Below are 56,383 nucleotides of genomic sequence, written 5' to 3'. Positions count from 1 at the left end.
CGATTCGTCGGCTGCGCGGCACGCCGGGGTCGGGCAGGGTGAGGTGGATGTGCTCCTCATCCCTGACTAAGGCGTCGGAGGCGTCGACCGCGGCCTGGGCGGCTTGGACGTTACCCTCGTGGGTGGTGCGCATCGCACCTGCAGCTCCCTGAGCGCGACTCACGCGGTAGTTCACCAGGATCTTCGGGATGCCGCCGCTGACCTGGGTTCTGCGGCCGGTGCGTTCGCGGCGCGCCATCTTGGTCACCGCCTCGACGCGCTGCTTCTTCTCCCCCTTCAGCGCCTGCTGAGCGGTCCGGGCCGCTTGGACGGCGGCGGCCTGCTGCTGCGCGAGGTGTGCGCTGAATTCACTGTAGGGACCGCCGAAGACGTCGAGCTCTCCGGCGTGGAGCTCCGCGGTGGCGTCCATGCGTTCGAGCAGCTCGAGGTCGTGGCTGATCACCACGAGGGTGCCCGGCCACTCGTCGATGAACTCGGCAAGCTGAGCGCGGGTCCGGCGATCGAGGTTGTTGGTGGGTTCATCGAGCAGCGTGACCGGGGTCCGGCGCAGGCGCAGTCCCGTGATCGCGATGAGCATCGCCTCCCCTCCGGAGACTTCGGTGACCGGTCGCTCCAGATCCGCGGCGGAGAAGCCGATCCGCTGGAGCGCCTCGTCGGCCCGAGCCTCGATGTCCCAGTCATCGCCCACGGCGTCGAAGTGCCGGACGTCGGCATCGCCGGCTTCGATGGCGCGCAGTCCGGTGAGGGTGTCCTGGATCCCGAGCAGCCCGGCGACGGTCCTGCCGGGACCGAGCGTGAGGGTCTGGGCGAGGTAGCCGACGTCGCCGATGGTGCTGATCTGACCCGCGGTGGGGGTGAGCTCCCCGGCGATGAGTCGGAACAGCGTGGACTTGCCGGCGCCGTTGCGCCCGATGAATCCCGTGCGTCCGGTGGTCATGGTGCCGTTGAGCTGCTGCAGGACCGGGGTGCCGTCGGGCCACTCGAAGGAGAGGTCCTGCAAGGTGATGGCTGAGGGTGCTGACATGGCTAGAGTCCTTCGGTCCTCGCCCGGACGGCGGGCGCACTGAGTGGGGAGGGTTCGCTCCGGGCGCTGGAACGCGCTGCTGCGGAGGGCCTGGTCCAGGACGTGCGGGCCACTCACTGATCGGAGCCGGGATCTGAGCTGGGGATCTGAGCCGAAGGCCGGCGATCACAGAGGGCTGGAGTGGGAAGCTGCCACCGGCGGCGCGAAGTCGCGCTCTGCCCGGCGGTCACCGAACGTCAGGTGGCTAGGCGTTGTCGACGTCGAAGTCCATGATCTCAAGATAGCAGTCCCTCAGCGCGAGCGCCTCTGTTTTTCGCGGATCTGCGCGGGATTCAGTCCCGGGTCCAGTGGTACGCGGCCAGGCCGAGGGTGCCGAAGACGGCGGAGACGTCCCGTGCAGAGAGAACACCACCCGACGAGGGCGGCAGGTGGGCTGCCACGTGGACCCACTCCCCTGCCTGGTTGGGCAGGGAGAGCACGGAGCTGCAGCCGCGCTGCGCGCCGGCCGCGGTGAGTTCCCAGCCGGAGAGGGTCCGGTGCGGAACCCGTTTGGGACCAAAGCCAGGCAGGGCCGACGCCAGGCCGGCGGGCTCGAATACCTTGTCCATCCAACTGTGGATCCGGTGCCGGGTGCCAGAGGAGACTCCCCCGGGTACAACTGGATCACCTTCCATGCTGTCGGGGGTTCCGAGAGCGCGCAGCAGGTCGAGAGTCGAGGCGGGGGTGGTGCTGCCGAGCAGACCTTCGCCCCAGGATTCATCGCGTTCCAATCCGGAGAGCTGCACCGCGTGCAGCCCCATCGAGGCGACCAGGCCCTGGGCCTCGGTGAGCAGCTCGACACCTTCGGAGGCCGCGAAATCCAGCAGGGCGAGCACGCAGGCACCGTCGCCGGTGGAGCAGACCAGGTTCACCGCGTCATCCACGCTGAGCGTCAGGTCTCCGGTGAGCAGTCGCAACGTGCCGGTGCGCGCTCCGGCGCGGTGCGCAGCGGTGACGGTGAGCGGCCGTTCGAGGAAGCCCTCGTCACCCTCGCCGAGGTGGGCCAGGGTGAGGCCGAGCAGCAACTTGCCTGTCCCGGCGAGGTCGTGGAGCTCATCCGCATGGGATTCCGCAACGACCCCGGGAGCCCCGGCAGACCCGGACCCGGCAGACGCCGTGGCCTCCGCAACCTCGCCAAGCTCGGCAACTCCGCCAAGCTCGGCAACTCCGCCAAGCTCGGGAACCCCGCTCTCCCCGGCAGACGCAGCGGTCCCCACGGCGAAGCGGAGCTCCGGATAGGCGGCCGCGCACTCCGCAAGACTCAGCATTTTGACCTCAACGACCACGGGCCCACTCCTCTACTGCGAGTCCCAGCTCGGCGAACAGATCAAAGGCCGCGACCCTCCCTGGGACCCCGGAGGACAGTTCGGTGGGGATGTTCTCGGCATAGGCGGCGACTGCGGCCAACGGTGCGCCCGAGGCCGAGAGCGCCAACCCCACTTGGGAGAGGCTGCGCAGTCCGCGCCCGTTCTTCTCCGCGAGCTGGATCTGGGTGCAGGCGACCCCCAGTGCGGGGGTGAAGAGTCCAAGCATGGCGTCCCGCGCGAACTCGCACAGCTCTCGGGAGAGCAACAGTTGGGCGGCGGCAGCGTCGTCAATGCACCCGCGGCCCAGCTGCTCGAGCAGGAGGGACTGATCCCGCGCCGTCGTCGTGGTGAGGGTGTCCAGGGAGTGACTCCAGGTCAGGTCGCCGGTGCGGGGGAAGATCTCGCGGTGCAGGGTGGCGTGGAGGCCCATCCAGGCGCAGTAGTCGTTGACCCATTGCAGCGGGTCGGGGCGGACGGAGCCGACGGCGGCGAAGACCAGCTGGGTGCAGATGTTGTCCGAGGTGCTCATCATCTGTAGCAGGGAGTCGCGCAGGCTCAGCGAGATCCCGGCGGAGAGGTTGCGCATGATCCCGGCCTGGACGCCGTCCTTCATCTCCTCGGTGATGACCGAGCGGTCTTCGAGGCTGAGTTCCCCGGTCTCGACCAGCGCCAGGCAGGCTAGGAGCACGCTGACCTTGCGGGTGCTGAAGGAGGCGACGGGGCGGGTGGAGTCCTGCCCGATGACCTCACCGGTGCCGATCGCGCGGATCTCCCAGGACAGCGCGAAGGGCTGGTCCGCCGCGAGACGCGCGACCGAGGTTTCGAGGTGTTGCAAGGACTGCTCCACAAGACTCCTCATCGCCAGGCCTGCCGGACAGATCCAGCATAATCCCGACCTACGGGTGGGTGACTCTGGTCAGGCGCCCTTCACTCTGTGAGCTCCAGCTCCTCAAGGACCTGGATGAGGCGGGCCCGGGCGGCGCGGTCGAGGCCCTGGACCGGGCGGGGCAGGGAGTCGGCAGCGGCCAGGCCCAGGTGTTCGACGATCGCCGCGGTGACCCGGTAGCTGCCGTGTTCGGCGAACAGCGCCCAAAGCGGCTCCAGCCGAGTCGATTCTGCGAGCGCGCCCGCGTGATCCCTGGACACCGCGGCCCGGGTGATCTTCAGCGCGGGCGTCGGCAGCGTGCCGCCGATGACGGAGTACCAGGCGTCGCAGCCGGCGGTGAGGCCGCGGGCTGCGGCGTCGTCGCCGGAGACCCCGACGGTCACGGTGTCGGGGATGTGGGCGCGGATGGTCTTCACGCGGTCCGCGGCCGCCTCGGGCTCCGCCGGGACGCCGGGGATCTTGATCGACGCCACATGGGGCAGGGTCGCGATCCGGGCGTAGAGCTCATCAGTGAAACGCACATGGGTGGTGCCGGGATTGTCATAAACCACCAGGGGCACGGACAGCTCAGCGGTGACGTCCTTGAAGAGCCCGAAGACCTCGTCATCGCTGAGCCCCTGATAGGTGACCGGGGCTAGGAGCACGGCACTGGCGCCGGCGTTCTGCGCATCTTCCGCGAGCCGGTGCACCTGAGAGGTGCGCAGCGCGCCGATGCCGACCATCACCGGCACCTCCCCGGCATGCTGCACCGCGGTCTGCGCGGCGCGACGCCGCTCCTCTCGGTCCAGGTACATGTAGGACCCGGTGGAACCCAGCGCGGTGATCGAGTCGACTCCGGCTGCTGCCAGGCGCTCGATGAGACCGGCATAGGCGGGCTCGTCGAGGGCGTCATCACGCAACGGGGTGTGTGGGAACGCGCTGAGTCCGGTGAACATAGATGCTCCGATCATTAAGGCTTGTGGGCATGGTGGTTCGGGATGACTGGGGTTCAGGATCATCGGGGTTTAAGATCCCGCCGCTCAAGCATGCCAAGCGAGGTGGGCAGCTTTGTAGGCCGGTGCGCGGACCGCACGCACCCAGGCCGGCACGGTCAGGCCGCTCGGCGGGTTCGCGACAGGTCGGAACCGCAGCGTCAGATCATCAGACCCAGCTGGATCATTCGAGCGCTGAGTCGGCTCTCCGGACGGCTCCAGCGACACCCGTCCCAGACTCTGCCAAGGTCGAGAATTCCGAGAATACGACAGCCGGTAGTCGTTGCGCGGCTCCGGGTCCAGGCGGAAGACGATGTTCCCTTCCACCCCGGTCAACGGGAACATCGTGGTCAACGGCCCGGTGCCGGAGGAGGTGCGCAGCTGCAGGATGTAGCGGGTCAGCCTGCCGGTGCCCGTGGAGGCGAAGAGCAGGTCTACCTCGCCCCCGTGGTGCCCGCCACCGGGGATCCGGACGGCCAGGCCCATGATGTCGGGCAGCTCGACCGACCACGACGCCGAGCCCGAGAGCCGTCCGATCAGGGGCGTCTCACCGACGGAGTCGAAGAGCGCGGAGCCGGTGGTGCCAGGCGCATCGATGATGAGCCTGCCCGGCACGACCGTGCCCACCGAGTGGATCGGGCGATTTCGACGGAGCGCCCCAACCACGGCGAATCCGAATCCGACGGCGACACCGGCCGTCCCCAGCACGACGAGGCCGGCAGCGCGGACGGTCTTGAGGGGTTTCGCTTCTTCGCCCATGGTGCGACTGTACGCCCGGCGGCTCGAGGAGGCACCAGGTCCGCGCGACCCGACGCTCGATGGAAGCAGCACGACCGGGGCCGCTCCGAGAGTGCCCTCAGATGTCGTCCTCGTAGGCGCGGCCGCCCTCGTCCTCCCACCGGGTCAGCTGGCGAACCCGGGATGAGTTGTATTTGCGTCGGACGCCGTAGCCGCCCCGATCGTCCTCGTCGAAGAACACGACGCCGAACTCCTCCAGCGCCCGGCGCAGTCGCTTGTTCGCGTCGGGAGACAGGGCGAACCCGCGATGCTCAAAGTTGCGCACCAGTGGCGGCTCAAGCGAGGCGGCCTCAGCGATCTCCTCCACCGACACTTGGGTGAGCGCGCGCGCCGCGCGGGCCAGGTCCGGGGTCAATGAGGCTTCGTAGCGCTTCATAGATACAGTGTGGCAAACCACACACCGCAGGGGAACGGCCGCGAGATCGGCATGGCGGTGGCCCTCGATAGATCGGAACGTTCACCATGCAGAAGACGTCATTGATCGCACTGGCACGGCGTGAATTAGAGCAGGCCCGCGAGGCCTCCAGCGGCAGGAGCGCGAAGACGGTCTTCGGTGGCCATGAGCATCAGCTGAGGCAGACCCTGATCGCGCTCCGAGCCGGTCAGGAGCTCTCCGAGCATGAGAACCCCGGGGAGGCCACGCTGCAGGTGCTGGAAGGCCGGGTGACGCTGAAGTCCGGAGAGGCGTCCTGGAACGGATCACCCGGAGATCTGCTGATCATTCCGGACGGACTGCACTCACTGGACGCCGTCGAAGATGCGGTCATCCTGCTCACGGTGGTCAAGCAGCGCTGAGCGAAAGTTTCGGAGTGCGTCCACGCATCTCACCAACTCCATCCTCTGACCCGCTGAACAACTGCGGTCTTCGGGTACTCCCCTGCCGCGGTACCGATCTCGAAGAGGTCGATCATGAGAAAGAGCGGGTAGTTCGGCGCTTGAGCTATCTTCCGAAGTACGGCGCCTTCACAGCCGATCAGCGTCTCGCCATTGCCCCAGAGCACGCTCCAGGTATGCGGCCGGCTGGCGTCGAAGGGCAGGAGAACTTCCGCCATATCGGTGGTCAGCCCGGAGTCATGGTGGGCCTTGACCCCGGAACGGGCACGGCTGGTCTCCCCCACGGTCTCGGCATCGATCTCGAAGAGGCAGATCTCCCCGGAGTCTTGGGGAGATCCATGTTCGGTGCCGATCAGCCACGCGGCGAGCATGCAGCCCTGATCGCGACCGGCCGCCACGGTGACGTCGATCCTTCCAGCAGCGGGCGCGAAGTACAGCCGCTGCGGAGTGGCGGTCCGCACGAGGAGCCCATCCTCGCGGTGCCGGTGAGTTCCGCGTGAAGACCCCACGGGGCCCGAGTAGGTGCCGGTCTGCAGGTTTGAGACCCGCATCGGCGCATCCTCGGGACGCCAATCAAGCTGATCCGCATCGATCCTCAGCTCTAGACCACGCGGACCGGTCCGGTAGCGTGCCTGCGACCGTTCGGGGGTGGTCCAGTGCGGCAGATAATGCGGCACCCACCTGCGCGTACTCAGACCCGCGGAGAAATTCTCCTCCAGGTCCGGAGGCAGGGACGGCGATTGTGGGAACTTCTCGGCGGACGAGACCATGCGCCATCTTCCCAGCACCCGATTCCTCAGACAACAGCCCGGGGCAGTGCGCTCCCGCCGTGGAGACGCATCTCACGACCAGATGCAGGCATCGCCGAGACCGCGGCCGGCCAGGTGGGGCGCGACGTCGGTCAGGCCCATTAGGGTTGGATCATGATCAACGAAGACGCACGACTGCCCCAGGACATCCTGCACGCACTGCCCGGCTCCAACGCGGTGATGAAGCACAGCGTCGATGTCGACGCCGCCCGCTGGCGCGCCGAACTCTCCAAGCGCGACCTTCCGAAGCTGACCGGCATGCTCGGCAGCCTGGACAAGACCTCGCTGGCCCGGCGCGATGTGTTCGAGATCGGTGACCGCGAGCGCACCGCCGATAACGCCTTCCAGCTGTTCTACTACTCGCTGTCATGGGGCCTCGGACCCAAGGTCCCGCGTCTGCACCACCGCCTGGACAACTTCGCCTCCCACCGCGACGAGGCCTCCGAGCTGCTCCTCTCTGCATGGAACGCAGCCCGCAGCGAAGAATTCGCGAAGGACGCCTTCAGCATCCTGACCACCGAGGACGGCGCCGGCCGGATCCCTTGGTTCGGACCCGCCTTCTCCACGAAGTTCCTCTACTTCGCCCAAGGCGCGGCAGCGGAGCCGAAGCTGATCAGCCTGGACCGCGACGTGGCCGCAAACCTCGCGCGCGACGCCTGGCCCGACGCGACCACCGACGTCTGGGTCCCCGAGGTCTACGACCAGTACTGCACCCTGATGGCCGAATGGGCCGACGAAGCCTCGCAGGACTCCTCGGTGGACCGCACGGTCCGCGCCGATGAGATCGAACTGGCAGTCACCCGCCGGGCATAAGGCACTCCCCTTCCAACGGTCTCGGACCGGGCGCAACACCGAAACCGAGACCCCGCAGAAGGCCCCACGCATGACCTTCAGTATGGGCCGGGTTCAGACTCCACATGAGTCTGAACCCGGCCCATGCCGCGTCTCAGACCCTGGATCGTTGAGAACCGCTTCGACGATAACCACGAGAGTTCCTTTAGAACAGGGGGTTGTGCTGAGAGATCCACAGATGTACCGTCGAACCAGTTCGAAGGAGTGATGATGGTCACAATCGGTGACGTTGCAAAAGCCGCAGGGGTTTCCCGCAGCACTGCCTCATATGCCCTCTCCGGCAAGAGGTCCATCTCCGATGCCGTCCGGCTTCGAGTCAACGAGGCCGTCAAGAACCTCCAGTACACCCCCAATGCGGGCGCTCGATCCCTTGCAACCTCGCAGACGAAGGTCATCGGCCTGCTCGCCCAATTCCTCGACGACGAGTTCGCGCCCGCGATGCTCCAGTACATCCTGGGAGTCTCGAACACCGCGAGAGAGCTCGGCTACGACGTTCTTCTGGTCACCGATGCAGACGGCACCTCAGCGCTGCGCAGGATCAGCAACTCCCGGATGATCGATGGGATCGTCCTGCTGAACGTGGCAGAGGATGATCCTCGACTGGAACACCTCCGCACGGCGCAGCAACCCGGCGCCCTGGTCGGACTGCCCAGAGACTGCGACGGCCTGGACGTGTTCGATCTGGACTTCGAAGAAGCCGGTCGGACGATGGTGGATCACCTGCACCGCCTGGGACACCGCGAGCTCATCCTGATCTCTCAGCCTCAGCACGTGATCGAGCGGGGCGGCGCCTACGTCTGGCGCCTGCAGAACGCAGCCCTCGCCGCCGCCGAGGCGAAGGGCATCACGCTCCATACGGTCTTCGCGCCTTCGTCTCAGCCTGCCGTCGGAGAATCACTGCATCGCATCCTCGATACCCACGCAAACGCCACCGGCCTCTTGATCAACAACGAAGCTGCGGCAGCGGCCCTGCCTTCGGTGCTCCACGAGCGCGGACTCTCAACCCCCAAGGACCTCTCCGTGCTCGGCCGGTATTCCGATGAGTTCGCCCGCACCTTCTCCCTTCCCTTCTCCTCCATCGAGAGCGCGCCTGACCGGCTGGGCAGCATGGCCGTGCGTCAGCTGGTCCGTCGCATCGAGGGAGAGATAGGACCCGAGGAGCCCAATGTTGTCCGCTTTGTCACCCCCGACCTCATCGACCGTGGGAGCACCGCCCCGCCCCGCTGAGATCCAGAACTGATATGCACTCGTCTCACTCAAAATCGAACCGGTTCGACACCTGGTCGATGATCCAAGGAGGAACGCAATGAAAAGCACCTTTCATAAGGCGACAACCGTGACCGCAGCGTTGGCGGCGATCAGCCTCTTGGCAAGCTGCTCAGGAGGTGACGCGAACAGCGAGGAGGGCAGTGACGCCGCCTCCGGCACGTACACCTGGTGGGATCCCTATCCGCAGCACGAAGGAGACTCGGATTGGGAGAACCGCGTCCAGACCTGCGGCGAGGAAGCCGGAGTCGAGATCGAACGCACCGCGTACGACACCACTGCCCTCACAAACCAGACGATTCTTGCGGCGCAGGAAGGCAACTCGCCCGACGTCGTTCTGCTCGATAACCCTGCCGTCTCCACCCTCTCCGAGAGCGGTCTGCTCAGCACCGTGGACGAACTGGGGCTCGACACCTCCGCAGTGGACCCCAACCTGGTCGCGGCCGGTGAACTCGACGGCGACACCTACGGAATCCCCATCGGTGCCAACACCCTCGCGCTCTACTACAACCAAGACGTCCTGGATGAGGCGGGTGTGGATCCAGCTTCGGTCACCGACTGGACGAGCCTGACGAGCGCGCTCGAAGATATCGAGGCTTCCGGCAACGGTGGCATGACCTTTGCCGGGATCGGCACTGAGGAGGGCTCCTTCCAATTCCTCCCATGGTTCTGGGGCTCCGGAGCGGACCTCACCGAGCTGGATTCTCCCGAGGCCGTGGAGGCCCTGGAGCTCTGGAAGGGCTGGGTCGACGACGGGCTCGTCCCGAACACTGTGATCAACAACTCCCAGAACACCACGTGGGAAGAGTTCCTCACCGGCGACTTCGGATTCGTGGAGAACGGCACCTGGCAGGTCAACAGCGCCGCTGACGCGGACTTCGCCACCGGAGTCATCGAGATCCCCGCCCAGGATGGCGGAGTTGCCCCTGCGCCCACCGGCGGTGAGTTCATCGTCGCCCCGGTGCAGGAGGACATCGAGCGCTACGACGTGACGCGCCAGATCGTCGAGTGCATGACGACTCCCGAAGGATTCGTCGAAACCGCCAACACGTTCGCCTATTACATCCCGCCCACGGAGGAGGGGCAGGACGCCCTGCTCGAGGAGAACGAGGATCTCGAGACCTGGGTCTCTGCAGTGCAGGAGGCCAAAGGACGGACCAGCGACAACCTCGGGACGGACTACCCGGTCATCTCCGAGGAGCTCTGGACCGCCGTGCAGAACGCCCTGTCAGGCGCGGCAACTCCTCAGGAGGCACTGGAAGAGGCCCAGGCGAACGTCGAGGCTGAGCTCGGCTAGACCCGGGTCGGATCACCGCAATCGGAAGGACCATCATGACGACCCTCGCCGACACCGAGGCGGGTCGCGGCACCACGGGTGGAGCGGGCAGCGATGCACCGCCCGCTCCACCCGAGAAGCTGCGACGGCGCAAGCCCCACGGAGCTCAGTGGGCAGCGGTGGGCTTCGCAGCTCCGCTGCTCGTCTACCTCGCGATGTTCTACGTCTACCCGCTGTGGCGGAACATCGACCTCAGCACCCACGACTACAACATCCGCGCCTTCGTCCAGGGCGACGCCGAGTTCGTCGGCTGGCAGAACTACGTGGAGATCTTCTCCTCGTCGCTCTTCGCGCAGGCCCTGGCGAATACGGTGTTCTTCACGGTCGTCTCCATCGCGTTCCAGTTCTCGCTGGGACTGGCTCTGGCGGTCTTCTTCCGCAACCACTTCCCTCTGTCAGCCCCGCTGCGCGCCTTGTTCCTCATGCCGTGGCTGCTGCCGTTGATCGTCTCGGCGTCCACCTGGTCCTGGATGCTCAACAGCGAGAACGGGATCGTCAACTCCTTCCTCGGTGCCTTCGGGATAGGCCAGATCAACTGGCTGACCTCGCCTGAGACGGCGCTGCTGTCGGTAACTCTTGCGAACATCTGGCTGGGCATTCCCTTCAACCTCGTGATTCTCTACTCGGGACTGCAGAACATCCCAGACGAGGTCTACGAAGCCGCGTCCCTGGATGGTGCGGGTGCGTGGCGACAGTTCTGGAGCATCACCTTCCCGCTGCTTCGTCCGGTCTCGGCAATCACCCTGCTGCTCGGACTGGTCTACACCCTGAAAGTGGTGGATGTGATCTGGGTGATGACGGCCGGTGGACCAGGAAGCTCGACGACCACCCTGGCCATCTGGTCCTACCGCGAGGCATTCGGCACCGGCCAGCCCGATTTCTCACCGGCGGCCGCCGTGGGCAACATCCTCATCCTCGTCGCCCTCCTCTTCGGAGTGCTCCATCTTCAACTGCAACGACGACAGGAGGCGCGATGACCGCCCGCCGCGCCTGGTGGAAGACCGTCTTGGGACTGGTCTTCACCGGCATCATGCTCTTCCCGGTCTACTGGATGTTCAATGTCTCCCTGACTCAGACAAGCGACCTCCGTTCCTCGCCCCCGCATTGGTTCCCCTGGGCGCCGACGTTCGAGGGCTATGCGACCGCACTCGACCAACAGCTCCCCGCCCTAGGCACAAGCCTGCTCATCGGTGTGAGCACGGTGGTGCTCACGGTGCTCATCGCAGCGCCGGCCGGCTACGCGATCGCCCTGCTCAACCTCCGCGGTGGGCGCGTGCTCAGCTTCGGACTCATCGTCGCGCAGATGATCCCGGCCGTGGTGATGGCGATGGGCTTCTACGCCATCTACGTGAGGCTCGGTCTGCTCAACACTGTCGGGGGCCTCATCCTGGCGAACTCGACGATCGCGGTTCCCTTCGGGGTGTTGCTCTACACGGCGTTCATGGCTGGCATGCCCAAAGAGCTGCTACAAGCCGCGCGCGTGGACGGCGCTGGTGCATGGCGCACCTTTATCTCAGTCGTCCTGCCGGTGAGCAGGAACTCCACGATCACAGTCGCGCTGTTCGCCTTCCTCTGGGCGTGGTCCGACTTCATCTTCGCGTCCACGTTGAACCGCAGCGGTGACATGATCCCGATCACCTTGAGCATCTACCAATACATCGGCAACAACACGACGCAGTGGAACGCCATCATGGCAACGGCCGTAGTGGCCTCGATCCCCGCCACCGTCCTCCTCGTGCTCGCGCAACGCTACGTTGCTGCAGGCGTGACAGCCGGTTCGGTCAAAGACTAGCGAAGGAACACCTGTGACCACCTCCCCGCACCACTCCCCTGGGCCCGTGCCAGCACCTGGGCCCGTGACAGCGCAGGCGCCAGCGAGTCGCCGCAACGTCACACCAGTCAACCCCGCCCGCGGAACACGCCGTGGTCTCGGAGTAGACCAGGTCTCCCTCGCGGCGGGCTTCTGGAAGACGCGCCAGGACGCAAACTCCACCGGGACGCTGCAACACTGCATCGATTGGATGGAACGTCTCGGCTGGCTCGCCAACTTCGACCGTGTCGCGGCAGGCACCATGGACGAGAACCGGCCTGGCTGGCAGTTTTCAGACTCCGAGGTGTACAAGCTTATGGAGGCCCTGGCCTGGGAGTATGGGCGAACACACGACGCCCAGGTTGATGCGAACTTCGAGTCCCTGGTGGACCGCGTCGCCGCCGCGGAGGACGACGACGGCTACCTCAACACCTGTTTCGGCCACCCCGGGCGGCCCGGACGCTACAGCGACCTCTCTATGGGGCACGAGCTCTACTGTGCAGGGCACTTATTGCAGGCTGCCGTGGCCAGGCTGCGCACCAAGGGGGAAGATCGCTTCGTGGCGCTGGGGCGACGCGTGGCCGATCATGTGCTCCGCGAGTTCGGGCCAGAAGGCCACGCCGGCGTCTGTGGACACCCCGAGATCGAAGTCGCCCTGGCGGAGTTCGCTCGAGCGACGGGAGACACCAGATACCGGGATCAGGCCCAGCTCTTCGTGGAGCGTCGAGGTCACGGCGCCCTCACCCCCATCCCGTTGCTCAGCCCGGAGTACTTCCAGGACGAGATTCCTGTCCGCGACACCGAAACCTGGCACGGACACGCAGTACGTGCGCTCTATCTCGCAGCCGGTGCCGTGGACATCGCGGTGGACGCGGACGATACAGAGCTGCTCAGCGCACTCCAGGGGCAGTGGCACCGGACCGTGGCCCGCCGCACCTATCTGACCGGCGGGATGGGTTCCCGGCACCAGGACGAAGGGTTCGGTGAGGACTGGGAGCTGCCGCCGGACCGCGCCTACTGTGAGACCTGCGCGGGGGTCGCCTCCTTGATGGTGTCCTGGCGCCTCTACCTCGCCACCGGCGCGGTCGAGTACGTCGATCTCATGGAACGTACGCTCTTCAACGTGATCGCCACGTCACCGAGTCCCGATGGCACCGCCTTCTTCTACGCCAATCCGCTGCAGCAGCGTTCAGAGAGCTCTGACGTGCTCCCGGACGCGGTCAACTCACGGGCAGAGGGTGGTGTTCGAGCGCCCTGGTTCGACGTGTCCTGCTGTCCCACCAACCTCGCCCGGACTCTGGCGTCCTGGCAGTCATACTCTGCCGCCGTCGACGAGGGGGATGTCGCCGTGGTGTTGCAGTACGCCGCGGGTGAGTACCGGTTCGAGCTGAGCTCCGGTCTTCTCCGGCTGAAGGTGGACACCACGTACCCCAATGCCTCGGAGATCCATCTGACTGTGCAAGATGCCCCTGACGGCGGAACCCCCTTGAGGCTCCGCGTTCCGTCCTGGGCGATCGATGCCCAGGTCATCATCAACGGAGGACCAGCAACGTCGATTCAACCGGGGTGGTTTGACCTCCAACACCCCGTGGCCCAGGGAGACGAGATCCGTCTGGTGCTGCCGGTGGAACCTCGATTGACCTGGCCCGACCCACGGATCGATGCGATGCGCGGAACGGTTGCCGTCGAACGCGGCCCGCTCGTGCTCTGCGTCGAGTCACAAGACGTCCCCGCTGGGATCACGCTGGATGAGATCACACTGGACCCATCAGCGCCACTGCGGGCCGATGGCGACGGCGCACGTGGCCGGGCCAAGGTGCTCCACCTCCCAGCGCAGGCCCCGGGGACTCCCCCGTTCGGACGCGCCCCCAGCGGGGAGCCGACATCCCAGGAATTCGACCTGGTCCTGGTGCCGTACCACCGGTGGGCCGAACGCGGTCCGTCCATGATGCGCGTGTTCGTGCCCGTGGCGGATAAAGCCAGTCACGCAGGAGAGCACCCCCGCAAAGCCGAGAGGGGAGCACGGGCCGATGGGCAGTGAACAGATCCATCAAGAACGCAACACCCTGGGCATCGAGTTCGGCTCCACCCGGATCAAGGCCTGCCTCGTGGGCGAAGCGGGCCAGACCTTGGCCACGGGCTCCAGCCCTTGGGAGAGTGAACTGCGCGACGGGGTCTGGACCTACTCCCTGGGCGCTGTGCGCCAGGGACTTGTCTCGACATACGCCGACCTGGCCGCCTCGGTCCAGGAGCTCCACGGCGTCGAGCTGCGTGCTGTCGGCGCGATCGGCGTCTCCGCCATGATGCACGGATACCTGGCCCTGGACTCGGCCGGAGAGCTGCTGACCCCCTTCCGGACCTGGCGCAACACCACGACGACGCAGGCCGCCGGCCTGCTGACCGAGGAGTTCGGGCAGAACATTCCGCTGCGCTGGTCGGTGGCGCATTATTACCAGGCGATCCTCGACGCGGAGTCGCACGTGCCCAGGGTCCATACCCTGACCACCCTGGCCGGATACGTCCATCACCTGCTCACCGGCACCCACATTCTCGGGATCGGGGACGCCTCGGGCATGTTTCCGATCGATCCGGTCACCGGGGACTACGACGCCGAGCTGCTCCAGCGGTTCAGCCAGATGACCGCCGGAGATGAGACCGGTCGCACCCTACCGAAGCTGTTGCCCCCGGTAGCCTCAGCCGGGGCGCAGGCCGGCTTCCTCACCCCCGAGGGTGCCCAGCTGCTGGATCCCACCGGGACCCTGGAGCCGGGGATCATGTTCTGTCCGCCCGAGGGCGATGCCGGCACGGGGATGGTTGCGACCAACGCAGTGCGCGCTCGGACCGGGAACGTCAGCGTGGGCACCAGCACCTTTGCGATGCTCGTGCTCGAGGACTCGCTGCGCAGCACTCGCAGTGAGATCGACATCGTCGCGACTCCTGACGCCAAGCTGGTAGCGATGGTCCACTGCAACAACGGCGCCAGTGAACTGGGCGCTTGGGCGGGACTCTTCGGAGAGTTCCTCGCGACCCTTGGCCACCAGGCCGATCCCGACGAGGTCTTCCAGGCGATGCTCGGTGGAGCCCTGGAGGCCGACGCCAGCCAGAACGGGCTGCTGGCATATAACCTGCTGGCCGCGGAGCCGCTCATCGGCGTGGACCGGGGCCGGCCGATGATCCTGCGCACCCCGGAGACCCCGTTGACCTTGGCGGGATTCGCCCGGGCCCAGCTGCTGAGCGTGTTCGCCGCACTCAGCGTCGGGATGAGGGTGTTGACCGAGGAAGGTGTCTCGGTGGACCGATTCTTCGCCCACGGCGGGCTGCTGCGCACCGGAGGCGTAGCCCAACACGCGCTGGCCGCCGCTCTGGGGACCCCGGTCGCGGTCACCAAGGACGCCACTGAAGGAGGCGCCTGGGGAATTGCAACCCTGGCGGCCTACTCCCGCGCCGTGGCCACCGGAACCGCAACGGACCGGAGTCTCCCCGACTGGCTCGATGAGGACGTCTTCGCCGGGTCCGCCCCGGAGACCGTCGCACCCACAGAAGCCGCGATCTCTGACTACGCGACGTTCTTGGACCAGTGGGTCACCGGCCTGGCGGTAGAGCGCGCAGCCGGTGAAGCCCTGGCATGAACCAGGTGAAAGCTCCCCCGTCCAGTTCCACCGATGAAGGATTCCTCCATGACACAGAATCATGACTCACGGCCCCTCAACGTTCTTGTCTGGGGCGAGAACCGCCACGAGCAGCAGGAACGACACGTTGCGGACCTCTACCCCGAGGGAATGCACACCACGATCCGTGAGGCGATCGAGGAGCACCTAGGCGGCTCAGTCTCTGCGGAGACCGTGACGCTGGATGACCCGCAGCACGGCCTGACAGAGGAAGTCCTCGCCCAAACCGATGTTCTGGTGTGGTGGGGGCATGCGGCCCATGAGGAGGTGCGGGACGAAGTCGTTGATCGCGTTCACCGGCATGTCCTCGCGGGCATGGGACTCGTCGTCCTGCATTCAGGTCATTGGTCAAAGATCTTCGTCAAGCTCATGGGCACGAGCTGCACTCTGCGGTGGCGAGCGGAACAGGACCGTGAGGTCGTGTGGACGGTGAACCCTGCCCACCCCATCGCGCAGGGCGTGCCGCACCCGTTCATCATTCCCGAGCAGGAGATGTACGGAGAGTACTTCGACATCCCTGTCCCAGATGAGCTGGTGTTCATCAGCACCTTCAGCGGCGGCGAGGCCTTCCGAAGCGGATGCACCTTCCGGAGAGGGTTTGGAAAGATCTTCTTCTTCAGTCCCGGGGACCAGGACTATCCGGTCTACCACCACAAGGACGTCCGTCGCGTGGTCGCGAACGGCGTCGCCTGGGCCCGGACTCTGCGACCTGAGCGGACAGAGCCGCAGCTGCTGCGGTACGAGACCAATGACTTCTACAACGGCCACGACTATCAGGGGGCGATGGAGAATTGAGCCTCAGTCCAGAGCGTAGGGACCACCAGCCCCTGCGGATCGTGCAGGTCGGCGCAGGGGGCATGGGAAGGCAGTGGGTATCTGCCATCGACCAATCTCCAGACACCCAGTTGGTGGGTCTCGTCGACCTCGCCGTCGACGTCGCGCAGGGAGCACTCGATGCCGCTGGTCTGACGGGCGTCCACGTTGGCCGCAGTGTGGAAGAGGTGCTGCAGACCACCGCTGCCGACGCCGTCGTCAACGTGACCATCCCTGAGGCGCATCATCCGGTCAACGTGGATGCGCTCTTCCGGGGCCTCCCGGTGCTCTGTGAAAAGCCGATCGCACCGACACTCAGCCAAGCGCTCTCCCTGGCGGCTGCTGCGGAAGCCAGCGGAACGCTCCTGATGACCAGCCAGTCACGTCGCTACTTCAACAATCTGTCCGCGCTCAGGACAGGGATTCCGGCGCTCGGCGACGTGGGGATGATCTCCACCGAGTTCTTTAAAGCACCCCATTTCGGCGGCTTCCGGGAGGAGATGCGGCATGTGCTGCTGGTCGACATGGCCATCCACGCCTTCGACGTCGCGCGGTTCCTGCTCGACGACGACCCGGTGTCCGTGTACTGCGAGGAGTTCAACCCAAAGTGGAGCTGGTACGCCCACGGAGCCGCCGCCAACGCCCTGTTCGAGTTCGAGGGAGGAGCCCGCTACTCCTACTCGGGCAGCTGGTGCAGCGACGGTCACGAAACCTCATGGAACGGTCACTGGCGCATCAACTGCGAAGCCGGGACAGCTCTCTGGGACGGTGAGAACGCCCCCTCATTCGAGCTCCGTGATGACGCGATGGATCCTCCCCTGACCGGCGCTGCGGGTGCCCGAATGCCGGAGGAGATTCATGGTTCGCTCGCAGAATTCGTCGGGGCTCTTCGCAGCGGTCGGGTGCCCTCGGGCGAGGTGCACAGCAATATTCTCACCCTGGCGATGGTGGAGGCCGCGGTCCGCTCCGCCGAGACCGGACGACGGGTCGCGATCGACGAGATGCTGGAAGAGGCATACGCCGTGGCTCTGAAAGATGAAACGCTCCCCCCTGTCCTGGAAGCGCTAGAGGCCTGGCCTCATCCCAGGACTGTCCTGAGTCAGGGCGGGTAGCCGTTCGGACATCCATCACCACCACCCAGCCAACGCCCAGCCTCCCCCACCAGTGTTGACCCATGGCTAGCAAGCGGCAGCAGACTGTCACGGTCGCCGGTCACAAGCTGCGGCTCTCCAACCTGGACAAGGTCCTCTTCCCCGCCTCCGGCACCACCAAGGCCGAGGTCATCGAGTACTGGCAGACCGTGGCCCCGGCGATGCTCCCGCACACCAAGAACCGGCCCGCCACCCGCAAGCGCTGGCCCGATGGCGTCGGCCCCGAAGCCAAGCCCAATGAGCCGTTCTTCCGCAAGAACCTCGAAGACTCCGCCCCGGCCTGGATGCCGCGCCAGGAGCTGGAGCATTCCGATCACAGCAACACCTACCCGCTGGCGAATGAACCCGCCGTGCTGGCCTGGTTCGGTCAGGTCGGCGCCCTGGAGGTCCACGTTCCGCAGTGGCGGTTCAGCGCCGATGGTGAGCCACAGAACCCGGACCGGCTCGTCCTGGATCTGGACCCCGGTCCCGGCGCGGAGCTTGCCGAATGCGCGCAGGTGGCTCGCTGGTGCCGCGAGATCCTCGATGAGATGAACCTTCCCTCGGTTCCGGTCACCTCCGGGTCCAAGGGCATCCACCTCTACGCTGCACTCAACGGCAGCTACACCTCCGAGCAGGTCTCCCAGGTGGCCCATGAGCTGGCTAAGGCGCTGGAGGCTGATCACCCGGACGAGGTTGTCAGCGATATGAAGAAGTCGCTGCGCCAGGGCAAGGTGCTCATCGACTGGTCGCAGAACAACCGGAACAAGACCACCATCGCCCCCTACTCGCTGCGCGGTCGCCCCGGATCCTCCGAGGGCCCATATGTCGCCGCACCGCGCACCTGGGAGGAACTCGAGGATCCAGAGCTCACCCAGCTGGACATGCACCAGGTCATCGAGCGCATCGCCGAGGGCACAGACCCGTTGGCTGACTTCGCCCCCGACGACGACGCCGCGGACGCCATGCCGGACACGCAGGACGCGCTGTCCACCTACCGGTCGATGCGCGACGCCGCGAAGACCCCCGAGCCGGTTCCCTCCGACTCCCCTGCCTCCCGGACCGATGATCCGATCTTCGTGGTCCAGGAGCACCACGCCACTGCGCTGCACTATGACACCCGGCTGGAGCGTGACGGGGTGCTGGTCTCTTGGGCGGTGCCCAAGGGGCCCCCGTTGGAAACTGGCCAGCAGCGACTGGCGGTGATGACCGAGGACCACCCGATCGAGTACGCCGAGTTCGAGGGCACCATCCCGAAGAACGAATACGGCGGCGGCGAAGTCACCATCTGGGACACCGGCACCGTGGAGATCGAGAAGTGGGAACAGGCCAAGGGTTCGGGCAAGGTGGTCTGCGTCCTGCACGGGGCACCGGACGGAGGCCTCGGCGGGGTGCCGCGACGCTACGCGCTGGTGCAGACCGACGAGGCCGGCAAGAACTGGCTGATCAGGATGACCAAGGACCAGCCAAAGGCCCAGAGGTCATCGAAGACCGCATCCGCGCCTGCAAAGAAGTCCCCGACGAGCTTCGACAAGAGCGGCGCATCATCCAAGAAAATTGAGTTCCCTGACCCGCTGCCCTCCCCCATGCTCGCCTCCCCCGGCAAGCCCACCGATATCCGCGGCAAAGGGTGGGTGCTGGAGGGTAAATGGGACGGCTACCGGGCGATCGCCGCCGTCCACGCCGATGGCCGCGTGGAGATCCGCAGCCGCAACGGCAAGGACTTCACTCCCACCTTCCCAGAACTCGCGGAGATCGCAGACCTGGTCCCGCCGGGCACAGTGGTGGACGGCGAGATCGTCGCCTTGAACTCCGGCAGCCGCCCAGACTTCGGTCTGCTCCAAGGACGAGGCAAACTGACCAAGACCCGGGAGATCGAGCAGACCGCAAAGAAGATCCCGGTGCACCTCATGCTCTTCGACGTGCTGCACACCGCAGAGCACGGCGACCTCACCGGCGAGCCCTATGCGCGGCGCCGGGAACTCCTGGAACAGCTCGCCGAGAGCGGCAAGCACGTCCAGGTCCCAGGTGACCTGGGTGACTCCCTGGAGGAGGCCATGGAGGTCAGCTTGGAGCTCAAGATCGAGGGACTCGTAGCGAAGCGCGCCGACAGTCCCTACCGCGCCGGGCGGCGCTCCGAGGACTGGGTGAAGCTCAAGCACGAAAGCCACGCGGATGTGGTGATCATCGGCTGGCGCCAGGGCAAGGGTGGGCGCGCCAAGACCTTCGGCTCGCTGCTGCTGGGCATGACCGACGACGACGGCGAGCTTCACTACGCCGGACGGGTCGGCACCGGCTTCAGCGATGTGGAACTGACCGATCTCCGGACCCAGCTGGAAAAACTGGTCCGCAAGACCGCCCCCGTGGATGACGTCCCAGCGGAGGACTCCTCGGACGCGATCTGGGTGACTCCGAAGCTGTCTGCGGAGGTCCGCCATTCCGGGGTGACCAGGGACAACCGGCTGCGTCACCCCACCTGGCGGGGCGTGCGGGTAAAGAATGGACCCTGAAATCGGCTCAGCGCGGACGCGCTGTACTCGGCACATCTGATCCGTAGACTGCGAACAAGACGCTCATACCCAACACAGGAGAACAATATGACTGACATGACTGCGAACGAACTCGTCAAGAAGCTGAACAGCATCGGCACCTGCATGTTCACCACCGTGGACCAGAATCACCGGATCGTCTCCCGCCCGATGGGTGTCACCGAGATCGACGACCAGCACAAGTTCTGGTTCTTCACCCCGCTGAACTCGGACAAGATCGAGGACATCATCGGTGAGGGCGAGGTCAACCTCAGCTTCGTCGACAGCCACACCTGGGTCTCCATCGCAGGCAGCGCTCAGGTGATCGCTGATCTCGAGCGCAAGAAGGAGCTGTGGGACCTGGGCCCGAAGGCCTACTTCGAGGGTGGCCCCGAGGATCCCAACGCCGTGCTGATCGAGGTGACCCCGGAGACTGCCCAGTACTGGGAGGGACCGGGCAAGGCAGCCGCACTCGTGAAGATGGCGAAGGCTTCGCTCTCCTCGGAGACCCCGAACATGGGTGATCAGGGGCGCGTCGAGCTGTAAGCAGCCACGCATCAAGAAGGGGCGGGGAACTTCGGTTTTTCGCCCCTCCTCATTCCAGGGCTGCTTGTCGCGGCTGAGTTTCCCAGTCAGGCGCCACAGGCGCCGATGAACCGATCGACTTTCGAGGGGCTTCCCCAAGATCTGGCCTCGAGCGTTCTTGCCCAACCTTGGTGAAGTACGGGGCAAGGTACCGACGAAGGTCGGGATCGCAGACATATACGTAAGTCCCCTTGATTCCTCGAGTGAGCAAGACTCCGTAGATGTTGGTGACGTACTCGAGGAGGTCCTCGTCGTCGAACTCAAGGCCAAGGCGGGGATTGTTCTCTTTCCCCTTCTTGTCGAAGTAGTTGGCCCGATCGAAGACGATCCGTTGTTGATCGGTATCGAATCTCAGGTCCGGACCGATGATCACTCCCGCATAGTTCAGGTCGTATCCCTGAACCGTGTGGATCGACCCCACCTCCTCTAGCGACGTCTTTGAATTGATCCAGTCCTTCGTGGTCCGATTCCACTGGAGTCCGTAGCCATCGAGCACGATGTCGGGAACGCTCCTGTCGGTTTTGCTTCTCCACTCCCAGGCATAGCCGGCGACCAGACGAGCAAGTCCGTGCTCGGCTTCCGTTCACGAATCCGATCGTGCATCGATTCGAAGTTGGTGAACATGTCGATCTCATAGTCAGCGAACGCGTGACGGGCCGGTCCCTCAGAGCGCAGTATGGCGCGAACGTAGTCGATATAACCGCGCCCAGCCTGAACTCGCATCTGCGAGTGCAACTCGTGGTGTCTGTCGGCGGTTTTGGAAGTTTCTAGCAGAGACTCCCAGGTAGAGCGCGGGATATCTGCTGGCCTCACACTCTGTGCTCCGTCCAGGAACAGTATCTGATGATCACTTTTCTGCTTGATCCAGTCCAGCTGCGTGAACCGCTTCTCGTCGTGGCCGAAGAGCTTTCGGTTGATCTCGGTGAACCGCGAGTTCTGGCTTGCTGATGGCTGGTTGGCGCGTTGGTTCAACCGGTGTGCTTCGTCCACGACCAGGACATCAAAGTGCTGCTCAGACTCCCCTACCGCAAAAGGATCGAGCACCATGGACCGTTCGAGGTACGGCGTGCGCTTGAAGACCTCGGCGACCGATGCCCGCAGTGACTGTTGCGGAACGACGAAGCCGATCGAGAGTGGATTGAGACGGTCTCGGTTGTCCGCCGTGAAGAACTCCGAGAAGCGCGCATCGGTGTCGTCAAGTGAAGTGTCTAACTCCGCGTCTTCTGCGGTCGCGATGTCTGCAAGAAGCTTCATCAGGTAGACGGCGACAACGGTCTTGCCGGTGCCCGGGTCGCCCTGGACGAGGATGGGAACGTCGTTACCGTTGTCAGGCGCACGATGCAACAAGTCGCGGAGAATGTCTTCAACAGCCAGCGCCTGCTCGGGCGTGAGTGCCTTGAACGGAGATAGCTTGAAGAGGTCGTTATTCTCGATATCAGGGAGCGGACGCGTAAAGATCCCCCGGTCGTGAAGGGCTCCGAAGATCTCCTCAAACGTCTTTCGGTACTCGTCCCTGTCGAAGTAGTCGCTATCGACGATGCCCTTGTTCCGGTTGAGCACGGCGTAGCGGCCATCGCCGCCCAGGCGCTCGATCAAGTACGCCTCTAAATCCAACGCAGCGGACTTGTTGAACGTGCGGTCGAGGATGATCTGGACCTGCCGAAGTTCGTCCTTCGTTCCTGACGCGAGGTGCTGGCGGATTCGGGAGGCGACGTTTCGAGACTCGCCGACGTAAATGGACTTGTCATTGCGCAGCGTATAGACCGCCGGCCAATTGGCATAACGCTCATCGGCCCGTGACCGCATTGAGACAGCGTCTTTGTCGAAGATGAATCCTTCGATGTCAAAGCTGGTCATACTTGGCGCTCGTGCCTTTCGCCTTGTTCACCGGATACTTCGCTTCGGTCACCTGCAGCTTCTCAAGGATCAGTTCCTCCGGGTCCCAACCCATTCGATCAGCCAAGAGATACGAATACGTGAGCACATCGGCGAGCTCAGCGCGGATCCTCGCCGGATCCGCCTCTTCGTTCCATTGCACGCACTCGAGCAATTCTCCGGACTCAATGGAGATGCTCTTGATGAGATTCTCAGGACTATGGAACTGACCCCATTCGCGCTGGGTCGTGAAGTCTCGTAGCACGGCTTGAGTGTTTTTCGAGGACATACGCACACGTTACCCGCCTGACCTCGTACCAGATCGAATGGGGTCGTTGAATGCTTATTGCCTCGGCAGAAAGCCTGGGAGATTCGCGGTAAAAGTCGGACGAAGCATCGGAGGCCACTCCGCGTCCGCGGACGACCACCTATGATGCGGGAGATGAGAAGCGCTAGTCACTAGGTTGAACCAATTGACTATCGATAGGTAATTGCCGATACTCAGTCTATGACAGGTCAACGTTGGGTTGTTGCCACCCTCAAGGCATCACTGGTCCTGCTCTTCGGACTCCTGCTTCTTTTCCAGACGATGTCTCTCCCAGGGCAGTTCGCCCACATGGCGCAGGAATCCCCTGACATGGCGTTCCTTCGCTGGCCCGCAACGATCGTCACGATCTTCTGGGTGCTGTGTGTCCAGGTGGTCATCGTCTGTATCTGGCAGCTGCTCACGCTGGTCCAGAAGGACCGCATCTTCAGCTCCACCTCGATGCGCTGGGTCAACCTCGTCCTGGGTGCGATCGGCGCCGCATGGCTCGTCCTGGTCGGAGTCTTTCTCTACATCGGGATCAATGCCACCGACCCAGGCATGCCACTGGTGCTCGCGCTGATGGTGGCGGTGGGTGCCGTCGTCGGCCTGGTGGTCGTGGTGATGCGGGCGCTTCTGAAGCAGGCGACCACGCTGCGCACCGACATGGAAGCCGTGATCTGATGCCGATCATCGTGCGGATCGATGTGGAACTCGCCAAGCGGAAGATGAGCGTCGGGGAGTTCGCCGAGCGGGTCGGGATCACCCCGGCGAATGTGGCGGTGTTGAAGAACGGACGCGCCAAGGCGATCCGGTTCAGCACGCTGGAGGCCATGTGCGAGGTCCTGCAGTGTCAGCCCGGCGACCTCATCGAGTGGGTGAAGGAATGAGCGGCCGGGTGTTGCAGACGGATGTGCTCGTCGTCGGAGCGGGGCTCGCGGGGCTGCGTGTCGCGACCTTGCTGGCGGAGCGCGGGCACTCGGTGGTGGTCATCGACCGGCGCCGGGACCTGACCACCTCCATCAGGACCACCGGCATTTTCGTACGGCGCACCCTGGACGACTACGACCTGCCCGAGCACCTCCTGGGTCCAGCCATCCGCCGGGTGGTGCTGTACCCGCCGAGCCTGAGGGAGCCGGTGGAGCTGGTCAGCGAGCGCGATGAGTACCGCGTAGGTGAGATGGGTCCGCTCTACGCCGCGAATGCACATGCCGCTGTGAAGGCAGGTGCGGAGCTGTGTCTGGGCACCAGATACTTGGGCGGCTCCAATGGCCGATATGAAGTGACCGGACCCGACGGGCCGATGACGGTGCACGCTCGATTTGTTGTGGGAGCGGACGGAGCCCGATCGAGGGTCGCCCGGGATCTGGGACTGGACCGCAACACGCACCTCCTGGTCGGAGCGGAGGACGTCTTCACCGTCTCCGAGGCGGTGGACTCCCCCGCCTTCCACTGCGTGCTGGATCCTCGACTGGCGCCCGGATACATCGGATGGGTGATCAACGATGGGATCCACGCCCACGTGGGAACCGCCGGGTACTCCCGGCGCTTCACCGGCGGAGTGCGCAGCACCCTGGACGAGTTCGCGACGCGCGCTCCAGGATTGACCGAGGCGGACCGCTCGCCCGCCGAAGTGCAGCGCCGCGGCGGCCCCATCCCGGTGGGCGGGCTGCTGCGGCGGATCAGCTCACCCGATGGGCTGCTCGTCGGTGACGCGGCCGGCGCGGTGTCACCGCTGACCGCCGGCGGACTGGACCCCTGCCTGCGACTCTCCGACTACGCGGCCGCCGCGCTGGATGAGGCACTGCAGACTGGCCGGCGAGAGGCACTGCAGGACTACGACGGCGGCGCGCTGCGCCGGAAGTTCACCGGACGGCTGATGATGCGCCACGCCCTGGCCCAGGTGAAGCATCCGCTGTTGGCCAGCGCCGGGTTCGGAGTCCTGCGGACGCCCTTGGGCAGGGCCGCAGCGCGGAAGGTGTTGTTCGGGGATCGGTCGTTTCCAGACCCACCAAACCCGATACATCTTGGGAAGGGAAGTGAACCTGGAACCGGATACACATCGACGGAGACGATGTCGCGTCGATCATGATGGCTAATCCTGACGTCGGCGGAGGCTCTGCTGAATCTTCGAGTCTCTTCCCAGATCAGCGCCTCACGGCCTAGGGTCGAACATATACGAGCACGAGCGTCGACACCGGAGTGAATCACCGTGAGCAGCTACAGCACCGATCCGTCGCAGACCACTACCTCTGCTCCCCCGTTGAACGAGCCGCTCTACGGAGCCACACTCGGCCAGGCCGTGCGGCGCTTCTTCGGCAAGTACACGCACTTCAAGGGGTACGCCTCGCGCAGCGAGTACTGGTGGGTGCAACTCTTCATGACCGTAGTCGGCGGGCTGATATCAATCCCGCACATGCGCACCTACGATCCCGCGCTGGGATACTTCGACCTGACTCAGGGCACCGGCAACGTCGAGGGACTGGTTCTGGCGAGCTCGCTCGCGGCCTTCGTCTGGGGCGTCGCAACGGTTCTTCCGATGCTCGCGGTGAGCTGGCGCAGGCTGCATGACGCAGGACTCCCAGGACCCGTCTACTTCTTGGCCCTGATCCCCCTCATCGGCCCCATTATTGTTCTGATCTTGATGATCTTGCCGACGCGGTTCGATAAACGGCACCCGAAGTGGGAGTACCCAACGGAATCAGCGCCCAAGGCGCAGACCGCGGGAAGCTCCCTCCCCTAGTCGCTCCGCTTCGTCAGCGAGGCATCACGACTTCAGCAGCCGCTTCCGTTCCTTCTCCACGTCGTAGTCGGCCGCGGGCCAGCGCAGCTTCAGATCCGAGAACGCCGCGATGAGCAGCTCCTGGACTGCGAGGCGGGAGTACCATTTCCGGTCGGCGCCGATCACATGCCAGGGCGCGTGGTCGGCGTCGGTAGCTTCCAGAAGGTTTGCGTAGATCTCCTGGTAGGTGGAGAACTCGGCACGAGCGTCAGCGTCGGAGGGATCGTACTTCCAGTGCTTCTCCTCGCGGTCCAGCCGGGAGACCAGCCGGTCCAGCTGCTCCTCCTGGGACACGTGGAGCATGACCTTGATGATGACGAAGCCCAGCCGCACCAGTTCGCGCTCGAAGAGCACGATCGCTTCGGTGCGGCGCTCCAGCTCCTCGGCGCTCTCGGTGCCGGTAATCGTGGGCACCAGGACGTCTTCGTAGTGGGAGCGGTCGAAGACCCCCACATGCCCGGGCCGCGGGAGCTTCCGGATGACCCGCTCCAGGTAGTGCTCACGGCTCTCCTCGACGGTGGGCTTGCCAAACCCGGCCACCTCCACACCCATCGGGTCCATGGAGGTCACCACCTGCTTGACCACTCCGCCCTTGCCGGCGGCGTCCATGCCTTGGAGCACCAGCAGCACCCGCGGTCCGCGGGCCAGGCTGCCCAGCGCGGTCTCCACCTCGGGTGAGAACAGCTCCTCTCGGCGGGTCTTCTCCTGCGGAGAGCGCCGGGGCACCCGGGCGGCGATGGCCTTGGCCACCTCACGCTGGTCGACCTCGGAGGCGGAGACCACGTGGGCCCACATCAGCTCCTGCAGGTCGGCGAGCATCTCGGAGCGTTCGGCGAGCGCGTCCTCGCCGTCGTCCTTCTTGCCCTTGAACCCGACTTTCTCACGGGTGGGTGCATCCTCGAGGCTGAACGGGGACGGGTACTGGTTCACCCGCCAGAGCGATCGCGGGTCGCCGTTGAACGGGGTCTTCTTCGCACCCTTGGGGCCGCGGACACCGGCCAGCGTGACATCGAGTCGGTCGGGGGTCTGATCATTCTTGGACACGGTGTCTCCTTGTGGCAGGTGCAGCGGGGGCAGTCGGTCTGAGGGCCAGTATGTCAGTCGCCCTTGCGCGGTGAGCGGCGAATGAAGTCATCGGCGATGTCGTTGAACTGCGCCCACTTCACACCTTCGTGAGAATTGATGTGTTCGATCAGCCGCTCCAGCATCAGCAGCACCTGCGGGCGTCCGGAGACGTCGGGGTGGATGGTGATGGTGAAGACCGCGTAGTCGCTCTCCCGGTAGACCCAGTCGAACTGGTCGCGCCAGATCTCTTCGAGCTGGCGCGGGTTCACGAAGCCGTGGCTATTGGGGCTGGACTTGATGAACATCATCGGCGGCAGGTCATCGAGGTACCAGGACGCCGGGATCTCGACCAGGTCGGTCTCCTCGCCGCGGATCAGCGGTTTCATCCAGGAACTGGCGGGCTTGTCGTAGTCGATCTTCGACTGCTCCCAGCTGTCCCCGACGCGCACATAGTAGGGCTCGAAGTCCCGGTGCATCAGCGAGTGGTCGTACTTGATGCCCTGCTCCAGCAGCAGCTCGTTGGTGACCGTGGAGAACTCCCACCAGGGCGCCACGTAGCCGGTGGGGCGGCGGCCGGCGCGCTTCTCGATCAGGTCGATGCAGTAGGTCAGGATCTCGGTCTCTTGCTCGCGGGTCATCGCGATCGGGTTCTCGTGGCTGTAGCCGTGGACCCCGATCTCATGCCCGGCGGCGACCACCTGGTCGAACTGCTCGGGGAAGGTCTCGATGGAGTGACCGGGCCAGAACCAGGTCGAGGGCAGGTCGTACTTGGCCAGCAGCTTGTTCAGCCGGGGCACCCCGACCTCGCCGGCGAACATGCCGCGGGAGATGTCACCCGGGGAGTCCTCGCCGCCGTAGGAGCCGAGCCAGCCGCCGACCGCGTCGACGTCGATTCCCAGTGCTACGTAGATCTCTTTGGCCATGGTCTGTACCTCTTCCGTGTGGTGCGGTTCGGGGTTCGTTTCGGTGATGCGGTTCGCTTCTGTTGTCCTACGTCCGCGGGCTCAGACGTGCCTGCAGCTGGTCTCTGGCCTGGCTGGGTGCATGGGTGCTCAGCAGCAGCGCCATCAGGATCCTGGCCTGGGTTGCTGGCAGATCACCGAGCGGAACGGCTCCGGCGGCGACGGCGTCCACCGCTCCCCCGCCTCCGTAGATCACCGCGACCGGTCCTGCCCCGGTGCGGGTGCCCAGACCGACCAGGACTCCTTGGGCGGAGGCCTGCGCGATGGCATCGGTGAGCGGGACGCCAGGGTTGCCGGCTCCTGCGCCCAGGACGACGACGCCGGTGGCGCCGGCCTCGAGTGCGGCGTGCATCAGCGCGGCGTCGGCCCCGGGATAGCCCAGGACCATGTCCACCCGCTGTTCCTCGAACTCGGCGTTGGGCAGCGGGAGTGGGACAGGGGTCAGCGCCTTGGTGAAGTAGCGCGGGCCCGATTCGAGGACGACGCCCAGGGAGCCTGCGCTGCGGTGGCCGAAGGGCTGCGGCGCCAGGGTGTGGCGCTTGCGCAGACCCAGCGCGCTGTGGATCTCTCCACCGAAGACCAGCAAGACGCCCTGGTCTCGGGAAGCCGGGGCGGCGGCGGTGCGGATGGCGTCGTACAGGTTGCGCGGCCCGTCGCTGTCGGAGTGATCGGGGCTGCGCTGGGCTCCGGTGAGCACCACCGGACGCGGATCGTCGTGGGTGAAGCCCAGCAGCGCGAGGGTCTCCTCCATCGTGTCAGTGCCATTGGTGACGACGACGCCGTCCACGTCCTCTCGGCTCAGGATCCGCGCAATCGCGTGCGTGATCCGGGAGAGGTCCGCGAAGCTGAAGTTGAAGGAGTTCTGCACCGCGATGTCCTCGGACTCCAGCTCAATGCCGGTTGGAGAGCCATCAAAGCTGAAATCGTCTAGTCCGTGGTCGCGCAGGGCGCTGATCAGGTCCGCAGCGGTGTCCTTAGCACGTGACCCGCCTTCCCCGCTCGTCCGGGAAGAGATGGTTCCTCCGGTGGCCAGCACGACGATGCGGGTCATATCAGGCTCGATTCATGTGGTGGGCACTGTCTGCTCTGAGTCCATCACAGACCAGCTACCAGGACAACGACGTTCTGCGGCGGCACCGGGAGGGTTACGCTCAAGGTGACGCCTCGTGCGGATCTCTCCCCGATATGGGCCTGGCTCTGCGCGGGGAAACTGAAGGAGAACCGCACATGTCATCCTCCGACACCCCCATCCGGGTGATGCTGGTCGCGGACCCCGGAGTCGCCGCTCGTCGCGTGAAGAAGATCCAAGAGGCGTTCACCGCCGAGGCCCGCGAAGTCCTGGCTGACGACGTCACCGTGGAGATCGAGACGCGCAGCGTGCGGATCAGTCCTGACGGGGACCTGGACATCAGGGCGCTGGGTCAGCTCGACGCCGAACACCTCGACGCGGACGCCGTGCTGATGCTGACCGAGGTGCCCCGCCATGATGGAGGACGGCCCCTGGTCGCAGAGATCTTCTGCGAGAACCGGACGGCGATCATCTCCTATCCCACCTTGGGCGTGCGCTCCACCAAGCGGCGGATTCGTGAGATCTTCATGGACTGCCTGCTGCAGCTGCTGCCGGAATCCCATGGACCGCTGCGGCAGAAGTACGCCCAGCGCTGGACGCGCTGGCGGCCCACCGAGACCGAGGGTCGGCACCGGCTGTTCTCCCGCGCCGGAACCGGTGACCTGCGCACGATCCTCGGCATGACGGTCACCAACGAGCCGCTGCGGACCGCGCCGAAGCTCTCCGGGGTGCTGGCCGCAGCCTCCGCCACCGGTGCGTTCGGAATCTTCTACTACTCGATCTGGCAGATGGCCGACGCGCTGAGCACCGTGCGGCTGCTCTCCATCGGAATCGCGGTCATCCTGAGCATGGTGGTGTGGCTGATCTTCACCAACCGGCTGTGGGACAAACCGACCAATAAGCACGCCGCCCGCATCGTCATGCTCTACAACGGCTCCACCGTCCTGACGCTGCTGGTCGCGGTGACCGTGCTCTACCTCGCCCTGGTCGTGGGCATCTTCGTCGGAGCGCTGGTCGTGATCGAACCAGGGTTTCTCGCAGACCTGATCGGCACGGACATCGACCTGTTCAACTACCTCGACATCGCATGGCTCAGCGCTGCGATGGGGGTGGTGGCCGGCGCCATCGGTTCCACCTTCGACTCCAGCACGGACATCCGCCGCATCACCCACGGCCAGCGCGAGTTCCAGCGCCGGTATACCGAGGAAGAGCTGGAGTAGGCGACGGCGGGAGCCTCCCCGGCACCAGCTCCGAGCACAGGCCCTAGAAGCTGGCGCGCCAATCCCGGATGAGCCGGACGACGTCGTCGAGGTGGGACTCAAGGAGGAAGTGACCACCGTCGATCAGCTCCACACGCGCCTGTGGAGCATCCTGGAGGAACGCGGTGGCACCCTCCGGGCCGAAGATCTCATCGTTTCTGCCCCAGACAGCGAGCACCGGGACCTTCGAGCTGCGCAGCCAGTCATGCACAGCGGGGTAGAGATCGCGGTTGGACTGGTAATCGGCGAACAGCGCCAGCTGCGCCCGGTCGATCCCAGGACGCTGCAGCAGCGCGATGTCATGCTCCCAGGCGTCGGGGTCCACGGTGGTGGGGTCCGGTACCCCGTGTGTGTACTGCCACTCGACGGCCTCCCGCTCCAGTGCCGGACGCAGGGCCTTCTCATTCTCGGCGGAGGGGTCCTCGTGATACGCCCAGATAGGCGCCCAGAAGTCCGGGACGAAACCTTCCTCGTAGGCGTTGCCGTTCTGGGAGATGACACCTTCGACGGCGTCCGGGTCCGCCAGTGCCAACCGCCAGGCGATGGGAGCGCCGTAGTCCTGGACGTAGACGGTGTACCTCTCCACGCCGATGGCCTGGAGGAAGGAGGCGGTGACGTCGGTGAGCGCCGCGAAGGTGTAGTCGAAGTCCTCCACCGGAGGCGCGGAGGACCTGCCGAAACCGATGTGGTCTGGAGCAATCACCCGGTAGGTGTCCGCCAGTGCTGGAATCAGATGCCGGAACATGTGCGAGCTCGTGGGATAGCCGTGGAGAAGGAGAATCACCGGAGCTTCCTCCGGTCCCGCCTCTCGATAGAAGACGTCATGTCCCTGGACCGAGATCGTGCGGTGATGGACAGCAACCATGCGCCTAACCCCCTCGATTGGTTTTACTGGTTAGCAGGACGATAGCATCAGATTCCACGATCTGACAGTGATGGGAAGGCGGACCCGGTGACCGAGGATGAAGACCTGCTGATGGAGCTGCTCAACAGCACTCCTGTCGTCGAGGGTGAATCGACGGACATTCTGCTCACCCCACACGGAGGCGGCTTCGCCACCCGGTTCGGCGGGAGCGGGTCGGCCTCCGAGCGCACTCAGCTCACCCAGATGCGGCAGCACCTGCAGGAGACGATCCGAGGCCGCCAGGACGCGGCGCTCCAGCTGGGGACGCTCCTGAGCGACGTGGCCCTGGTTCCCGAGGTCACGCCGCACGGCATCCAGTGGCACCTCGACGCTCCGTCTGACCTGAAGATCGCTGCCCGTGCCGCCATTGCCTGGTCCCGAATCATCCAAGAGGCCCCCGGGCGACTGCGCCCCTGCGCCAACGAGGCCTGCAATCTCTTCCTGCTCGATCGCAGCCGTCCGGGAACCGCGAAATGGTGTTCCATGGCGACCTGCGGCAACCGGATGAAAGCTCGGGCCCATGCGCGGCGTCGGGGCTGACATATTCAGACGTGGCACTTGAATAGATCTGTGTCACAGATCACTATGGAGATAGTCAAGACTGACGTGCAGTCTTCCCCTCCTGAGAGGCCACCCTTCATGTCCACCACCTCCACCCTGAACAACACCAGCCTCCTCGACGACACCCGCTGGGACAGCAACATCTTCACCGGCCAGTGGCAGACCGGCGGCGGCGAGCCCATCGCGATCACCGAACCCGCCACCGGAGACAGCCTCGGCACCGCCGGTTGCGCCTCGGTCGACGACGTCCACCGCTCCGCCACCGCCGCGGCCGCCGCGCAGAAGCAGTGGGCCGCGATGAAGCCCTCCGAGCGTGCCGCGGTGCTGCGCCGCGCCGGCACCCTCTTCGAGGAGCACGCCGAGGAGATCGAGACCTGGATCGTCCGCGAGACCGGCGGCGTCCCGACCAAGGCAGCGCTGGAAACCCATGTCGCCGCCGCCGAGTGCTTCGAGGCCGCCGCACTCTCCACCGCCCCCGCCGGTGAGGTGCTGACCACCGATCAGGCGCGCTGGTCCTTCTCGCGGCGCCGCCCGGCCGGCGTCGTCTCGGTGATCTCTCCGTTCAACTTCCCGCTGATCCTCTCGATTCGCTCCGTGGCCCCGGCACTCGCCCTGGGCAACACTGTGCTGCTGAAGCCGGATCCGCGCACCACCGTCTCCGGCGGCGTGACCATCACCCGGATCTTCGAAGAGGCAGGCCTGCCCGCGGGCATGCTTCACCTGCTGCCCGGCGGCGGCGAGGTCGGCAAGGCGCTCACCGAGGCCCCGGAGGTGCGCATCATCTCCTTCACCGGCTCCACCGCGGCCGGACGCCTGGTCGGTGAGACCGCCGGCAGGCTGCTCAAGCGCGCCCACCTGGAGCTCGGCGGCAACAACGCCCTGGTGGTCCTGCCTGGCGCGGATCTCGACAAGGCCGCCTCGGCCGGCGCCTTCGGCTCCTTCCTGCACCAAGGTCAGGTCTGCATGACCACCGGCCGCCACCTGGTGCACGAGTCGCTGAAGGAGGAATACATCGCGAAGCTCAGCCAGAAGGCGAAGAACCTGCCGGTGGGCAACCCGGCGGAGGACGGCATCGCCATCGGACCGATCATCGACGCCAAGCAGCGCGACCGGATCCATTCGATCGTGGAAGACTCGTCCGCCAAGGGCGGCACCGTGGAGGCCGGCGGCGAGTTCACCGACCTCTTCTACTCCCCCACCGTGATCTCCGGAATCACCACTGAGAACCCGGCCTGGACCGAGGAGATCTTCGGACCCGTGGCCCCGGTGATCTCCTTCTCCACCATCGAAGAAGCCGTGCAGATCATCAACAGCAGCGAATACGGACTCTCCGTGGGCGTGCTCGGAGACGTCGGGCTGGCCATGCAGATCGCGGACCAGGTCGACTCCGGCAAGGTCCACATCAACGAGCAGACCGTGGGCGACGAGGCGAACGCGCCCTTCGGCGGGGTCGGCGACTCCGGCACCGGCTCACGGGTCGGCGGGCCGACGGCGAACCTCGAGTCCTTCACCGAGACTCAGTGGCTCACCGTGCGGTCGGAGATCGCGCCCTACCCGTTCTGAGACTCAGCCCTCGCTGATGCTGACCTGGGCCTTCTCCTCACGGCCGAAGGCCCAGAGCAGCAGCTCCTCCGGTGCGCCCGTGATCTTGCGCGCCGGAGCGGGGGCCGGGCCTGAGGTCGTCGAGCCGTAGCCGGGGCTCTCGAAGGTGATGCGCCGCTTCGCCTTCCGGGCGGCCATGGGGAACATCATGGCTCCCTGCTTCCAGAGGCGGCGGCGCAGCTTCTCGGAGATGCTGCGCGGGTTCGTCGGATCGAAATCCGGCTGCGCGCGCAGCACGTCCTCGGTGTGGATGTAGAACTCCGCGGTGTTCATCATGTCGTTGAGCGGGGGGAAGTTCTGCGGGAAGTACGCCGGCGGTCCGGCCTGGGCCCGGTTCACCAGCGACTCGTACCCGGTGCCGCGAAGATTCTGCAGCGCTTTGCTCGCGCGGTCTCCGACCAGTGGGAGGCTCGGACCGACGAGGAGATCTGGTCGCGAGTCGCGGATCACGATGTGCAGCGCGAGGTCTTCGGCGGCCCACCCTTCGCAGAGCGTCGGGGCGTCGGCGGGGACACTGCGCAGGGCAGTGACCAGGGCGTTGCGTTGCTCAGAGGCTGTGGAGGTCATAGGCCCAAGTGTATGGTCGGGTGCACCACTTGGGTACGGAAGGACCATCGAGATGTCACAGCGCACCCACACCGCCACCACGACGAACGATCCTCATGGCACCCCGGACTCCACACTGAAACAGCTGATCGCGTTGATCCTCTTCGTCGGGATCCCGCAGGCCGTGGGATTCCTGGGCAGCATGCTCACCGCCGATCAGACCGACGGCTGGTACGCCGATGCGGACAAGGCCGCCTGGACCCCGCCGGATGCGGTCTTCGGCCCGGTCTGGACCGTGCTCTACCTGCTCATGGGCATCGGCGCCTGGCTGATCTGGCGGCGTCGGCACAGCGTCAACGCCACCCCGGCGCTGGCCCTGTTCGTGGGACAGCTGGTGCTCAACAGCATCTGGTCCCCGCTGTTCTTCGGCGGCTACCCGCTCTTCGGGACCGCAGCGCTCTGGGCCGCGATGGTGCTGATCGTGGTGCTGATCGTCGCGATCGCGCTGACCATCTGGTGGTTCTGGCCGATCTCCCGGCTGGGCGCGGCGCTGCTGCTGCCGTACCTGGCGTGGACGCTGTATGCCTCCACGCTGAACTTCTACATCGCGCTGATGAACTGACCAGCCCGCATCGAGGGACCGGGGCTGCTCAGTCGGCGAGCAGCAGCTCCCGGAGCTTGGCGTCGACGTCGGCGTTGGAGGGCTCCACCTGGTGTGAGCCGTCGGGATAGACGACCACCGGGATCTGCTTGCGCCCGGAGATCTCCTCGGCCACCTTGGCCGCGGCGACGTCCTGCTCCAAGTCGATGTAGTCGTAGTCCAGCTCGAGCGCATCGAGCTGAGCCTTGGTGCGACGGCAGTCTCCGCACCACTGCGCGCCGAACATCCGGATCTTTGTCGGTGAAGTCATCTCTCCATTGTCCTCTCAGATGCCGCCCGGCGCTGACACCCGGGCTGGGGCGTCTGAGACGGCGCGGCCCATCCGGGTGATCGCTTCGGTGAGGACAGCCTGGTTGGTCGCGATGTTGAGCCGGACATGACCGGCGCCTCCGGTCCCGAAGATGTGCCCCGAGCTCAGCGCCACCCGGCCCCGCTCCAGGAACATCCGCGCAGGACCTTCCAATTCCGTGACCACGGCGGGTCCGGAGCCGTTGGAGCGCTCCGCGAGCCCCAGTTCCCGGCAGTCCAGCCAAGCCAGATAGGTCCCCTGCATCGGCGTCCAGCGCAGCTGCGGAAGATGCTCGCGCAGCAGCTCGCCCAGCAGCCTGCGGTTCTCCTGGAGTCCGCCGAGCAGGGCGTCGAGCCACTGGTCCCCATGGGTGAACGCGGCGGTGTGCGCGATGACCCCGAGGTAGGAGGCGCCGTGGCCGACTTCCTCGGGCATCCGGCGCAGGTCCGCGGCCGCCTCCGGCCCTGCCACTGCCAGCGCGGCCTTCAGTCCCGCGAGATTCCAGCCCTTGGTCGCAGACATCAGGGAGAATGCGTCCTCCGCCCCGGGCACGCTCAGGTAGGGGGTGAACCGCGCCCCGGCCAGCACCAGCGGGGCGTGGATCTCATCGACCACGACTCGGACCCCGTAGGACCGCGCCAGGCTGGCCACGGCGGCGAGCTCCTCGCGTGAATGCACGGTCCCGGTCGGGTTGTGCGGATTGCACAGCAGGTAGGCGACCCGGCCGCCGTCGGCGGAGGCCGTGCTGAAGACACCCTCCAGCACCTGGAGATCGATGCGGTGATCGGCTCCCAGCGGCGCTTCGACCACCCGGCGATCGTCATGGCTGATGTAGGCGTAGAAGGGTGCATAGACCGGAGAGTTCACCACCACGGCGTCTCCGGGCGAGGTGACCAGCCGCAGCACCTCGACGACGCCATTCATCACGTCGGGCACGGCGGCAGTCCGCTCCGGATCCAGCTTCGACCAGCCCCACCGGCGCTGGGCGAACCCGCTCAGCGACTCTGCGAACTCTGAACCAGCCGGGTACCCGGTGTCGCCGATGGAGATGGCATGATGCAGCGCGGCAGAGACCTCTTCGGCCAGCAGCACGTCCATCTCCGCGACCCAGAGCGGGAGCACATCCTCAGGGTGTGCCCGCCACTTTGCGCTGCGGCGCTGCCGGAGCTGGTGGAGGGAGAGCTGTTCCAGCGGATTCGGCTGCATCGGATCAGCTGCCCAACACGTGCTCGAGCGCCTCCTGCAGGGTGTGGTGGCGGAACGCGTAGCCCAGGGACTGGGCCTTCACCGAGGTGACCTGCTGATCCGCGCCGACGATCTCCCTGGCACCCTGCTCGCCGAGCACCAGCTTCGGGCCGAAGGCCGGCACCGGGATGGCTGAGGGGCGGCGCATGACCGCGGCGAGGGTCTTCGAATACTGCTTCGCGGTCACCGGTTCCGGTCCCACGCCGTTGACCGGGCCTTCCGCGTGCGGGTTCAGCGCCAGGTGCACGAAGAGCGAGGCGATGTCGTCGATGCTGATCCAGCTCTGCCACTCCTTGTCTCCGAGCGGTCCGCCGGCGCCGACGGTGTAGAGCGGGAGCAGCTGGGACAGAGCGCCACCCGCGGGGGTCTGTACGATCCCGGTGCGGACGATCCCGACCCGGACTCCGGCCTTCTTCGCCGGTGCGGTGCTCTCCTCCCACTGCTTGCAGACCTCGGCGAGGTAGTCGGTGCCTGCCGGTGAGTCCTCGGTGAGGATCGCGCTGCGCAATGACCGGTCCTCCGGCGTCGCGCCGTAGTAGCCGATGGCGGAGCTGCTGATCAGCACCCGGCCGCGCTTGTCGGACTCCTCCAGGTGCGCCAGCGTGGTGGCGATCAGGGAGGTGCCCTCCACGCGGGAGTCCAGCACCTTCTTCTTATGCTCTTCGGTGAACCGGGCGGCCAGCGGGTGTCCGGCCAGGTGGATGACCGCGTCCACGTCGCGCAGCGACTCGGGGTCCAGGGTGCCGGCCTCGGGGTCCCAGGTGATCTCGCCGGCTTTCGCGCTGGCGGAGCCGCCGCTGCCGCGGACCATCCGGCGGACCTCGATTCCGGCGCCGCCGAGCAGCGCACAGACCTGACGTCCGATCAGCCCGGTGGCGCCGCTGACCGCGACAACCTTGATCGGGGCGGCCTCGGGCACGTGGTGGGGATCCTGGTTCAGCTGCGAGGCCAGGCGTCCGTGGGACTGGTGGAAGGCGAGGTCGTCGCTGCTCTGCCGGCCGCGGAAGGCGAAAATCCGGTTCAGCTCGGCCTCGAACTGGTTGGCGACCAGCTTCTGCGCGGCGGCGGGGAGCTTGCCCACCAGGGGCAGCTCATAGGTGACCTTTTCGCGCAGGACCATCCCGGCGCCGTCGTCCTCGAAGCTGCGGTCATGCCGCCAGGACTTCGCAGGTCCAGAGATCATCTCGTCGGAGAAGCCGTGACCGGGCTGGAAGTTCGTGTGCCGCGAGCGCCACTTGGTGTAGCCGCGCACCGGCAGCGAGCTGGCCGATCCGGCCATATCCGCCAGCGAGGACAGCGTGGTGCCGAAGAAGCTGGGCATGTTGATCCCGAGCACCGATTCCGACCCGTCCTGCAGACCGTTGGTGGGCTCCTCGATCACCCGACCGGCGAAGGGCGGGTGCAGCCGCACCAGCGCACCGGGACGGGCGTACCAGTCGAAGACGTCTTCACGGGAGAAGGGCAGGTGGGTCTCGTACTCGAAGATCGGCATAATGCCTCCTGATAGACCTGACGCGGCAGCTTAGCCGGAACGCTACCAGGCCTCACTGCCCGCTGTCTGGGAGTTTCTCCGGGTGGCCGCGGTGCTAATCTCGGGCCATGCCGGTGAAGAACACTCGTCGCGCCCGCGCGGCCCGACGGCGGACCAAGCGCGTCGCCGCCTCGGGAAGCGACCTGACGAACGACCAGTGGTTTCGCATTCTTCAGGCGTGGGCCTGCTGCGCCTACTGCGGGGCCGAGGGGGCTCCGCTGCAGAAGGACTGCGTCTCCCCCATCTCGCGCGGCGGCCGCTACACGATCGAGAACGTCGTGCCGGCCTGCGCCTCGTGCAACGCGAGCAAGTCCAACGACGAGGTCACCTCCTGGATGCGACGACGGCGGATGGACGAGCCCGCGTTCCTGCGCCGCTGGGTCGAGTTCACCCGGGCGCTGCGAGTGGAGGATGCTGCCGCAGACGATGACCCGGCGATGAGCTGACCACACGTCCTTGGCGCCCTGTCGTGGGGCTTCGCGCCGGTGTCCCGGAGCCACCCGCAGCCGTGTCACCAGGTGCTCGAGTCCGTGTCACCAGGCGCTGGCGCCCGTGTCCTAGCGCTGTGACAGAGTGGTCCCGTGAGCATCTCCAGCACGAACACCGCCAGCCCTGACTCCTCCGCCGCCGAGCACGATCCGGCCTTCTACACCGAGGCCCGCGAGCGCCTGGCCGCGCTGGCCGGAGCCGAGGTGGACTTCCGCGAGGGCCAGTTCGAGGCGATCTCCGCGCTGGTCCAACAACGACGCCGGGTCCTGGTGGTGCAGAAGACCGGTTGGGGCAAGTCTGCGGTCTACTTCCTCGCCGCTCACCTGCTGCGCAGCCGCGGACGCGGGGTCAGCCTGATCGTGTCCCCGCTGATCGCGCTGATGCGTGACCAGATCGCCGCCGCCACCCGCGCCGGGGTGCGCGCCCAGGCGGTCAGCTCCGCCAACGCCCACGAATGGGACTCCATCATGGAATCCCTGCGCAACGACGAGCTCGACGTGCTCCTGATCTCCCCCGAACGCCTCGCCAACCCGCGCTTCCGCGACGAGGTGCTCCCCGGCCTGCTGCAGCGCATGGGCATGCTGGTCGTCGATGAGGCCCACTGCATCTCCGACTGGGGCCACGACTTCCGGCCCGACTACCGGCGCATCGGCGAGATCGTGCGCAACCTCCCTGCCGAGGTCCCGGTGCTGGCCACCACCGCCACCGCGAACTCTCGGGTGGTCGACGACATCGCCGCGCAGCTGACCCCCGCCGGGGAACCCGCCGAACGATCCACCGGGGAATCTGCCGGAGCCCAGCAGGCGGACAAGGAGGTCATGGTGCTGCGCGGCACGCTCAGCCGCGAATCCCTGCGCCTGGGCGTCCTCTCGCTGCCCGACTCCGAGCAGCGCATCGCCTGGCTGACCCAGCACCTGCAAGACCTCACCGGCAGCGGGATCGTCTACGCGCTGACCATCTCCCAGGCCACGGACCTCGCCGCGCACCTGAACGCCCACGGCTATAAGGTCGCCGCCTACACCGGACAGACCGACCCGGATGAGCGCCAGCAGCTCGAACAGGCACTCAAGGACAACACCGTCAAGGCGCTGATCGCGACCAGCGCACTGGGCATGGGCTTCGACAAGCCCGACCTCGGCTTCGTGGTCCACCTCGGCGCGCCCTCCTCCCCGGTCTCCTACTACCAGCAGATCGGCCGTGCCGGACGCGCGGTGGACAGCGCCGATGTCCTCCTGATGCCCGGCAAGGAGGACATCCGCATCTGGGAGTACTTCGCCCAGGCGTCCATGCCCACCCAGGAACGCGCCGACGCCGTGCTCGGCGCCCTCTCCCCCGAGACCACGCTCTCAGTGGCCAAGCTCGAGGCCATGGTGGAGATCCGCCGCTCGCCGCTGGAGCTGCTGCTCAAGGTCCTGGAGGTCGACGGCAGCGTCCGTCGGGTCTCCGGCGGCTGGCTCTCCACCGGACGCCCCTGGACCTACGACGCTGAGCGCTACGACACCATCCTGGCGATGCGCCGGGCCGAGCAGCAGCTCATGCTCGACTATGAGCGGCTCCCCGCCGGGGTCTGCCGGATGGTCTTCCTGGCCCATGCGCTCGACGACGAGGAAGCCCAGCCCTGCGGCCGTTGTGACACCTGCGCAGACACCTGGTTCCCGCACGACGTCTCCCAGTCGGCGCTGGCCGAGGCCAAGGACAGCCTCGACCGGGTCGGTCTGGAGATCGCGCCGCGCAAGCAGTGGCCCACCGGGCTCAACGCGCTGGGCATCGATCTCAAGGGCAAGCTTCCGGCCGAGGCGCAGGCTCAGCCCGGTCGCGCTCTCGCCCGGTTGAGTGATCTGGGCTGGGGCACCCCGGTCCGCGAGGCGCTCCAGGGACAGGACGCCGAGGTCTCCGAGCAGCTCGTGCGCGGAGCGATCCGGGTGCTGGCCGAATGGGGATGGGCCCGGCGACCCGACGTCGTCGTCTCGATGCCCTCCCGGACACATCCGGTGCTGGTGGACTCCATCGCCCGGGCGCTGGCGGAGGTCGGACGGCTGCCCTATGCCGGGTCCCTGGAATGGGTCGACGGCGGCCCGACCAGCACCCCCGACACCAACAGCGCCTTCCGGCTGGCAGGACTGCTGAGGAAGTTCGCGGTGCCCCGAGAGCTCGCCGAGCAGATCAACGGCGCCTCGGTGCTGCTCGTGGATGACGAGGTCGTCTCGCGCTGGACGCTCACCGTGGCGGCGCGGGAGCTGCGCTCGGCGGGGGCGGCAGAGGTGCTGCCCTTCGCGCTGGGCATGCGCGGCTGAGTCAGGCGCTGAAACTGGCACTGCGGGTGCCGGAAAGGGTGTGCAGGGGCGTGAATGCTGGATACTCCCAGCTCCACCGACCAGGATGAGGACCATCGCTGGGACTGCGCTCCTGGCCACCGGCAGCACCCTCTGGAAGGACCACCTGTGAACTCGCAGAGCCCGCATACTGCCCATGAGCCCTCCACCACCCATCGCTCGGTCTGGCTGGACACCTACTCCCCGGAGTCCATCCCCACCGATTCCTTCACCGAGGGCGCGCACTATGACACGGTCGTCGCCGGTGCCGGGCTGACCGGTCTGACGACCGCCGTGTTGCTCGCCCGCGCTGGGCACAAGGTCGCGGTGCTGGAGGCCCGCGCGGTCGGGGTCGTCGCGACCGGCAACACCACCGCGAAACTCTCGCTGCTGCAGGGCACCACCCTCTCCAGCGTCCGCAAGCACCACTCCGATGAGGTGCTGCAGGCCTACGTGGACGGCAACCACGAGGGCGCCTCCTGGCTTCTCCGCTACATGGACGAACACAAGGTGCCGTATCAGCAGCGCACCGCCTACACCTACGCCACCACTGAATCTGGTCTCTCCTCCGTGCAGCAGGAGTTCGAGGCCTGCCAGACCGCGGGCCTGCCGGTGACCTGGACCGACCAGACCGACATGCCGTTCGACGTTCTCGGAGCCGTATCCTTGGCCAAGCAGACCCAGTTCCACCCGATGGAGGTCCTGGCCGCGCTTGCCGCCGAGCTGCGCCATCGGGGCGGGGAGCTCATCGAAGGAGTGCGGGTCACCGGGGCGACCTCCAACGGCTCCCCCGGCTCCGACGATGCCGCCGCTGCTGACGCAGCCGACTTTGCCGGTTCCGGCCCGACAGCCGCCTCATCGACGACGCCTCGGGCCTCTGCGGAGGACGACACCGAAGGCTCCCCGCTGGACCCCGCGGTGGATGAGGCGCCGCTGACCATCGCCACCTCCCAGGGCCCGGTGACGGCTGCGCGGCTGATGCTCGCCACCGGAGTCCCGGTGCTCGACCGCGGCGGCTACTTCGCCAAGCTCAAGCCCAACCGCTCCTACGCGATGACCTACCGGGTGCCCGGCGCGCCGGCCAGCATCCCGAAGGGCATGTACCTCAGCGCTGACGCCCCCGGCCGGACCCTGCGCACCGTCCCGGTCAACGGCGAGGAGCTGCTGCTGATCGGCGGCAACGACCACGTCGTAGGCCGCTCCGCCTCCGAGCGCGCCGCCGTGGAGGACCTCGAAGCCTGGGCGCAGGAGCATTTCCCGGGGGCCCGGCGCACCCATGTGTGGTCTGCCCAGGACTACCGGACCGCCCAGTACGTCCCGTTCTTCGGCACGCTGCCCCGCGGCGGCGGACGGATCTACCTGGCCACCGGGTACAACAAATGGGGCATGAGCAACGCGGTGGCCTCCGCGCTGGCGATCTCCGCGCAGATCCTCGGCGGGCACATGGCCTGGGCCGACACGCTGAGCAAGCGGACGGTCACACCGGCGGACGTGTTCACCGGGATCAAGGACAACATCGAGGTGGGCGGGACTCTGGTGGCCGGCTGGGTCGGCGCCGAGCTCCGCTCGCTGCCCGAGGAGACCCCCGCCGAGGGCGAGGGCTCGGTGGGCCGCGATCGCGGCAAACCGGTCGGGGTCTCCACCGTGGACGGTCAGACGTGCAAGGTCTCCGCGATCTGCCCCCATCTGGGTGGGGTGCTGAAGTGGAACGACGCGGCCCTGTCCTGGGACTGCCCGCTGCACGGCTCACGCTTCGCCGCAGATGGGGAGCTGCTGGAAGGGCCCGCGGTCACGGACCTGTCGCGTCTGTGACGTCCGAGGGGCCACCGAGCGGGAAGTCCCGCGGGTAGGAGGCCTGGGCGCCGAACCGGGTGGTCGCGGAGGCGGCGAACCTGGACGCAATGGCCGCCGCCCGCTCCAGGCTGTCCCCGCGGGTCAGGCGTCCGAGCAGAGCACCCGCGAAAGCATCACCGGCCCCGCTGGTGTCCACCGCGTCCACCGTCACGCTGGGGACATGCACCGGGTCCTGGCCCGCTTCGTGGAGGCTTGCTCCGTCGGCCCCGCGGGTGACGATCAGGGTCTGCAGGCCCAGCGACGCGGCGAGGTCTCCTGGTGGCGGCGTTCCCACTCGAGCGTCCCGGTCAGCACTATCCGTGGCGGTGCCGGCATAGGTCAGCAGCTGGGCGGCTTCGCCCTCGTTGACGATCACCAGGTCGACGTCGCTCAGGTCCACCGGCTCACTGCTGAGCGGCGAGGCGTTCAGCGCCACCTTGGCGCCCACGGCGCGGGCCCGTGCGGCGGCCTGCAGGACGGTCTCCAACGGGACCTCCAGGCTGAACAGGATCCAGTCGGCCCGTTCCAGCAGCTCCTGCGGGCAGTCTTGGGCCTTCAGCTCCGCGTTGGCGCCGGGGACCACCACGATGGTGTTCTCCCCGTCGGCGCGCACCGTGATGAAGGCCATCCCCTGGGCGCCGCGGCCCGGGGTGACCGCGTCGACGTGGACCCCAGTCTCGCGCAGCGAGGAGACGGCGTCAGCTCCGGCGGCGTCGGACCCGCAGCGGGCGATCAGGTGTGTCTCGGCACCGACCAGCGCGGCGGCCACGGCCTGGTTCGCGCTCTTGCCACCTGTGGCGGTCTCCGACGAAGTGGCCAGCAGCGTCTGACCGGGCTGCGGGAACTCGGGCAGCTGCGCGGTGATGTCGCGGTTCACCGATCCCATGATCAGCAGCGTCATGCCTGTCCTCTCAGGTCTGCGGCGTCACGGACGCGGCCCTGTTCAGGAGAGCGAGAGGAAGAGCTTCTCAAGCTCCTCCACGGTCAGTCCGTCCTCGGTCTCGGCGGCCGCTTCGGGGTCGGTGATGCAGAACTGCATCGCCGAGGAGACCACGCTGAATCCGGCGCGGTCCAGGGCGGTGGACACCGCGGCGAGCTGGGTGACCACATCGCGGCAGCTTCCGCCGTTCTCCACGGCGTTGATCACCGAGTCCAGCTGCCCACGAGCCCGCTTGAGGCGGTTCACGATCTTGCGCTGTGTCTCCGGATCGGCTTCTCTCATCAATCTCCCCCTGCTGCTCGCACTGATTCGTCTCTATGATGCCAGCTGCACCACCAAGTTCCGCTCTGAACAAGCGAGAGGGCTGGGTTCGGTCGCCAGGCACGACCGAGGGACCGGCTCTCCTCTCGCAGAACCGGTCCCTCGGCGCGCAGCCGCTCAACCTACGGCAGAGTTATTCAGCGCTTCGCGCCGGGCTGGCCGTCTTCTTCGACGTCGATCTCTTCCTTGCGAACTTCGCCGGAGACGGTTTCTGTGTCCTGCACAGTGCGTTTGCCGACATTGACCTTCTCGGTGGCCACAGTCTCCTTCTCGACGACGGGGCGCTCCTCCCGAAGCGTCACAGTCTCCTCTTCCCGGCCGTCCTCGTTGATGGTGCCGGCCGAGCGGGCATCGGCTGAGTTCGGGTCCACCTTCTCCCGCTCGACGACGAGCTCCTCGCGCTGGACGGGAACCTCCACGTTCTGGTGCTCGGTACGGACCCGCTTGTGCAGTCGGACCTGGCCCGCTTCGCGCTCTTCTGTGCCGACCTTGAGCCGTTCCTCATGTGCGATCATGTTGTCGGCGTTCTCGGTATCGAGTTTGGCATCCCGACCTGCGGCGTCACTGCGAGGGACATCGCCGCCCGCACCGGGGCCGTCGGCCTGCACACCGTGGCGACCCGTGCCGCGATCAGTGCTGTAGTAATCCCTGATGCTCCGCTCCTCCTCGGGGCTGAGGTGTCCGTCGTCGTCGATGTTGGGAGCATCTTTGAGGTAGCTCTTCGGGAACGGCACCCTCAGACTTCCGTTGGAGTAGTTGGTCGCGCTGAAGGGGATGAAGGTCTCCTTGGTGCCGAAAAGACCGAGGTTCACCGTCACGAACTCCGGCGCCCGGGTTTGCTCGTTGACGTAGACCTGGCCGACTGAACCGACCTTGGCACCCTCGGAGTCATAGACGTCTGCGGCCTCAAGGCCATCGAAGTCAAAGCTGTTGTTGACCATATTCAGTCACTCACCTTCCAAAACTCCCGAAGGTCGGGAGCCATTGATGTCTAGCTGACACTTCGACGCTAGGGCCCGAGTGTAGCCGCCAGGTTGACGAATGCTGTGAGCTTCCTGGGAGCAGCGGATGGTGTCAGGCCGGCCTCGATGGCGAGCGCCTTATCAGCGGGTACCCGAGGGCATGTAAGTCACGTCCGCTCCACGGGACCTGACCTCGCAGGGAGTGCGACGAGGCCACACGAGTGTGACCTGAGAGATGAACTTCACGTGACCGAAACATCGACCGGTACGCTGGAGACCTGCCCTCCTCCTGGTCCGTCTCAGCGGCGGCCTGCGCGCGGAGATGAGCAGCACTTGTGTGTATCTACCTGACCCCCGCAGAAGCCCACGGCGCCGCGGCGAGGCCAAGGCGGCACTGATCACGCCAGAGCCGACACCGGAGGATCCCCCAGCATGCCCGCGAAGAAGTACGACGACGCCCAGCCGCCCGCCGCAGAACCCGAGACTGCGCCTGGGTCCCACCCCGGGAACGAGCCTCGCACCGCGCCTGGAACCGAGCCCGGCGCGGCCCCAAGCGCCGCACCGGCCGTTGAAACCAGGCCGCGCTTCCCCGGCGCGGAGTCGCAGGTGACCCTGCGCGGCGCCGTCGGACCCGCCTACTTCCCGGTGGCCCTGCTGGCCCGTTTCCCCTACGCGATGATGGTGGTCGGGGTGCTCACCCTGGTGGTGGCCGCTCGCGACTCGATCAGCCTGGGCGGACTGACCTCGGCCATGGTCGGACTGGGCACCGCGATCTTCGGACCGCTCATCGGCGCCGCCGCGGACCGCTGGGGCCAGCGCCGGGTGCTGCTGATCGCCGGCTCCGCCAGCAGCCTCTCGCTGCTCGCGATGGCCTGGGTGGTCTACAGTCCCCTCGGCACGTGGGCCGTGCTGACCTCGGCCTTCTTCGTCGGAGCCACCGCCCCGCAGGTCCCACCGATGTCCCGCAGCCGGCTGGTGGGCGTGATCTTCCGCGAGCTGCCCCCGGCCCGGCAGCAGAAGACCATGAACTCCACGATGGCGTATGAGTCCGCGGCCGATGAGATCACCTTCGTGTTCGGCCCGGTCATCGTGGGGCTGCTCGCCGCCACACTCGGCGGCGCGGCGCCGATGATCGGCGCGGCGATCCTGACCCTGTGCTTCCTGATCACCTTCGCGCTGCACCGCACCGCGGACGTGGTGCCCAAGAACGCCGCCACGGACGTGGAGCCCGCCCCGGTGCGGTCACTGTTCGCCCCACGGCTGCTGGTGCTCATGGCCGGAGCGCTGGGCATCGGGCTGATCTTCGGGTCCACGCTGACCACGCTGACCTCTTTCATGGCCGACCTCGGCTACGCCGAACGCGCCGGACTGGTCTATGGCGCCATGGGCATCGGCTCCGCGGTCTTCGCCCTCGCCGCCGCCCTGTTCCCGGCGAGCTTCAGTCTGGAGGCGCGCTGGCTGAGCTTCGGCGGCGTGCTGCTGCTGGGCACCATCGGGCTGCAGTTCGCCTCGGCGCTGCCGATCCTGCTGCTGGTGCTGCTGGTGATGGGCGTGGGCATCGGCCCGACCCTGGTCACCCAGTTCAGCCTGGTGGCCGAGCGCAGTCCGCGCGGTCGATCCACCACGGTGATGTCGCTGCTGACCACGGCGATCGTGATCGGGCAGTCCTCGTCCTCAGCGATCACCGGGTACCTGGCCGAGGGCTACGGGACGCAGATCGCGGCGCTGGTGCCGCTGGTCGCCGCGCTGCTGATCATCCTCGCCGCCGTGGCGAACGCGCTGGGCGTCAGCAACGCGCGGGACTACTCCGGGGACTGATCCCGGGACTGATCCTCCGGTCGGTCGCTGGACTCGGACGATTCGGGCTTCCGCGGTTCGCACCCCGCCGGGCTCGCCTGGGTCGCCCGCCTCGCCGGGGTCGCCGAGCTCTCCGGGCTCGTCCGCGTCGGCGGCATCCCTCGGCCAGTCCTCCACGAGTGAGGTCCCGACAGTGTGTCCCGCTCCCCCATGAGCGTGCTCGAGATGCTCGGTGGTGCGGGTGTCCAGTGTCGGTAGGACGCCGGCGGTGCCCGCGGCCAGCACCGGGCGCAGCACGGAATCTCGCAGCGGGGAGCCGCGGCGTCGTCGTCGGAGGGCCAGCACCAGACGGACCACGATCGCCACGCCGAGCACCACCCAGAAGCCGAGGAACAGCCAACCCATCACATGATCCATGGCGCCCACCCCGCCACGCTTCAGACGCGGGCCTCCACCCTCGATTCACCATCCCCTGGGCACTTTGCGGCGCTCAGCGACCCGTCCAGGTGCGCCATACCGCCACCAATCGCCCTTTCGGTGCGGGACCACCTGCCTCGCGGCCTCCGCAGGCCACCCGCGCGCACAAAAACGGCCGGTGAGGCCCCTCAGGGGAACCTCACCGGCCGTCCTCGCGGCTCAGCCTCTCGGCTAGAGCCTTATCGAGCTAGAAGCTGATCACGCGTCGGCGTTGTCCGACTCCGAAGAGCCGTCACCTTCGACGACGGGTGCCAGGCTGAGCTTTCCGCGGTCATCGACCTTGGAGATCTCGACCTGGATGCGCTGGCCGACGCTGACGACGTCTTCGACGTCGTCCACGCGCTTGCCCTCGTTGAGCTTGCGCAGCTCGGAGATGTGCAGCAGGCCATCCTTGCCCGGGGTCAGCGAGATGAACGCGCCGAACGTGGTCAGCTTGACCACGGTGCCCAGGTACCGCTCGCCGATCTCAGGGACCTGCGGGTTGGCGATCGCGTTGACCGCGGCGCGGGCTGCCTCAGCAGCTTCGCCGTTGGTCGCGCCGATCAGCACGGTGCCGTCATCCTCGATCGAGATGTCGGTGCCGGTGTCCTCCTGGATCTGGTTGATCATCTTGCCCTTCGGGCCGATGACCTCGCCGATCTTGTCCACGGGGACCATCACCGAGATGATGCGCGGCGCGAACTCGGACATCTCATCCGGGGTGTCGATGGCAGCAGCCATGACGCTCAGGATGTGCAGCCGAGCCTCGCGGGCCTGCTTCAGCGCTGCGGAGAGCACCGAAGCCGGGATGCCGTCGAGCTTGGTGTCCAGCTGGATGGCTGTGACGAACTCGGAGGTGCCGGCGACCTTGAAGTCCATGTCGCCGAAAGCATCTTCGGCGCCGAGGATGTCGGTCAGGGCGGCGTAGCGGGTCTCACCGTCGACCTGGTCGGAGACCAGGCCCATGGCGATGCCTGCGACCGGAGCCTTCAGCGGCACACCGGCGTTGAGCATGGACAGCGTCGAGGCGCAGACCGAACCCATCGAGGTGGAGCCGTTGGAGCCCAGTGCCTCAGAGACCTGGCGGATCGCGTACGGGAACTCCTCGCGGGACGGCAGCACCGGGGTGATGGCGCGCTCAGCAAGAGCACCATGTCCGATTTCGCGGCGCTTGGGCGAACCCACACGGCCGGTCTCACCGACTGAGTACGGCGGGAAGTTGTAGTTGTGCATGTAGCGCTTGGTCTTCACCGGCGACAGCGAGTCGATGTTCTGCTCGAGCTTGAGCATGTTCAGCGTGGTGACACCCATGATCTGGGTCTCGCCGCGCTCGAAGATGGCCGAGCCGTGCACGCGGGGAAGGACCTCGACCTCGGCGGTGAGCTGGCGGATGTCCGTCAGACCGCGGCCGTCGATGCGGACCTGGTCGCGCAGGATCCGCTGGCGGATGACCTGCTTGGTCACTGCGCCGAAGGCCTTGGCGACCTCGCCGCCGCGACCCTCGAACTGCTTGCCCTCGCCGGCGAGATCCTCGCGGACCTCGGCCTTGAGCTCGGCGTCAGCAGCGTCGCGCTCCTGCTTGTCGGCGATCTGGTAGACCGCGCTCAGACGCTCTGACGCGGAGGACTCCACCGCTGCCAGCACGTCGTCCTCGTAGTCCACGAAGGTCGGGATGTCGATGGCGGGCTTGGCGGCGCGAGCTGCCAGGTCTGCCTGTGCGTCGCAGAGGACCTTGATGAACGGCTTGGCAGCCTCCAGGCCCTCGGACACGATGTCCTCGGTCGGGGCGGTGCGGCCCTGCTCCTTGATGAGCTTCCAGGAGTCATCGGTGGCCTCGGCCTCGACCATCAGCACGGCGATGTCATCGCCCACGACGCGCCCGGCGACGACCATGTTGAACACGGCGTCCTTGAGCTGCGAGTGCTTCGGGAAGGCGACCCACTGGGCGCCGGAGCCGTTGTCGATGAGTGCCACGCGGACTGCACCGATCGGGCCGGAGAACGGCAGACCGGAGAGCTGGGTGGACATCGAGGCGCCGTTGATGGCGACCACGTCGTAGAGGTCATCCGGGTTGATCGACAGGACGGTCTCGACGACCTGAACCTCGTTGCGGATGCCCTTCTTGAACGCGGGGCGCAGCGGGCGGTCGATCAGGCGGCAGGCCAGGATCGCATCGGTGGAGGGGCGACCCTCGCGACGGAAGAAGCTGCCGGGGATGCGACCTGCGGCGTACATGCGCTCTTCGACGTCGACCGTCAGCGGGAAGAAGTCGAAGCCCTCACGGGGGGACTTGCCCACCGTGGTGGCCGAGAGCAGCGTGGTGTCGTCGTCCATGGTGACTAGGACGGAACCGGCGGCCTGCTTGGCGAGGCGGCCGGTCTCGAAGGAGATGGTGCGTATACCGAATGATCCGTTGTCGATCACGGCTTCGGTGTAGTGAATCTCGGGACCCTGCATTACAGGTGTCTCCTCTCAGTTGCGTGCATTACTGGCGGGCCAGTGAGAGGAAAGGATCTGCGTACATATGGTCGGTCATCGATCGAAGCCCACGGGCCTGGCACGTGTCGTGCCTCCCGGAGGCTACTACCGAGGACCGGAACATATGAGTTCGATCCCTCTCACTGGCGGGTACGCCACCCACTAGTCTCGCATACAAAGCAGGCGGCTCCTACGGTCTTGAAGACCGTGTAAGGAGCCGCCTGTTTCGTTGCTTGGTGATCAGCGTTTGACGCTGAAGCTCATCGGCGGATACCGAGACGCTTGATCAGCGAACGGTAGCGCTCGATGTCCGTAGCAGCAAGGTACTTCAGCAGACGACGACGGCGACCCACCAGGATCATCAGACCGCGACGGGTGTGGTGATCGTGCTTGTGCACCTTCAGGTGCTCGGTGAGGTCGGAGATCCGACGCGTCAGAACCGCAACCTGAACCTCGGGTGAACCAGTGTCACCCTCGGAAGTTGCGTACTCCTTGATGATCTCCTGTTTGACAACGGGATCTAAAGCCATGGAAGAGCTCCTTCATTGTTGTACCGCGAACAGGACCGGGCTTTGCCCGTGAGGGCCAGGGACCAGTGTCAGCCACCGCGGACTGCAGCATGACGATGTCGCCTAGGCGACCTTTCTACGATACAGGAGCCCCCGGCACACGGGAAACGCTGGTGTGCAGCACGGTGAGGTACGGCAGCGCGACAGGCTCCCCCGGGGTCAGGGCGAGGTGCTCATCGAGGTACCAGTCGAGATTCTCCCGACGGCGGGCCCGGGCGGCTTCAGCGGCGGAGAGCCAGGAGCTCAGCGTGGTGGAGAGCTCGCGGATCTGCTCCGGGGTGATCTGCCGCTCCCATCGCTGCTGCGTGGTCTCCCAGGCGCCGAAGTGGGCCGGGTTCACCGGCGGGGTCCAGCAGGGACGGTAGACGTCCCCGGCGCGCATGATCCGGGTCAGCCGGTGCACCCAGGGCACCGAGGTGTCCAGGTAGTTCGCCACCACCGCCAGCACTCCCCCGGGGCGCAGGATCCGGCACACCTCCTCCTGGACCAGCGCGTCATCGAACCAGTGCCAGGCCTGGGCGGCGACGACGACGTCGCAGCTCGCCTCGGCCAGTCCGGTCGCCTCCGCCGTGGTGCGGTGCACCTGCAGCCGGGTGCGCCCGGCGTCCTGCTCAGCGCTGCGTGCGCCCAGCACCTCGGTCATCGCCACCGACGGCTCGACCGCGTGGACCTGCGCGCCCCGGGCCAGCAGCGCACGGGAGAGGATCCCGGTGCCGGCGCCGAGGTCTGCGATCACCGGCGGGGTCTCGGCGCCGCCCGAGCGGGCGGCTGCCGTCGATCCGGAGGCTCCGGTGGCACGAGCCGCGTCCACCAGCTGATCGACCACCGACTCCGGGTAGCGGGGCCGGACGGCGTCGTAGCGCCAGGCCTCCTCGAGCGAGGTGTCATCGGCGAAGGAGGCGGCCAGGCGGCGTCGTCGTTCCGGATCGCTGATCAGCGCCTGCTGCGCGGGCCGGTGTTTGGGGCGGGAGGGCACTGCCGGACCCCGTCTACTCGACGGGCAGCCGGGCGAGGACCTGGCGGGTCTGCTCCACGTCCTGGTACATCTGCTCCACGAGCTTCTCCACGCCTTCGTAGGCGACCATGCCGCGCAGGTGTTCGATGAACTCCACCCGCACGTGCTGGCCGTAGAGGTCGAAGTCCTCCACCGCCTCGGTGGGTCGGTCGATCACGTGGGACTCGACCACGCGCTCGACGCCGTGGAACGTGGGATTCGAACCCACGGAGATCGCGGCGGGCCAGCGGGTGCCGGCGGCGTCGACCAGCCAGCCGGCGTAGACGCCGTCGGCGGGGATCATGCCCTCGGAGTCGCTGCCCAGGTTCGCGGTCGGGAACCCGAGGTCGCGCCCGCGGGCGGCCCCGTGGACCACCTCGCCGAGCACGGCGTGGGGCCGTCCGAGCACCTCGGCGGCGGCGGCGACGTCTCCGGCGTCCAGGGCTTCGCGCACCCAGGTGGAGGAGCACCGGCGTTCGGTCTCGGCCACCGAGCGCCCGCTCAGCGCGAAGTCATCCACCCCGAGCACGGTGAAGCCGTAGCGGTGCCCCAGCTCGACCATGGTCTCGAAGTTCCCGGAGTTCCCGCGGCCGAAGCGCACGTCGTGGCCGATGACCACCACGGAGGCGTTCAGCGTGTCCACGAAATAGGTCTTGACGAACTCTTCCGCGGTGAGGCCGGCAAGGTCGAGGTTGTAGTGCAGCACCAGCAGGGCGTCGATGCCGGTCTCGGCGAGGCGCTGGATCTTCTCCGCGGAGCCGGTGAGCATCACCGGGGACTCGTCCGGGCGGTGGACCTGCAGCGGGTGCGGGTCGAAGGTGATCGCCACGGCCTGCGCGCCGGCGTCGGCATGCCCGTGGGCGGCGGCGACCAGACGGGTCAGGACCTCCTGGTGACCCAGGTGGACGCCGTCGAAATTGCCGATGGTCACTGCGGTGGGTCCGAGCCCGCGAGGGACCTCTTCAAGACCGTTCCAGAACTGCACGTCGCTCAGCCTATCGCTCATCCCTGGGGACCTCGTGCGGCCTCGGTGCCGGGCCGGTGTCGCAGCAGCCAGAAGAGGCCGACGAACGGAAGCAGCAGCGGGATGAACCCGTAGCCCTCACCGAAGTGGGACCAGACGGTGGCCTCGTTGAACAGCTCGGGATCCAGGTAGGTCCACAGGCCGACGCCGAGCACTCCGGTCAGCTCGACCAGCACGGCGATCAGCGCGATGAGCCAGGCGCGGGCGCCGATGCGGGCCAGGGCCAGGGTCGCGACGATGTAGACCCCGGCGGCGAACGCGCTGAGCGAGTAGGACACCGGGGAGGCGTCGAAGTCGGTGAGGATCTGATAGAGCGCCCGGGCGAAGGAGGAGACCGCGAAGATGCCGTAGGCGGTGATGATCAGCATCCCGACCCCGCGGTTGCGCGGGGTGGGTGAGGCGTTTCTCGGGGCGCCCTGCGGCGTCCGGGTCAGAGTGCGCTTCCCCACCAGATCTCCTCCAAGCGGTAGACCATCACGAACACGACGAGCCCGACGAAGCTCATCACCAGGTTGGACCAGCGGGTCTTGTCGATCATGGCCCAGATGAACACGCCCACCGGAAGCAGGAGTGCCGTGAGAATATAACCCCAGAACTCCCAGGCTTCACCGACGATCGAGGCTCCGCCGAGCTGCCGGATCCCGGCGTAGATGCCGTAGGCGAGGAGGTAGAGCTCGATGGCGGCCAGCGAGATGATCGAGGAATCCGCGGGGTGATCCCGGACTGCGGTCATCACCCAGCAGACCAGCACGGAGAGCCCACAGACGATGGTGCCTATGAGGAACATCACCGTCATCCTGCGGCTCCGGAGGGCGCTGACCCGGTGGGGGTGGTGATCGCAAAGACCAGCTCGGGCTTGGCCTGGTAGTCGATGGATTCGGAGTCCGCACCGTGGGCGGCGTCGGGTGAGGCGGAGGCGCCCTTCTTGGCGGGCACGTCGACCAGCAGCGCGACCAGCTCGCCGTCGGGGGCGAAGGCGGCGGTGAGCTGCGGGTCCTCCCCGGTGCCGGAGGCGGTGATCCGTCGGCCGTAGCCGAGGTTCTCGGTCTCCTCGGCCGTGAGCTGGCGCTTCGGGAAGAGGTGCTCGGCGGCTTCGGCGAGGCCGATGTAGCCGAAGTCCTCACCGAGCTGGTCCAGGGTCAGGGTCTGGTGGATGCTGTAGGAGCCCACCGCGGTGCGGCGCAGCGCGGTGAGGTGACCGCCGACCTCGAGCGCCTCGCCCAGATCTCGGGCCAGGGCCCGCACATAGGTGCCCGAGGAGACGCGGACCTCGATGTCGACGTCGACGAGCTTGCCGCCGTCGATCCGGCGGACGTCGAAGATCTCGAAGTGGTGCACGGTGACGCTGCGAGCCTTCAGCGCGACCTCTTCGCCGGCCCGCGCCCGGGCGTGGGCGCGCTGGCCGTCCACCTTGATCGCCGAGACCGTGGCAGGGACCTGCTGGATCGCGCCGGTGAGCTTCGCGATCTCCGCGGCGATGGCTTCCGAGCTCACCGCATTGGCGAACCGGGTCTGCAGGACCTCGCCCTCGGCGTCGTCGGTGGAGGTGGACTGACCCAGCCGCACCGTGGCGGTGTAGGTCTTGTCCACCCCGACGATATGGGTCAGCAGTCTGGTGGCGCGGTTGATCCCGACCACCAGGACTCCGGTGGCCATCGGATCCAGCGTGCCGGCATGGCCCACCTTGCGGGTCCCGGCGAGCTTTCGGATCCTCCCGACCACGTCATGGCTGGTCAGGCCGGCCGGCTTGTCCACCAGGACAAGTCCGGAGCCGACCTCCAGCTCTTCAGGCTTCTGCTTCTTCCCCATAGGTGTTCAGCCGTGGCCTATCTGCGTTCAGCGATCCGCGGCGCTGGGGCGGCCGGCGTCGTCGGAGGTCTCGGAGCCGCCCTCGGACGAACTCTCGGAGGAGTCGGGCTCCTCCTCGACCTGCCAGCGGTAGGGCTTCTCCTCCGAGGCGGGCTGGGCGTCCTTGCGCAGGGCGGCGACCTGTTCGTCCTGCTCGCGGGCCTTGCGCAGCAGGTCCTCCATGTGTGCGGCCGACTCGGGGATCTCGTCGACGACGAACTCCAGGGTCGGGGTCAGCCGGATGTTAAGCTGCCGGCCGAGCTCGTAGCGCAGCGTCCCCTGGTTCGCGGCCAGGACGGCCTCGGCACCTGCGCGGGACTCCTCGTCCGGAGCCATGACGGTGTAGTACACCGTGGAGTGCTGGAGATCGTTGGTCACGCGGGCGTCGGTGACGGTGATCAGCTCTGCGCGCTCATCCTTGACCCGGCGACGCAGCGCCTCGGCCACGATCACCTTGATGCGCTGCGCCAGTCGTGCGGCGCGTGCTGGATCTGCCATGATGCGCTCCTCTCGAAAAAATCTGGTCCCTGGCCTGGCCCCGCGTGGAGCGGGTCAGGTGGGTATGGTCTGCGGACAGCTCCGGGGACCCCGCCTGTGGCAGGGTCCCCGGAGCTGTCACCGGTGGAACCGGCGAGCTGGATCAGGAGCGCGGGATTACGCGCATCTCCCAGATCTCGATGCTGTCACCTTCGCGGATGTCGTTGAACGATCCGAGGCCGATGCCGCACTCGAAGCCCTCGCGGACCTCGGTGGCGTCGTCCTTGAACCGCTTGAGCGACTCGATGGTGAGGTTGTCGGCCACCACGTTGCCATCGCGCACCAGGCGCGCCTTGGCGTTGCGGCGCATGATGCCGGAGCGGACGATCGAACCGGCGATGCTGCCGAACTTCGAGGAGCGGAAGACCTCGCGGACCTCTGCGGTGCCCAGTGAAGCCTCTTCGTACTCGGGCTTCAGCATGCCCTTCAGGGCGGCCTCGATGTCGTCGATCGCGGCGTAGATGACCGAGTAGAAGCGCATGTCCACGCCTTCACGGTCGGCCAGGTCATTGACGCGCTCCGCAGGACGGACGTTGAAGCCGATGATCACTGCGTTGTCCACAGTGGCCAGGTTCACGTCGTTCTGCGTGATCGCACCGACGCCGCGGTGGATGACGCGCAGCTGCACATCGGCACCCACATCGATCTTGAGCAGTGCGTCTTCCAGGGCCTCCACGGCACCGGAGACGTCGCCCTTGAGGATGAGGTTGAGCGTGTCGATCTTGCCGTCGGCCACAGCCTGGTCGAAGTCTTCCAGGCTGATGCGCTTGCGGCGCTTGGCCAGCTGTGCGTTGCGCTCCACGGCTTCACGCTTCTCAGCGATCTGACGTGCAGTGCGGTCATCGGAGGTGGACAGGAAGGTGTCACCGGCGCGAGGCACCGAGGACAGACCCAGGACCTGCACCGGACGGGAGGGCAGGGCCTCCTTGACGGTCTCGCCGTGCTCGTCGAACATGGCGCGGACACGGCCGTGGGCGGTGCCGGCGACCATGTTGTCGCCCACCCGCAGGGTGCCCGACTGGACCAGCACAGTGGCCACGGCGCCGCGACCCTTGTCCAGGTTCGCTTCGATGGCCACACCGCGAGCTGCCTTGTTCGGGTTCGCGGTGAGCTCCAGGGCTGCGTCTGCGGTGAGCAGCACGGCCTCGAGGAGCTCGTCGATGTGCAGGTGCTGCAGCGCGGAGACGTTGACGAACATGGTGTCGCCGCCGTACTCCTCGGGCACCAGACCGTATTCGGCCAGCTGACCGCGGACCTTGTCCGGGGATGCGCCTTCCTTGTCCATCTTGTTGACCGCGACGACGACCGGCACGTTGGCGGCCTTCGCGTGGTTCAGCGCTTCGATGGTCTGGGGCATGACGCCGTCGTCGGCGGCCACGACCAGCACCGCGATGTCGGTGACCTTCGCACCACGAGCACGCATGGCGGTGAACGCCTCGTGACCGGGGGTATCGATGAAGGTCAGGCCGCGCTCGACGCCCTCGTGCTCGACGTGGACCTGGTAGGCACCGATGTGCTGGGTGATGCCGCCGGCTTCGCCTTCGGTCACCTTCGCGCTTCGGATCGAGTCCAGCAGGCGGGTCTTGCCGTGGTCGACGTGACCCATGACGGTCACGACGGCGGCGCGAGCGGAGAGCTCGTCGGAGCCCTCGGCTGCCAGCTCATCTTCGATGTTGATGTCGAAGGTGTTCAGCAGCTCGCGATCCTCGTCCTCCGGGGAGACGATCTGGACCGGGTAGCCCAGCTCTTCGCCCAGCAGGTGGAAGGTCTCTTCGTCGAGGGACTGGTTGGCGGTGGCCATCTCGCCGAGCTTCATCAGCACGGTGACCATCGCTGCCGGCTCGGCATTGATCTTCTCGGCGAAGTCGCCCAGCGAGGAGCCGCGGCGCAGGCGCACGGTGGTGGTGCCGTCGCCCTTGGGGACGCGCACGCCGCCGATCTCGCGGGACTGACGCTGCTCCATCTCCTGGCGCTTTGCGCGCTTCGACTTGCGAGCCTTGGCCTTGGAGCCGCCGCGACCGAAGGCACCGGCCGCGCCGCCGCGGCGAGGACCGCCGCCGCGACCGCCGCGTGGCGGACCACCGGCGGGAGCGCCTGGGCGACCACCGGCAGGTGCCGGGGTCTGGCTGGGCATCATCGAGGGCTTGGGACCACCGGGGCGTGCCGCTGCGGGGCGGGCTGCGCCGCCTGCTGCGGGAGCACCGGGGCGTGAGCCGGCTGCGCCTGCGGGGCGGGGTGCGCCGGGGCGCGGTGCGCCGCCGGGTGCACCCTGACCGCCGCGGGGACGAGGTCCGCCGCCGCGCTCATTGCGCATGCCCTGCTGGGGTGCGAACGGGTTGTTGCCCGGACGCGGGCCTGCTGGCTTGGGACCGGGGCGCGGGCCGCCGGTTCCGCCGGGACGCGGGGCCTGGCGCTCGGCGCCCATGCCCTGGCTCGGTGCGTAGGGGTTGTTGCCCGGGCGGGGACCGCCGGGCTTGGCGCCTGAACCTGCGGGCTTGGAAGCGGGCTTCTC

At 66.8% G+C, this 56,383-nt stretch carries 52 protein-coding genes and 1 pseudogene (1 of these 53 cut by a window edge); 24 read left to right on the top strand and 29 right to left on the bottom strand.

What is annotated here, in order from left to right; translation table 11 throughout:
* The 6 genes from ACHAA4_RS14510 to ACHAA4_RS14485 form a co-directional block, all read right to left on the bottom strand.
* Positions 1–1,024, bottom strand: partial view of an ABC-F family ATP-binding cassette domain-containing protein gene (locus ACHAA4_RS14510; protein ID WP_435774890.1) — the 5' portion only. Its footprint begins 590 nt before the window's first position; the window shows 1,024 of its 1,614 coding nt (coding positions 1–1,024); the start codon lies at positions 1,022–1,024; the stop codon falls past the left edge of the window.
* A gap of 332 nt (positions 1,025–1,356) precedes the next feature.
* Entirely contained in the window at positions 1,357–2,349 is a 993-nt protein-coding gene (locus tag ACHAA4_RS14505) for a serine hydrolase (protein WP_435774889.1), read from the bottom strand.
* Positions 2,339–3,205 carry a serine hydrolase gene (locus ACHAA4_RS14500; protein WP_435774888.1) on the bottom strand — a complete coding sequence of 289 codons (867 nt, stop codon included), beginning with the start codon at positions 3,203–3,205 and terminating at the stop codon, positions 2,339–2,341. The genes ACHAA4_RS14505 and ACHAA4_RS14500 overlap by 11 nt, the downstream gene beginning before the upstream one ends.
* A 92-nt stretch (positions 3,206–3,297) precedes the next feature.
* Positions 3,298–4,191 carry a dihydrodipicolinate synthase family protein gene (locus ACHAA4_RS14495; protein WP_435774910.1) on the bottom strand — a complete coding sequence of 298 codons (894 nt, stop codon included), beginning with the start codon at positions 4,189–4,191 and terminating at the stop codon, positions 3,298–3,300.
* An 84-nt stretch (positions 4,192–4,275) separates the two neighbouring features.
* Positions 4,276–4,986, bottom strand: coding sequence for a hypothetical protein (locus ACHAA4_RS14490; protein ID WP_435774887.1), 711 nt, complete (start codon positions 4,984–4,986; stop codon positions 4,276–4,278).
* Positions 4,987–5,083: 97 nt separating this feature from the next.
* Positions 5,084–5,401, bottom strand: a complete 318-nt coding sequence (locus tag ACHAA4_RS14485) for a hypothetical protein (RefSeq protein WP_435774886.1) — start codon at positions 5,399–5,401, stop codon at positions 5,084–5,086.
* A gap of 86 nt (positions 5,402–5,487) precedes the next feature.
* On the opposite strand from ACHAA4_RS14485, the gene ACHAA4_RS14480 reads away from it, so the two are divergent.
* The gene (locus ACHAA4_RS14480; RefSeq protein WP_435774885.1) at positions 5,488–5,820 is read left to right on the top strand and encodes a cupin domain-containing protein; all 333 of its coding nucleotides are present in this window, start codon (positions 5,488–5,490) and stop codon (positions 5,818–5,820) included.
* Between the two features lie 29 nt (positions 5,821–5,849).
* Here the strand turns inward: ACHAA4_RS14480 and ACHAA4_RS14475 are convergent, their stop codons facing one another.
* Positions 5,850–6,410 (bottom strand): family 16 glycosylhydrolase, encoded by a 561-nt coding sequence (locus ACHAA4_RS14475; protein WP_435774884.1) that lies wholly within the window; start codon positions 6,408–6,410, stop codon positions 5,850–5,852.
* 372 nt (positions 6,411–6,782) lie between these two features.
* Here ACHAA4_RS14475 and ACHAA4_RS14470 point away from each other — a divergent pair, with 372 nt between their 5' ends.
* The 11 genes from ACHAA4_RS14470 to ACHAA4_RS14420 all read left to right on the top strand — a co-directional run bounded on the left by ACHAA4_RS14470 (position 6,783) and on the right by ACHAA4_RS14420 (position 20,617).
* Entirely contained in the window at positions 6,783–7,481 is a 699-nt protein-coding gene (locus tag ACHAA4_RS14470; protein WP_435774883.1) for an 8-oxoguanine DNA glycosylase OGG fold protein, read from the top strand.
* A gap of 249 nt (positions 7,482–7,730) precedes the next feature.
* Positions 7,731–8,747, top strand: a complete 1,017-nt coding sequence (locus ACHAA4_RS14465) for a LacI family DNA-binding transcriptional regulator (RefSeq protein WP_435774882.1) — start codon at positions 7,731–7,733, stop codon at positions 8,745–8,747.
* 79 nt (positions 8,748–8,826) lie between these two features.
* Positions 8,827–10,083 carry a sugar ABC transporter substrate-binding protein gene (locus ACHAA4_RS14460; protein ID WP_435774881.1) on the top strand — a complete coding sequence of 419 codons (1,257 nt, stop codon included), beginning with the start codon at positions 8,827–8,829 and terminating at the stop codon, positions 10,081–10,083.
* A gap of 35 nt (positions 10,084–10,118) precedes the next feature.
* A complete protein-coding gene (locus tag ACHAA4_RS14455) occupies positions 10,119–11,099 on the top strand; it encodes a carbohydrate ABC transporter permease (protein ID WP_435774880.1) in 981 nt (326 codons plus the stop codon).
* The gene (locus ACHAA4_RS14450; RefSeq protein ID WP_435774879.1) at positions 11,096–11,914 is read left to right on the top strand and encodes a carbohydrate ABC transporter permease; all 819 of its coding nucleotides are present in this window, start codon (positions 11,096–11,098) and stop codon (positions 11,912–11,914) included. The genes ACHAA4_RS14455 and ACHAA4_RS14450 overlap by 4 nt, the downstream gene beginning before the upstream one ends.
* A 13-nt stretch (positions 11,915–11,927) precedes the next feature.
* Positions 11,928–13,973, top strand: coding sequence for a glycoside hydrolase family 127 protein (locus tag ACHAA4_RS14445; RefSeq protein ID WP_435774878.1), 2,046 nt, complete (start codon positions 11,928–11,930; stop codon positions 13,971–13,973).
* Positions 13,963–15,561, top strand: a complete 1,599-nt coding sequence (locus ACHAA4_RS14440) for an FGGY-family carbohydrate kinase (RefSeq protein WP_435774877.1) — start codon at positions 13,963–13,965, stop codon at positions 15,559–15,561. Before ACHAA4_RS14445 ends, ACHAA4_RS14440 begins: the two co-directional genes overlap by 11 nt.
* A 48-nt stretch (positions 15,562–15,609) precedes the next feature.
* On the top strand, positions 15,610–16,395 hold the full coding sequence (locus tag ACHAA4_RS14435) for a ThuA domain-containing protein (RefSeq protein WP_435774876.1): 786 nt from the start codon (positions 15,610–15,612) through the stop codon (positions 16,393–16,395).
* Positions 16,396–16,436: 41 nt separating this feature from the next.
* Positions 16,437–17,525, top strand: coding sequence for a Gfo/Idh/MocA family protein (locus tag ACHAA4_RS14430; protein WP_435774875.1), 1,089 nt, complete (start codon positions 16,437–16,439; stop codon positions 17,523–17,525).
* A 62-nt stretch (positions 17,526–17,587) separates the two neighbouring features.
* Positions 17,588–20,053, top strand: coding sequence for an ATP-dependent DNA ligase (locus ACHAA4_RS14425; RefSeq protein ID WP_435774874.1), 2,466 nt, complete (start codon positions 17,588–17,590; stop codon positions 20,051–20,053).
* 87 nt (positions 20,054–20,140) lie between these two features.
* Positions 20,141–20,617: a pyridoxamine 5'-phosphate oxidase family protein gene (locus ACHAA4_RS14420; protein WP_435774873.1), complete on the top strand. Its 477-nt coding sequence runs from the start codon at positions 20,141–20,143 to the stop codon at positions 20,615–20,617.
* A 49-nt stretch (positions 20,618–20,666) separates the two neighbouring features.
* On the opposite strand, the pseudogene ACHAA4_RS14415 reads toward ACHAA4_RS14420, so the two are convergent.
* Positions 20,667–22,462 (bottom strand): annotated as a pseudogene (locus ACHAA4_RS14415) (DNA/RNA helicase domain-containing protein).
* A gap of 37 nt (positions 22,463–22,499) precedes the next feature.
* Positions 22,500–22,820, bottom strand: coding sequence for a nucleotide pyrophosphohydrolase (locus tag ACHAA4_RS14410; RefSeq protein ID WP_435774872.1), 321 nt, complete (start codon positions 22,818–22,820; stop codon positions 22,500–22,502).
* 219 nt (positions 22,821–23,039) lie between these two features.
* On the opposite strand from ACHAA4_RS14410, the gene ACHAA4_RS14405 reads away from it, so the two are divergent.
* The 4 genes from ACHAA4_RS14405 to ACHAA4_RS14390 all read left to right on the top strand — a co-directional run bounded on the left by ACHAA4_RS14405 (position 23,040) and on the right by ACHAA4_RS14390 (position 25,578).
* Positions 23,040–23,519, top strand: a complete 480-nt coding sequence (locus ACHAA4_RS14405; protein ID WP_435774871.1) for a DUF2975 domain-containing protein — start codon at positions 23,040–23,042, stop codon at positions 23,517–23,519.
* Complete coding sequence (locus tag ACHAA4_RS14400; protein ID WP_435774870.1) at positions 23,519–23,725, top strand: helix-turn-helix domain-containing protein; 207 nt, start codon at positions 23,519–23,521, stop codon at positions 23,723–23,725. The genes ACHAA4_RS14405 and ACHAA4_RS14400 overlap by 1 nt, the downstream gene beginning before the upstream one ends.
* A gap of 8 nt (positions 23,726–23,733) precedes the next feature.
* On the top strand, positions 23,734–24,927 hold the full coding sequence (locus ACHAA4_RS14395) for an NAD(P)/FAD-dependent oxidoreductase (RefSeq protein ID WP_435774869.1): 1,194 nt from the start codon (positions 23,734–23,736) through the stop codon (positions 24,925–24,927).
* A gap of 120 nt (positions 24,928–25,047) precedes the next feature.
* A complete protein-coding gene (locus ACHAA4_RS14390) occupies positions 25,048–25,578 on the top strand; it encodes a DUF805 domain-containing protein (RefSeq protein ID WP_435774868.1) in 531 nt (176 codons plus the stop codon).
* 24 nt (positions 25,579–25,602) lie between these two features.
* Here the strand turns inward: ACHAA4_RS14390 and ACHAA4_RS14385 are convergent, their stop codons facing one another.
* From ACHAA4_RS14385 to ACHAA4_RS14375, 3 genes are all read right to left on the bottom strand, one after another.
* Positions 25,603–26,661, bottom strand: coding sequence for a PPK2 family polyphosphate kinase (locus tag ACHAA4_RS14385; protein WP_435774867.1), 1,059 nt, complete (start codon positions 26,659–26,661; stop codon positions 25,603–25,605).
* A gap of 53 nt (positions 26,662–26,714) precedes the next feature.
* The gene (locus ACHAA4_RS14380) at positions 26,715–27,605 is read right to left on the bottom strand and encodes a polysaccharide deacetylase family protein (protein ID WP_435774866.1); all 891 of its coding nucleotides are present in this window, start codon (positions 27,603–27,605) and stop codon (positions 26,715–26,717) included.
* A gap of 67 nt (positions 27,606–27,672) precedes the next feature.
* Complete coding sequence (locus ACHAA4_RS14375; protein WP_435774865.1) at positions 27,673–28,695, bottom strand: asparaginase; 1,023 nt, start codon at positions 28,693–28,695, stop codon at positions 27,673–27,675.
* A gap of 176 nt (positions 28,696–28,871) precedes the next feature.
* Here ACHAA4_RS14375 and ACHAA4_RS14370 point away from each other — a divergent pair, with 176 nt between their 5' ends.
* A complete protein-coding gene (locus tag ACHAA4_RS14370) occupies positions 28,872–29,933 on the top strand; it encodes an MFS transporter (protein ID WP_435774864.1) in 1,062 nt (353 codons plus the stop codon).
* A gap of 43 nt (positions 29,934–29,976) precedes the next feature.
* Here ACHAA4_RS14370 and ACHAA4_RS14365 read toward each other — a convergent pair whose 3' ends face one another.
* Positions 29,977–30,837 carry an alpha/beta fold hydrolase gene (locus ACHAA4_RS14365; RefSeq protein WP_435774863.1) on the bottom strand — a complete coding sequence of 287 codons (861 nt, stop codon included), beginning with the start codon at positions 30,835–30,837 and terminating at the stop codon, positions 29,977–29,979.
* Between the two features lie 87 nt (positions 30,838–30,924).
* Between ACHAA4_RS14365 and ACHAA4_RS14360 the strand changes: the two genes are divergently transcribed.
* A complete protein-coding gene (locus ACHAA4_RS14360; RefSeq protein ID WP_435774862.1) occupies positions 30,925–31,416 on the top strand; it encodes a CGNR zinc finger domain-containing protein in 492 nt (163 codons plus the stop codon).
* A gap of 99 nt (positions 31,417–31,515) precedes the next feature.
* Positions 31,516–33,000: a benzaldehyde dehydrogenase gene (locus ACHAA4_RS14355; RefSeq protein ID WP_435774861.1), complete on the top strand. Its 1,485-nt coding sequence runs from the start codon at positions 31,516–31,518 to the stop codon at positions 32,998–33,000.
* Between the two features lie 3 nt (positions 33,001–33,003).
* Here ACHAA4_RS14355 and ACHAA4_RS14350 read toward each other — a convergent pair whose 3' ends face one another.
* On the bottom strand, positions 33,004–33,606 hold the full coding sequence (locus ACHAA4_RS14350; RefSeq protein ID WP_435774860.1) for a TIGR03085 family metal-binding protein: 603 nt from the start codon (positions 33,604–33,606) through the stop codon (positions 33,004–33,006).
* A gap of 52 nt (positions 33,607–33,658) precedes the next feature.
* Here ACHAA4_RS14350 and ACHAA4_RS14345 point away from each other — a divergent pair, with 52 nt between their 5' ends.
* Positions 33,659–34,207 (top strand): TspO/MBR family protein, encoded by a 549-nt coding sequence (locus ACHAA4_RS14345; RefSeq protein WP_435774859.1) that lies wholly within the window; start codon positions 33,659–33,661, stop codon positions 34,205–34,207.
* A gap of 28 nt (positions 34,208–34,235) precedes the next feature.
* Here ACHAA4_RS14345 and ACHAA4_RS14340 read toward each other — a convergent pair whose 3' ends face one another.
* From ACHAA4_RS14340 to ACHAA4_RS14330, 3 genes are read right to left on the bottom strand one after another with little or no spacing between them, the layout of a single operon-like run.
* The gene (locus tag ACHAA4_RS14340) at positions 34,236–34,496 is read right to left on the bottom strand and encodes a glutaredoxin domain-containing protein (RefSeq protein ID WP_435774858.1); all 261 of its coding nucleotides are present in this window, start codon (positions 34,494–34,496) and stop codon (positions 34,236–34,238) included.
* A gap of 15 nt (positions 34,497–34,511) precedes the next feature.
* A complete protein-coding gene (locus ACHAA4_RS14335; RefSeq protein ID WP_435774857.1) occupies positions 34,512–35,741 on the bottom strand; it encodes a MalY/PatB family protein in 1,230 nt (409 codons plus the stop codon).
* 4 nt (positions 35,742–35,745) lie between these two features.
* Positions 35,746–37,272 carry a TIGR01777 family oxidoreductase gene (locus tag ACHAA4_RS14330; protein WP_435774856.1) on the bottom strand — a complete coding sequence of 509 codons (1,527 nt, stop codon included), beginning with the start codon at positions 37,270–37,272 and terminating at the stop codon, positions 35,746–35,748.
* Positions 37,273–37,379: 107 nt separating this feature from the next.
* On the opposite strand from ACHAA4_RS14330, the gene ACHAA4_RS14325 reads away from it, so the two are divergent.
* From ACHAA4_RS14325 to ACHAA4_RS14315, 3 genes are all read left to right on the top strand, one after another.
* Positions 37,380–37,757 carry an HNH endonuclease gene (locus ACHAA4_RS14325; protein ID WP_435774855.1) on the top strand — a complete coding sequence of 126 codons (378 nt, stop codon included), beginning with the start codon at positions 37,380–37,382 and terminating at the stop codon, positions 37,755–37,757.
* 141 nt (positions 37,758–37,898) lie between these two features.
* Entirely contained in the window at positions 37,899–40,094 is a 2,196-nt protein-coding gene (locus tag ACHAA4_RS14320) for a RecQ family ATP-dependent DNA helicase (RefSeq protein ID WP_435774909.1), read from the top strand.
* A 147-nt stretch (positions 40,095–40,241) separates the two neighbouring features.
* Positions 40,242–41,924: an FAD-dependent oxidoreductase gene (locus ACHAA4_RS14315; RefSeq protein WP_435774854.1), complete on the top strand. Its 1,683-nt coding sequence runs from the start codon at positions 40,242–40,244 to the stop codon at positions 41,922–41,924.
* Here ACHAA4_RS14315 and ACHAA4_RS14310 read toward each other — a convergent pair.
* The 3 genes from ACHAA4_RS14310 to ACHAA4_RS14300 all read right to left on the bottom strand — a co-directional run bounded on the left by ACHAA4_RS14310 (position 41,902) and on the right by ACHAA4_RS14300 (position 44,147).
* Positions 41,902–42,846, bottom strand: coding sequence for a ribokinase (locus ACHAA4_RS14310; protein ID WP_435774853.1), 945 nt, complete (start codon positions 42,844–42,846; stop codon positions 41,902–41,904). The genes ACHAA4_RS14315 and ACHAA4_RS14310 overlap by 23 nt on opposite strands.
* Before the next feature lie 42 nt (positions 42,847–42,888).
* The gene (locus tag ACHAA4_RS14305) at positions 42,889–43,167 is read right to left on the bottom strand and encodes a metal-sensitive transcriptional regulator (protein WP_106122932.1); all 279 of its coding nucleotides are present in this window, start codon (positions 43,165–43,167) and stop codon (positions 42,889–42,891) included.
* A 176-nt stretch (positions 43,168–43,343) separates the two neighbouring features.
* Entirely contained in the window at positions 43,344–44,147 is an 804-nt protein-coding gene (locus tag ACHAA4_RS14300) for a DUF2382 domain-containing protein (RefSeq protein WP_435774852.1), read from the bottom strand.
* Positions 44,148–44,600: 453 nt separating this feature from the next.
* Here ACHAA4_RS14300 and ACHAA4_RS14295 point away from each other — a divergent pair, with 453 nt between their 5' ends.
* The gene (locus tag ACHAA4_RS14295) at positions 44,601–45,986 is read left to right on the top strand and encodes an MFS transporter (protein ID WP_435774851.1); all 1,386 of its coding nucleotides are present in this window, start codon (positions 44,601–44,603) and stop codon (positions 45,984–45,986) included.
* Between the two features lie 654 nt (positions 45,987–46,640).
* On the opposite strand, the gene ACHAA4_RS14290 is transcribed toward ACHAA4_RS14295, so the two are convergent.
* The 9 genes from ACHAA4_RS14290 to infB all read right to left on the bottom strand — a co-directional run.
* Positions 46,641–48,878, bottom strand: coding sequence for a polyribonucleotide nucleotidyltransferase (locus ACHAA4_RS14290; protein WP_435774850.1), 2,238 nt, complete (start codon positions 48,876–48,878; stop codon positions 46,641–46,643).
* Between the two features lie 281 nt (positions 48,879–49,159).
* Positions 49,160–49,429: a 30S ribosomal protein S15 gene (gene rpsO, locus ACHAA4_RS14285; protein ID WP_036473966.1), complete on the bottom strand. Its 270-nt coding sequence runs from the start codon at positions 49,427–49,429 to the stop codon at positions 49,160–49,162.
* A 115-nt stretch (positions 49,430–49,544) separates the two neighbouring features.
* Positions 49,545–50,444, bottom strand: coding sequence for a class I SAM-dependent methyltransferase (locus ACHAA4_RS14280; protein ID WP_435774849.1), 900 nt, complete (start codon positions 50,442–50,444; stop codon positions 49,545–49,547).
* Between the two features lie 13 nt (positions 50,445–50,457).
* Positions 50,458–51,468 (bottom strand): bifunctional riboflavin kinase/FAD synthetase, encoded by a 1,011-nt coding sequence (locus ACHAA4_RS14275; protein WP_435774848.1) that lies wholly within the window; start codon positions 51,466–51,468, stop codon positions 50,458–50,460.
* The gene (locus ACHAA4_RS14270) at positions 51,465–51,935 is read right to left on the bottom strand and encodes a hypothetical protein (RefSeq protein WP_435774847.1); all 471 of its coding nucleotides are present in this window, start codon (positions 51,933–51,935) and stop codon (positions 51,465–51,467) included. Before ACHAA4_RS14270 ends, ACHAA4_RS14275 begins: the two co-directional genes overlap by 4 nt.
* Positions 51,917–52,273 carry a hypothetical protein gene (locus ACHAA4_RS14265; RefSeq protein WP_435774908.1) on the bottom strand — a complete coding sequence of 119 codons (357 nt, stop codon included), beginning with the start codon at positions 52,271–52,273 and terminating at the stop codon, positions 51,917–51,919. The genes ACHAA4_RS14270 and ACHAA4_RS14265 overlap by 19 nt, the downstream gene beginning before the upstream one ends.
* Before the next feature lie 5 nt (positions 52,274–52,278).
* The gene (truB, locus tag ACHAA4_RS14260) at positions 52,279–53,295 is read right to left on the bottom strand and encodes a tRNA pseudouridine(55) synthase TruB (RefSeq protein WP_435774846.1); all 1,017 of its coding nucleotides are present in this window, start codon (positions 53,293–53,295) and stop codon (positions 52,279–52,281) included.
* Positions 53,296–53,322: 27 nt separating this feature from the next.
* Positions 53,323–53,832, bottom strand: coding sequence for a 30S ribosome-binding factor RbfA (rbfA, locus tag ACHAA4_RS14255; protein ID WP_435774845.1), 510 nt, complete (start codon positions 53,830–53,832; stop codon positions 53,323–53,325).
* A 142-nt stretch (positions 53,833–53,974) separates the two neighbouring features.
* Positions 53,975–56,383, bottom strand: a 2,409-nt coding sequence (infB, locus tag ACHAA4_RS14250) for a translation initiation factor IF-2 (RefSeq protein WP_435774844.1), incomplete at its 5' end; no start/stop codon positions are given.

The sequence above is a fragment of the Nesterenkonia maliinae genome (genome assembly GCF_051262655.1).
Classification (GTDB): domain Bacteria; phylum Actinomycetota; class Actinomycetes; order Actinomycetales; family Micrococcaceae; genus Nesterenkonia.
Note: the sequence above shows the minus strand (reverse complement) of the source record. Positions and strands in the feature narration are given on the sequence as shown.

Bases quoted from the DNA above. Each gene is read 5' to 3' on its own strand.
- ACHAA4_RS14460 (WP_435774881.1), top strand. From the start codon at position 8,827: ATGAAAAGCACCTTTCATAAGGCGACAACCGTGACCGCAGCGTTGGCG.
- truB (WP_435774846.1), bottom strand. From the start codon at position 53,295: ATGGGGAAGAAGCAGAAGCCTGAAGAGCTGGAGGTCGGCTCCGGACTT.
- ACHAA4_RS14480 (WP_435774885.1), top strand. From the start codon at position 5,488: ATGCAGAAGACGTCATTGATCGCACTGGCACGGCGTGAATTAGAGCAG.
- ACHAA4_RS14425 (WP_435774874.1), top strand. From the start codon at position 17,588: ATGGCTAGCAAGCGGCAGCAGACTGTCACGGTCGCCGGTCACAAGCTG.
- ACHAA4_RS14375 (WP_435774865.1), bottom strand. From the start codon at position 28,695: ATGACCCGCATCGTCGTGCTGGCCACCGGAGGAACCATCTCTTCCCGG.
- ACHAA4_RS14330 (WP_435774856.1), bottom strand. From the start codon at position 37,272: ATGCCGATCTTCGAGTACGAGACCCACCTGCCCTTCTCCCGTGAAGAC.
- ACHAA4_RS14470 (WP_435774883.1), top strand. From the start codon at position 6,783: ATGATCAACGAAGACGCACGACTGCCCCAGGACATCCTGCACGCACTG.
- rpsO (WP_036473966.1), bottom strand. From the start codon at position 49,429: ATGGCTTTAGATCCCGTTGTCAAACAGGAGATCATCAAGGAGTACGCA.
- ACHAA4_RS14290 (WP_435774850.1), bottom strand. From the start codon at position 48,878: ATGCAGGGTCCCGAGATTCACTACACCGAAGCCGTGATCGACAACGGA.
- ACHAA4_RS14370 (WP_435774864.1), top strand. From the start codon at position 28,872: ATGTCATCCTCCGACACCCCCATCCGGGTGATGCTGGTCGCGGACCCC.
- ACHAA4_RS14310 (WP_435774853.1), bottom strand. From the start codon at position 42,846: ATGACGCTGCTGATCATGGGATCGGTGAACCGCGACATCACCGCGCAG.
- ACHAA4_RS14475 (WP_435774884.1), bottom strand. From the start codon at position 6,410: ATGCGGGTCTCAAACCTGCAGACCGGCACCTACTCGGGCCCCGTGGGG.
- ACHAA4_RS14340 (WP_435774858.1), bottom strand. From the start codon at position 34,496: ATGACTTCACCGACAAAGATCCGGATGTTCGGCGCGCAGTGGTGCGGA.
- ACHAA4_RS14410 (WP_435774872.1), bottom strand. From the start codon at position 22,820: ATGTCCTCGAAAAACACTCAAGCCGTGCTACGAGACTTCACGACCCAG.
- ACHAA4_RS14335 (WP_435774857.1), bottom strand. From the start codon at position 35,741: ATGCAGCCGAATCCGCTGGAACAGCTCTCCCTCCACCAGCTCCGGCAG.
- ACHAA4_RS14495 (WP_435774910.1), bottom strand. From the start codon at position 4,191: ATGTTCACCGGACTCAGCGCGTTCCCACACACCCCGTTGCGTGATGAC.
- ACHAA4_RS14405 (WP_435774871.1), top strand. From the start codon at position 23,040: ATGACAGGTCAACGTTGGGTTGTTGCCACCCTCAAGGCATCACTGGTC.
- ACHAA4_RS14485 (WP_435774886.1), bottom strand. From the start codon at position 5,401: ATGAAGCGCTACGAAGCCTCATTGACCCCGGACCTGGCCCGCGCGGCG.
- ACHAA4_RS14350 (WP_435774860.1), bottom strand. From the start codon at position 33,606: ATGACCTCCACAGCCTCTGAGCAACGCAACGCCCTGGTCACTGCCCTG.
- ACHAA4_RS14300 (WP_435774852.1), bottom strand. From the start codon at position 44,147: ATGGTCAACAACAGCTTTGACTTCGATGGCCTTGAGGCCGCAGACGTC.
- ACHAA4_RS14295 (WP_435774851.1), top strand. From the start codon at position 44,601: ATGCCCGCGAAGAAGTACGACGACGCCCAGCCGCCCGCCGCAGAACCC.
- ACHAA4_RS14355 (WP_435774861.1), top strand. From the start codon at position 31,516: ATGTCCACCACCTCCACCCTGAACAACACCAGCCTCCTCGACGACACC.
- ACHAA4_RS14275 (WP_435774848.1), bottom strand. From the start codon at position 51,468: ATGAGCGATAGGCTGAGCGACGTGCAGTTCTGGAACGGTCTTGAAGAG.
- ACHAA4_RS14490 (WP_435774887.1), bottom strand. From the start codon at position 4,986: ATGGGCGAAGAAGCGAAACCCCTCAAGACCGTCCGCGCTGCCGGCCTC.
- ACHAA4_RS14380 (WP_435774866.1), bottom strand. From the start codon at position 27,605: ATGGCCAAAGAGATCTACGTAGCACTGGGAATCGACGTCGACGCGGTC.
- ACHAA4_RS14440 (WP_435774877.1), top strand. From the start codon at position 13,963: ATGGGCAGTGAACAGATCCATCAAGAACGCAACACCCTGGGCATCGAG.
- ACHAA4_RS14455 (WP_435774880.1), top strand. From the start codon at position 10,119: ATGACGACCCTCGCCGACACCGAGGCGGGTCGCGGCACCACGGGTGGA.
- ACHAA4_RS14365 (WP_435774863.1), bottom strand. From the start codon at position 30,837: ATGGTTGCTGTCCATCACCGCACGATCTCGGTCCAGGGACATGACGTC.
- ACHAA4_RS14420 (WP_435774873.1), top strand. From the start codon at position 20,141: ATGACTGACATGACTGCGAACGAACTCGTCAAGAAGCTGAACAGCATC.
- ACHAA4_RS14345 (WP_435774859.1), top strand. From the start codon at position 33,659: ATGTCACAGCGCACCCACACCGCCACCACGACGAACGATCCTCATGGC.
- ACHAA4_RS14450 (WP_435774879.1), top strand. From the start codon at position 11,096: ATGACCGCCCGCCGCGCCTGGTGGAAGACCGTCTTGGGACTGGTCTTC.
- rbfA (WP_435774845.1), bottom strand. From the start codon at position 53,832: ATGGCAGATCCAGCACGCGCCGCACGACTGGCGCAGCGCATCAAGGTG.
- ACHAA4_RS14435 (WP_435774876.1), top strand. From the start codon at position 15,610: ATGACACAGAATCATGACTCACGGCCCCTCAACGTTCTTGTCTGGGGC.
- ACHAA4_RS14400 (WP_435774870.1), top strand. From the start codon at position 23,519: ATGCCGATCATCGTGCGGATCGATGTGGAACTCGCCAAGCGGAAGATG.
- ACHAA4_RS14305 (WP_106122932.1), bottom strand. From the start codon at position 43,167: ATGAGAGAAGCCGATCCGGAGACACAGCGCAAGATCGTGAACCGCCTC.
- ACHAA4_RS14265 (WP_435774908.1), bottom strand. From the start codon at position 52,273: ATGTTCCTCATAGGCACCATCGTCTGTGGGCTCTCCGTGCTGGTCTGC.
- ACHAA4_RS14465 (WP_435774882.1), top strand. From the start codon at position 7,731: ATGGTCACAATCGGTGACGTTGCAAAAGCCGCAGGGGTTTCCCGCAGC.
- ACHAA4_RS14325 (WP_435774855.1), top strand. From the start codon at position 37,380: ATGCCGGTGAAGAACACTCGTCGCGCCCGCGCGGCCCGACGGCGGACC.